This window comes from Pseudomonas sp. NBRC 111133, from assembly GCF_001320605.1.
Classification (GTDB): domain Bacteria; phylum Pseudomonadota; class Gammaproteobacteria; order Pseudomonadales; family Pseudomonadaceae; genus Aquipseudomonas; species Aquipseudomonas monteilii.
Genome location: NZ_BCBJ01000055.1, coordinates 1 through 55525, shown reverse-complemented (window position 1 = coordinate 55525; position 55525 = coordinate 1). Strand labels below are relative to the sequence as shown.

Sequence of the window (55525 nt, the reverse complement as noted above, 5' to 3'; positions counted from 1 at the left end):
AGTTCTCCAGGAAGTTCCACGCCAGGTGCCCCACGCCCGGCCCGTGGTCGGTGTACAGGTCGACGAACAGCAGGTCGGCCTTCTCCGCCGTGGGCAGCAACGCCAGGGCATCGCCGATGCGCACATACAGCCGAGGGTCGTCATCCAGCCCCAGGTACTCCATGGCCAGGCGCGGCACGTCCGGGCGCAGTTCGATGGCTTCGATGTCTTCCAGCGGCAGGAACTTCATGCAGGCCTGGGTCAGCGTGCCGGCACCCAGGCCAAGAAATAGCGCGCTCTCGGGCTGTTCGTGGCACAGCGCCCCCACCAGCATGGCGCGGGTGTAGTCGTACTCCAGCCAACTCGGGTCGGCCGTGAACACGCAGCTTTGCTCGATGGCATCGCCGAATTCCAGAAAGCGGTAGTCGTCTACTTCGTACACGCTGATGACGCCAAACGCGTCCTCGACCCGTGCCAGTAGCCGCTCTTCCCGTTCCACCGTCATGCTTACCACCCGCCCGCGTAAAAACGCGCATTGTCCGTCAACACCCTCGATGCAACAAGCGCAGTGCCAACTGTTACCATGGCCCATAGCCTACAACCGACAAGACCGAGCCCGAGATGAACCAACCGTGGAGCCCTGACAGCTGGCGCGCCCTGCCGATCCAGCAGCAACCGACCTACCCCGACGCCGCGCACTTGCTGAAGGTTGAACAAACCCTGGCCAGCTATCCGCCGCTGGTATTCGCGGGCGAGGCACGCGAGCTGCGCCGCCAGTTTGCCGAGGTGACCGAAGGGCGCGCCTTCCTGCTGCAGGGGGGCGACTGCGCCGAGAGCTTCGCCGAGTTCTCGGCGGCGAAAATCCGCGACACCTTCAAGGTGCTGCTGCAAATGGCGATCGTGATGACCTTTGCCGCCGGCTGCCCGGTGGTCAAGGTTGGCCGCATGGCCGGCCAGTTTGCCAAGCCGCGCTCCTCGGGCGATGAAACCATCGGCGATATCACCCTGCCCGCCTACCGTGGCGACATCGTCAACGGCATTGGTTTCGATGCCAAAAGCCGCATCCCCGACCCGGATCGCCTGCTGCAGGCCTACCACCAGGCCACCGCCAGCCTCAACCTGCTGCGCGCCTTTGCCCAGGGTGGCTTTGCCGACCTGCACCAGGTGCACAAGTGGAACCTGGACTTCATTGCCAACTCGGCGCTGGCCGACAAGTACCACCAGCTGGCCAACCGCATCGACGAAACCCTGGCGTTCATGCGCGCCTGTGGCCTGGACAGCGCGCCACAACTGCGTGAAACCAGCTTCTTCACGGCCCACGAAGCACTGCTGCTGAACTATGAAGAAGCCTTTGTGCGCCAGGACAGCCTGACCGGCGACTACTACGACTGCTCGGCGCACATGCTGTGGATCGGCGACCGCACTCGTCAACTGGACGGTGCCCATGTGGAGTTCCTGCGAGGGGTGCACAACCCGGTCGGGGTCAAGGTCGGCCCCAGCATGAACCCTGAAGAGCTGATCCGCCTGATCGACACGCTCAACCCGGCCAACGACCCCGGGCGCCTGAACCTGATCGTGCGCATGGGCGCGAGCAAGGTTGGCGACCACCTGCCGGGGCTGATCCGCACCGTCGAACGCGAAGGGCGAAAGGTGCTGTGGAGCTCGGACCCGATGCACGGCAACACCATCAAGGCCAGCACCGGCTACAAGACCCGCGACTTTGCGCAGATCCTGGATGAAGTGAAGCAGTTCTTCCAGGTACACCAGGCCGAGGGCAGCCATGCCGGCGGCATTCATATCGAGATGACCGGGCAGAACGTCACCGAATGCATCGGCGGCGCCCGGCCGATCACTGAAGATGCGTTGTCTGACCGGTATCACACCCATTGCGACCCACGGATGAATGCCGATCAGTCGCTGGAGCTGGCGTTTCTGATTGCCGAAACCCTCAAGCAGGTGCGGCGCTAATCGAAGCAAGTCATACGGGCCTCTTCGCGGGCAAGCCCGCTCCCACAAGCACCGCACAACTCTCAAGTATTGTGCAGTACCTGTGGGAGCGGGCTTGCCCGCGAAGAGTCCGGCAAATCCACCGACAACGTTAGCCTATTTCCGCAGCGGATCATCCCAAAAGTGCCGCTCGGCCTCTTGCTGGATATCGGCCCGGCTCAGCCCCAGGTCATGCAAGGTAGCATCGCTGAGGGCGGCCAGTTCTCGCCGCTGGCGGTACAACTCCAGCCAGCGCACCGGCCGCTGCAGGACCGCATGCCACAGGTGGTGCAGGGAGAAGGCAGGTTGCTGGATGCTGCTGACATGACCTTTCATCGTGAAGCCCTCCGTGTTGGATGGCCTCAGTCTCGCGCCGGGCTTAAGATCAATCCAACGAATGTTTCTGATGCCATGCATCTCGGAGATTGATGCAATGTCCCAGTACCAGAGCCTCGATGCAGACGTGCTGCGCACCTTCGTCGCCATCGCCGAGCAAGGCGGTTTCACCCGCGCTGGCGAAGTGGTCAACCGCACCCAGTCGGCGGTGAGCATGCAGATGAAACGCCTGGAAGAAGACATTCTGCAGCGCCAGCTGTTCGAGCGTGACGGCCGCCAGGTCAGGCTCACCGCCGAAGGCCAGGTGCTGTTGGGCTATGCCCGGCGCATCCTCAAGCTGCATGGCGAGGTGTTCAATACCTTGCGCATGCCGCACATGGTCGGGATGGTGCGCATCGGCACGCCAGACGACTACGCCATGCGCTTTTTGCCGACCATTCTGTCGAGCTTTGCCCAGGCCTACCCGCTGGTGCAGGTGGAAGTGCATTGCGACTCGTCCAAACAGCTGATGCTGCGCCAGGACCTGGACCTGACCATCGTCACGCGCGAGCCGGGCAACGAGGTTGGCCAGTTGCTGCGCCAGGAACGCCTGGTGTGGGCCGCCGCCGAAGGCTTTTGCCCGCAAGAGCAGCGGCCGATGCCTGTGGCGCTGTTCAATACCGACTGCTTCTGCCGAGCCTGGACGTGCAACGCACTGGAAGCGCAGGGCATCGACTACCGCATCGCCTATACCAGCCCCAGCCTGGCGGCGATCTTTGCCATTGTCACGGCGGGCTTGGCGGTAACGGCGCAATTGCAGAGCCTGATTGGCGGGAACATCCGCATCCTGGGCGAACAGGACGGGTTGCCGCAGCTGCCCATGGCCAATGTAATGCTGTTGCGCAACACCCAGACCCAGTCCCCCATCACCGACTGCATGGCCGATTACATCGTCGAAGGGTTCAAGTAATTTGGGGCCGTTTTGCGGCCCCACAATCTCAAAGTTCAAACCCGAGCATCACCGCACACACCACCAAAAACACACAGAACATCGCCCGCAATACCTTCTCGGGCAGCGCATGGGCCAACTTCACCCCCCAACTGATGCTGAGCAAGCCGCCCACCGCCAGTGGAATCCCCACGCCCCAATCAACACTATGGTGCACGCCATAGGTCACCAGCGTGACCAAGGTGCTCGGCGCCGCCAGCGCCAGCGACAACCCCTGCGCCACCACCTGGGTGGTGCCAAACACACTGGTCAAGATCGGCGTCGCCACCACCGCCCCGCCGACACCGAACAACCCGCCCATGGTGCCGGCAAAGCTGCCCAGCACGCCCAGCCACGGCCAGGCATAGCGCAGTTCGGCACTCGGCGGCGACACTTTCATGAACATCCGCGCCACGTTCCACACCGCCAGCGCTACCAGAAAGCCGACAAAACCCAGGCGCATGGAATGCGCATCCAGCCCCACTGCCCAGATCGACCCCAGCCAGGCAAACAGGAAGCTGCACGCCGACAGCGGCACGGCATGGCGCAGCTCAATGCGGTTGCGCTGGTGATACCGCCACAGCGCCAGCAGCACGTTCGGTACCACCATCACCAGCGCCGTACCCTGCGCCAGTTGCTGGTCCAGGCCGAACAGCACGCCCAGCGCCGGAATGGCGATCAGCCCGCCGCCAATGCCGAACAGGCCCCCCATGGTGCCAAGGGCAGCGCCCAACACGATATACAACAACCACTCGATCATCAGGGCCTCATCCGCCTGTATAGATATTGCGAGCATGCTAACGATTGCGGGCTGGCAGGGAAACGCACAGCAGCGCACAATGGCTGTGCGCATTTCGCAAAAGCAAGGCAACCATGAGCCCCGATGCCCTCACCGACCAGCTGAGCCTGTTCCTCGATGTGCTGGAGACCGGCAGTTTTTCAGCCGCTGCCCGCCGCCATCCGCTGACCCCGTCTGCGGTGGCCCGACGCATCGACAACCTGGAAACCGCCGTGGGCAGCCGTCTGTTCAGCCGCAGCACCCACGCCGTGCGCGCCACCCCTGCGGGCAATGCGTTTGCCGAACGGGCCAGGCGCATCATCGAGGAGCTGCGCCTGGCCCGGGCCGAAGCAGTATCGCTGAGCAACGCCCCGGAAGGGCTGATCCGTATCGACGCCCCCGCCGCGTTCGGCCGCCGCCATCTTGCACCGGCCATCGCCGACTTCCTGGTGGCCTACCCTGGCCTGGACGTGCAGTTGCGCCTGATCGACAGCTTCGTCGACCTGCATGGCAGCCACCTGGGCGAGGTCGACCTGGTACTGCGTGCCGGCCCCCTGGCCGACACCCGCCTGGTCGCTACGCCGCTGGCCTACATGGTACGCATCGCCTGCGCCAGCCCGGCTTATCTGGCCAGCCGAGGCATCCCTACCTGCCCCAGCGAACTGCCCGGGCACGACGGCCTGGACTGGGACGGCCTGGCACCGCCGTTCGCCTGGCGCTTCACCGTAGCCGGGCAAACCCGCCTGTACCGCCCGGCGCGCATGCGCATGGCCGCCAACAATGCAGAAACCCTGCTGTTCGGCGCCCTCGCCGGCCTAGGTGTGGCCCACCTGCCCACCTGGCTGATCAGCGAATACCTTTTGCGCGGCGAACTGGTCCCGCTGTTTTGCGGTGGCGGCCTGCCCGAAGCCGAAACCAGCGGTATTTATGCGCTACGCCTGGAACACAAAACGAACTCTCGCAGCCGTTTGCTGCTCGAATTTCTCAAGAGTCGCTTCAGCCCGGTTCCCCCCTGGGACCTGGCCTTGCGCAGTGAACTGCGCGAGTAATGCGCGCACTAATGATCAGCGAGCCAGAATTCCCCATTATTGCCTTCAAGGACCTGCATGAACGCCAACACCCAAGCCTCCTGTGACGAGCTGCTGCTGGACAACCAGGTCTGCTTTGCCCTGCACTCCACCTCGTTGCTGATGACCAAGGTCTACAAACCGCTGCTGCAGGCCTTGGGCCTGACCTACCCACAGTACCTGGCCATGCTCGTGCTGTGGGAGCGCGACGGCCTGACCGTGGGCGAGATCAGCCAGCACCTGCTCACCGACCCGGGCTCGTTGACCCCGCTGCTCAAGCGCCTTGAAAGCGAGGGCCTGCTGCAACGCAACCGCAGCCGCGAGGACGAACGGGTGGTGATGGTGCAACTGACCGACAAGGGCCGTGCCCTGCAACAACAGGCCAAAGAGGTGCCTCAGTGCATCCTCAAGGCCAGTGGGTACAGCCTGGCGCAGCTGCAACAACTGCAGGCCGACCTGCTGAACTTGCGCGAGAACCTGCAGAAAAACCTCTGAAAGCTATGCTGTGCAATGGCCGTTCGGATGAGCGGTGACGATTTATCTTGCGCACAAACTAATTGCGCGCTAATTTAAATCCAACACCAACCCGCGCCCTCCCCCGAACAGGAAGCGCACAGCACATTAGCGAGGCTCAAGATGCAAAAGGTCACTCCGCTGTACATCGCAGAAGCTACCTCCACCGGTGGGCGCGACGGCAAATCCAAGTCCAGCGACGGTAAGCTGGTCGTCAGCCTGAGCACCCCCAAGGAACTGGGCGGCGCCGGAGGTGACGGCACCAACCCCGAGCAGATGTTCGCCGCCGGTTACTCGGCCTGCTTCATTGGCGCCCTCAAATTTGTAGCCGGGCAAGAGAAAAAAGCCCTGCCGGCCGATGCATCGATCACCGCCAACGTGGGCATCGGCCAGATCCCGGGTGGTTTCGGCCTGGACATCGACCTGCACATCAACCTGCCGGGCCTGGCCCAGGCCGATGCCGAAGGGTTGGTGGAAAAAGCGCACAAGGTGTGCCCGTACTCCAACGCTACCCGCGGCAATGTGGATGTACGCCTGCATGTGACCGTGTAAATCACAGGCACAAAAAAACCCGGCCAAGGCCGGGTTTTTGCGTTTCACAAGAAGAATTACTTCTTGGAGCGGCCTTTGAAGCTGTTGTCGCGAGTGTCGATGTCGATCCACTCGTCGATCTGGATGAAGTCGGCAACCTGGATCTCGGTACCGTTCTTCAGTTTGGCAGGCTTCATGACCTTGCCCGAGGTGTCGCCGCGAGCAGCGTTCTCGGTGTAGACAACCTGACGGCTGATGGTGGTCGGCAGTTCAACCGATACCAGGCGGCCTTCAAAGAACACGGCTTCGCAGATGTCTTCCATGCCTTCTTCGATGTACGGCAGAACGGCGTCGATGTCTTCGGCGTTCAGTTCGTACATGGTGTAGTCGGTGGTGTCCATGAAGGTGTACGAGTCACCGCTGATGAACGACAGGGTCGCTTCTTTGCGATCCAGGATCACGTCGTCCAGCTTGTCGTCCGCACCGTATACGGTTTCGGTCTTGTAGCCGGTCAGCAGGTTCTTCAGCTTGGTCTTCATGATCGCGCTGTTACGGCCCGACTTGGTGAACTCAGCTTTTTGAACCAGCCACGGGTCGTTGTCGATCCGCAGGACGGTACCGGGTTTCAGTTCTTTACCAGTTTTCATTACGAAGTATCCGAATCTGGATGGATTTATAAAAATCGAGGCCGCGTATCATAGCGAATTTCGGTAAAAGTGTACTAGCGCTGTGGCAAGGTCCGGCTGAGCGGCCTGTTGCACACCCCAAAGGCGGGCATGCTGCTGCAGTTCTGGCCAATGGTGACGGGCCGCCCGCCAGGCCTGGCCCATGTCGAAATCCATGTTCCAGGCACGCCATAGGCCCAGCAGTGCGGCATCGGCATCGTCTGACAGGCCGCGTCGATAATGCCCGAGAAACGCTTCGAGCTTTTCCCAGTGGGCATTTTCGTCCTGTACGTAGATGTGCCACAGCATCGGTTGCCCGGCCCACTGTGCACGCACGAACGAATCTTCGCCGCGCACGGCGTTGAAATCACAGCTCCACAGCAGCCGGTCGTAGTCGTCCTGGCTGACGAAAGGCAGCACCTGCACCGTCAGTGCCCCTCGTTTGCGCACGCTGCCCACGGGTAGCGGCGCCTCGCCAAGCCACTGGCTGAGCCCCGCGACAACGCGCCCCAGCGGCACCAGCAGGTGACAAGGCTGCTCGCTTGTGGCCAGGGCATCAAGCCAGTTGCCCAGCTGCGGGTTTTCGTAGGCGAACAGCGAAACCAGCAACGCCCCTGCTTCGGGGTTTACACCAAGCCCCTGCAAGAAGGCCTGCCTTGCCCCCTGCTCAAAGGCGTCACGCCGCGCCAGCAGCGAGCCCTCACGCAGCAGGCCACCGGTTTTCTCGGTAAAGCCGGGGAAGAAAAACACCTTGCGCAGGCCGTTGGGCTGCGGCGACGGCAAGCCGTGGCAGCCTTCCACCCAGTCCTCGGCACTGAGGTATTCCAGGTTCAGCCACAGCGGCGGCGTGGCGCAGGCACGCATGGTCTCCACATAAGGCGCCGGCAACTGGCAGGCGAATGCGCCGATCACCACATCAGCCGGATCCACCGGCAACCAGGCTGCCGGCCATTGGCGCACGTCCACACCCTGCTGCCACTGTTGCGTAGCAGTGGCATCGGCGCCGGGGCACATGGGCGTGAAGGCGTTCAGGTCATCCACCCACAGGCGCACCGCCAGGCCATGCTCAGCCACCAGCTGCCGAGCCAGGCGCCAGGTCACGCCAATATCGCCGTAGTTATCGACGACACTGCAGAAGATGTCCCAGGTGGCTTTCATGCGCCCCTCCCGTACCGGTGCAAAAACCGCGAATTCTGCGCATAAATTATCGCCGACAAAAGCACCTGCGCGGAAAAATGCGCAAGTGCATGCGACAATGCACCCCGACCGACCTTGCCAGGAGGCTGCCATGCCCCGCCAGCGTGAACTGAAAATCACCCTCAAGCCGTTGCCGTTGATCCTGTGCGTTGCCTTTGGCCTTTGGCTGGGCGCGGTGGCCATTGTGGCGAGCGCCTGGCTGGCCCTGTCGGTGTGGCCGCAGCAGGTACAGCCGCTGGCCCAGGCCCTGCCCCCCAGCGTCTACCCGCCAGCATCGGCACCGGCAGCCGCCACGCCAGCGGATGCCCAGGCCGAGATGTTCGACCGCTACAAGGACATCCTGCACAAGCAGGAACAGCAACAGGCCGCCGAAGCCGCGCAAGGCAACCCGCGCAACCTCAACAGCCCCAAGTGCCAGTTCTGGCTGCAGCAGAACCGCACCGCCCCCACCGAAAAAAGCCAGGCCAATGTGCTGGAGTTCTGTTACTGACCATGGACAAGCCCCACCTGCTGGCGCAGATCGTCGCCATCCTCACGCATGATCTGGACGTGCTGACCCGTGCAGCGCAAACCGCCTACGAGGCCGCCATCGCCGAAGAGAACATCGCCGAGAACAAGTACGACACCCTGGGCCTGGAAGCCTCCTACCTGGCCACCGGTCAGGCCCGGCGCAGTGCAGAGATTCGCCAGGCGCTGCTGATCTACCAGCAGTTGCTGCTGCGCGACTATGACCCGGCACGGGGAGTGCAGGTGAGCAACCTGGTGACGCTGGAGGATGAGGATGGCGGGCAGCGGCGGGTGTTCATCGGCCCTGAAGCGGCAGGGCTGAAAATTGGCGAGGGGGATGGGTTGGTAACTGTAATTACCCCACGCTCGCCGCTTGGGCAGCAGTTAATGGGCAAGAAGACTGATGATGAGGTGAGCCTGGGCGTGCAGGCATTGTTCATTGTTGATGTTGTCTGAACTTGCCCGCGAAGGGGCCGGAACAGGCAATAATGCACACCTAATGGTCTTGCAAGGCATCAAACCGCCCCGCCAACCCCTGCTCGGCAAACTTCTCCACCACAAAATCGATGAACGCCCGGGTCTTTCCCGGCAACAGCTTGTGCTCGGCGAAATACAGGCTGATGTGCCCGTCGTCCACATACCAGTCCGGCAACACCCGCCGCAGCCGCCCACCCTGCAGGTAGGGCACGGCAAACGGCAGGCTCACCAGGGCAATCCCCAGCCCCTGCTCGGCCACCGCGCACGCCGCGTCCGAATCGCTCATGGTCATCGCCTGGCGCAGTTGCAACGGCTGTTGCGCCTGCCAGCGGCTAGTCAACGGCCACGAACGCACCCGCCCGGTCTGCGGTGAGCGGATCAGGATACCGTCGTGGCGCTGCAGCACCTTCGGGTCTGCAATCGGCGCATGCCGCTCAAGATAAACCGGCGCCGCCACCAACACCCGGTGCGCAGGCGTCAGCTTGCGCGCCACCACCCCCGGCGGCAGTTCAAAACCACCGCCAATCGCCGCATCGAACCCTTGGCCAATCAAGTCGACCTGGCGGTTGTCGAAATGCCAGTCCGGGGTAATAGCCGGGTAACGGCGCAAAAACTCACTCAGCAACGGCAACACGTACAAGCGCCCGAACACCGTACCCATACTTACCCGCAACAGCCCGGCCGGCTGGCCTTCGGCGCTGGCCAGGTTGGCCACGGCGTACTGGATAGTGCGAAAGCTGTCACTGACCTCACCGAGAAAACGCTGCCCCGCTTCGGTCAAAGTCAGCTTGCGGGTACTACGCTGGAACAACCGCACCCCCAGGCGCGCCTCCAGTTGGGCCACATGCTTGCCCACAGCGGCCGGGGTAATGCTCAGGCGCCTGGCAGCCTCGGCAAAGCTGCCGACCTCGGCACTGCGGATGAAGCATTCCAACGCGTTGAACGATTCCATGGCCATGATTGGCAACCAAAGGTTTACTCTGCTGATAGTGATTGCCATCTTATCAGCAGGTAATCGAGCGCCGATACTGCGCCCATCCAAGGCATTCCGGCCTGGCTTCCAGCAGGAGATCAGCATGTCCAAGCAACTTACACTCGAAGGCAAAGTGGCCCTGGTACAGGGCGGTTCCCGCGGCATTGGTGCGGCCATCGTGCGGCGCCTGGCCCGCGAAGGCGCACACGTGGCCTTTACCTATGTCAGCTCTGCCGGCCCGGCAGAAGCACTGGCCCAGGAAATTACCGAAAACGGCGGCAAGGCCCTGGCCCTTCGCGCCGACAGTGCCGATGCAGCAGCCGTGCAACTGGCGGTGGATGACGCCGTGAAGGCCTTCGGCCGACTGGATATCCTGGTCAACAACGCCGGCGTGCTGGCAGTGGCACCGGTAGCCGAATTCGACCTGGCCGACTTCGACCGCATGCTGGCGGTGAATGTACGCAGCGTGTTCGTCGCCAGCCAGGCCGCCGCACGCTACATGGGCCAGGGCGGGCGCATCATCAACATCGGCAGCACCAACGCCGAGCGCATGCCGTTTGCCGGTGGCGCACCCTATGCCATGAGCAAGTCGGCGCTGGTTGGCCTGACCCGCGGCATGGCCCGTGACCTGGGGCCGCAAGGCATTACCGTGAATAACGTGCAGCCAGGGCCGGTGGACACCGACATGAATCCGGCCAGCGGCGAGTTTGCCGAGAGCCTGATCCCGCTGATGGCGATTGGGCGGTATGGCGAGGCGGATGAGATTGCCAGCTTTGTGGCTTACCTCGCGGGCCCAGAGGCCGGGTACATCACCGGGGCAAGCTTGACGATTGATGGCGGGTTTGCTGCTTGAGCTGATGGGCTGCCTGTGCCGGCGACAGGGCCGGTACAGGCTTATCCACTCCCAGACCCCAGCCGCTGTTCCATCACCTCCAGAAAAGCCCGGGCAGCGGGCGTCGGGCTGGAGGACCACACGGCATACAAGTGCCGCACCGGCGCATCCACCAACCGCGCCACCGTCACACCTTCGAAGCCCTGGGCCACCCGCTCCGGCACCAGGCCCACCGCCATGCCCCGCTGCACAAACTTTTCCACCAGACGCACATGCCCGATTTCAAACTGCACCCGGCGCTGCAACCCTGCGGCGTGAAACGCCTCATCCGTCTGCCGCCGTGCCCCGGTGCCTTCAGGGAAGTCCACCAGCACCTCGTCCGCCAGGTCGGCCAACGCCAACGGCGTACGGCCGGCAAGTCGATGACCAACCGGCAACAACGCCACCAGTTCCTCCCTGGCCAGCAAGCGGTGCTCCACGCCCTGCACGACCTCGCCCTGCCACAGGCCTATAAAGCCCACATCCAGGCGCCGCTCGACCACATCGGCGATCAGCAATTCGCTCTTGGCCGTGATCCAGCGCACATCCACATCCGGGAAACGACCATGAAACAGTGCCAGCAGGTCGACCAGGTCCAACGCCGTGAGCGAGCTGATTTCACCAATCGCCAGTCGCCCTCGCACCTGTCCGCAAGCCGCCGCCACGTCATCGGCAATGCGCCGGGCCGCTTCCACCGCCGGCCGGGCGCTAAGCACAAAAGCCTCGCCGGCAGGGGTCAGGCGCACCCGTCGCGAACTACGCTCGAACAGGCTGACGCCCAACTGTGCCTCCAGCCGCGCCACCTGATGGCTAAGCGCCGACTGCACCACATGGCAGCGCTCGGCCGCGCGGGTAAAGCTGCCCGTGTCGGCAACGGCAAGGGCATATTCGAGCTGCTTGAGGTTCATAGATCTATCTGCTTTCAAGATGGATAATTTGAAAACTATACATTGGTGTCATGCCAGACACTTCCTGATAATCCTCCCACTTACTACTGCCCGCCACGAGAACCGCATGAACGCCCCCACTCTCAGCCGCGCCCTGATCCTGCTGATGGCCACCGCCACCGGCCTGGCCGTGGCCAGCAATTACTACGCCCAACCACTGCTGCACAGCATCGCCGAGCAGTTCGGCCTGAGCACCGCCAGCGCCGGCAGCATCGTCATCGCCGCCCAACTCAGCTATGGCGCCGGCTTGTTGTTGCTTGCGCCGCTGGGTGACCTGTTCGAGCAGCGCCGGTTGATCACCGTTATGACCGCTATTTCCACGCTGGGCCTTGTCATCAGTGCCTGTGCGCCGAGCCTGCCCTGGCTGATCCTGGGCACGGCGCTCACCGGGCTGTTCTCGGTGGTGGCGCAGATCCTGGTCCCCATGGCCGCGACCCTGAGCGCGCCAAATCAGCGCGGCCGTGCGGTCGGCACGCTGATGAGCGGCCTGCTGCTGGGGATCCTGCTGGCGCGCACCGCAGCCGGGTTCATGGCCGAACTGGGCGGCTGGCGTAGCATCTATGTGCTGGCCGCCGTGCTGATGGCGATTACCGCCCTGGCCCTGTACCGCAGCTTGCCACAGCACCACAGCCATGCTGGGCTAAAGTACCCGGCGCTGATCGCTTCGGTGTTCCGCCTGTTCTTCGAAGAGCCCGTGCTGCGCCTGCGCTCACTGCTTGGGCTGCTGGCGTTCAGCCTGTTCGCACTGTTCTGGACACCGCTGGCGTTTCTGCTCGCACAAGGCCCCTACCACTATTCCGATGCCGTGATCGGCCTGTTCGGTCTGGCTGGTGCGGCGGGTGCGCTGTCGGCCAACTGGGCCGGGCGGCTGGCCGACCGTGGCAAAGGCTCGCTGGGTACCACTGTGGGCTTGGTCGTGTTGCTGCTGTCGTGGGTGCCGCTGGGGTTTGCCCAGCAGTCGCTGCTGGCCTTGCTGCTGGGCGTGCTGATGCTCGACCTGGCAGTGCAACTGGTGCACGTGAGCAACCAGAACGCAGTGATTGCCCTGCGGCCCGAGGCACGCACGCGGCTGAATGCCGGGTACATCACCTGCTACTTCATTGGCGGGGCGCTGGGCTCGCTGCTGGGCACACAGTTGTTCCAGCACCAGGGCTGGATGGGCATTGTGGTAGCAGGCCTGGTGATAGGCGGGCTGGCGCTGCTGGCGTGGGGGCTGGCCAATCGAAAGGCCGTTTGATTGACACAGGGGCGACATCGCACCGCACTACCCTCCGTCGTATTGGCGTTGACTTGCCTGCCCGGGCAGCGCTCAGTAGGCGCTGGTCAATGCCCTTTCCCTGACAGGACGACTTTATGACAAGACTCACGGTGCAATCCGGCGATTTCTTGCAAGGTGAAGGCGAGTATCGCAACGGATCGCTCACACTCAAGACCCCGCGCAGCCCCTCCCCGGGCGAGCGGATTTCACTCGCGCGCATCAGCGACCTCAGGCTGGCCAGCCTGGAATCAAGCCGCAGCCTGGGCAGCGCCCTGGGCTGGGGTGTGGCCGGCGCTCTGGTGGCGGGCCCGGTAGGGTTGCTGGCCGGGCTGTGGCTGGGTGGCAAGGAGGAAGAAGCCACCTTCCTGGCCACCTTCAAGGATGGGCGCAAGCTCATGGCGATAACCGACGGCAAAACCTGGTCAAAGATCGATGACAGCTGGCGGCAGCACAAGCGGCCCGCCAACCAGGACTGAATATCGCGGGGCCCGGATCGTTTTATGCAGAAGGCGGCTGTTAAGATGCCGCCTTTTTCATGGTCGGAGCCCCCGCATGCCACCGCGTCACCCCCGCCTGCCCCTGAGCCTGCTCAGCCTGGGCTTGGCCCTGCATTGCCACCATGTGCTCGCCGAAGACAGCGTGGTGCTGGCGCCGCTGCAGGTGTCCGACACCTATGCCAACGATGGCTACCAGGCACGCCAGGCCGCGGTGGGTGGCTTGCAGCCCGCGCCCTTGCTCGATACGCCCGCCTCGGTCAGCGTATTCACCCAGCAACTGCTGGAAGACCGCCAGGTGCGCAAGCTCAGCGAAGTGCTGCAAAGTGACGCCTCGGTTGGCGACAGCTATGCCCCCATCGGCTACTACGAAAATTTCAATGTGCGCGGCTTCGAGCTGAATGCCGCCAGCAGCTACCGCATCAATGGCCAGACCATCGCCGGTGAGCAGAACGTGGCCCTGGAGAACAAGCAGCAGGTGGAGTTGCTCAAGGGCCTGTCAGGGCTGCAGAGCGGCATGTCGGAGCCCGGCGGCTTGGTCAACTACGTGACCAAGCGTGCCGAAGACGTGCGCAGCGTCACGGTATCGACCAATGAGCAAGGCGAACGCTACCTGGCCACCGACCTGGGCGGCTGGTTCGGCAGCGAAAAACAGTTTGGCCTGCGCGCCAACCTGGCCCATGAAGACATCCGCGCCTACGTCGACCACGCCGACGGCAAGCGCGACTTCGCCTCGCTGGCGTTCGACTGGCAGATCAACCCGGATGCCACCCTGCAGCTGGATGCCGAATACCAGCACCGCGAACAGCGCTCGGTGCCGGGTTACCAATTACTGGGCGGCACTGAAGTGCCCCACGGCATCGACCCGGATGACCGCCTGGCCTACCAGGATTGGGCCAAGCCGGTGCAGAACGACTCGCTGAACCTGGGCGGGCGCTTCGAGTACCGCTTCAACGAGGCCTGGACCGGCACCTTGAGTGCCTCGCGCAGCAAGGTGGTGATCGACGACTACAGTTCGTTCGCCTGGGGTTCGAGCGAAGGCGCATTTTTCGGCAACAATGGCGACTACGACATCTACGACTTCCGCAGCCCCGACGACACCCGCCGCACCGATGAGGCGCAGGCCATGCTCAATGGGCGGTTCGATGCGTTGGGCTTGGGTCATGAGCTGACCGTGGGGACCAGTGCGCAACGGCGTACGCTGGATCAGCGACCCAGCTATATGGAATGGGTCGGTACAGGCAACCTGTATACTGGTGCACCGGCTTTTGATCCATCCGATAAGTCCATCAGGTCAAGCGAGCGTCGCCTGGACAGCCGCCAGTATGGGCTGTTTTTCAGCGACCGAATCAGCTTCAACGAGCAATGGCAGATCGTGCTGGGTGCACGTGAAGTACGCCTGGACGAGAAAACCTGGAATGAAGACGGCGCAACTGGTCGCCACACCCGGCAGTACGAGTTGCTGCCTAACGCAGCGCTTATATACAAACCGCAGCCGGATACCACGGTATACGCCAGCTATTCCAAAGGCCTGTCGGCCGGCGGCACAGCGCCGTGGTTTGCGCTGAACAAATTCGAAATCCTCGCGCCCACTACCTCGCACCAACTGGAACTGGGCCTGAAGCACGATTGGCAAGGTGTGAGCTTCAGCGCCGCGCTGTTCCAGATCCGCCAGGCCTACCAGTACGCACGCCCGGACGGCGCCGGCAACTTCACCTATGTGCAGCAAGGCCAGCAGAAAAACACCGGCCTGGAACTGGGCGTCAGCGGCTGGGTGACCCACAACCTGCAGGTGCAAGCCAGCGCTGCGGCCATTCGGGCGCGGGTGCAAAACAGCGGCACCGAGGCCTATGAAGGCCATCAGGCGATCAACGTGCCCAGGTTCCGGGCAGCGCTGCAGGCAGAATACACACTGCCGGTGCCAGGCCTGGCGTTGCTGGGCGGGGCGCGCTACAGCGCCGGCAAGTCTGCGAGCCAGGCGGGAAACGTGGAGGTTGGCGGCTATGCGGTATTCGATCTTGGCAGCCGCTACCGAACGCGTATTGCCGGGTATGACACGGTGCTACGGCTGACCGTTGATAACGTGTTCGACAAACGCTACTGGCGTGATGCAGGGGATTACCTGGGGGATAACTACCTGTTCCAGGGGGCGCCACGTACGGCTCGGCTGTCGGCTTCGGTCAGTTTCTAGATTAGAGGCGCACCAAAGCCAACCTGCATCACCGAAGGCATCATTCCTGGCGGAAGGGCAACATTCCCCGTGCCTCCTCGGCATACCCCCTTACCCCTTCCCGCTCCTGCGCCAGGAAATCCTCCACCGCCCGCCGCAACCCGGGGTGCAGCAGGTAATGCCACGACCGCGTCAACACCGGCTCGAACCCGCGTATCAACTTGTGCTCCCCCTGCGCCCCGGCATCGAAACGCTGGTAGCCCTCGGCAATGGCAAAGTCCATGCCCTGGTAGAAACACGTCTCGAAATGCAACCGGTCGAATTCATCCAGGCAGCCCCAGTAACGACCAAACAGGCTGTCGCCCCCCACCAGGCTCAGCGCCATCGCCACATCGCGCCCACCCTGACGCGCCATCACCACCCGCACAGCCTCGGGCATGCGCTCGGCCAGCAGGCTGAAAAATGCGCGGGTCAGGTAGGGGGCACGGCGGCGCACCGCATAGGTGTTGGCGTAGCACAGGAAGACGAAATCCCACTGCGCCTCGTCCAGCTCATCGCCACGGTACCAGCGAAAATCAATGCCCTGCCCGGCCACCTGCTCACGCTCCTTGCGCATCTGCTTGCGCTTGCGCGAACTCAGGCTGTCGAGAAAGTCCTGAAAGTCCCTGTAGCCCCGGTTGCGCCAATGGAACTGACACCCAAGGCGCTCCATCCAGCCCGGCAGGCCTGCCAGCTGTGTGTCCAGTGCCGGGTCGGTGAAGTTGATGTGCGCACCGGATAACCCGCCCTTGCCAAGGTACTCGGGCATGGCCTGCAGCATCATCAAACCGTCGGCAGGGTCCGCCGCCAACAGGCGTGGGCCGCTGACCGGGCTGAACGGTACTGCCCCCAGCAGCTTGGGGTAGTAGGCAATACCTGCCCGCTCACAGGCATCGGCCCAGCCATGGTCGAAAACGTACTCGCCAAACGAATGCCACTTGCGGTAAGCCGGCAACAACGCCCTCACCTGCCCGTCACGCTCCAGCACCAGGTGCTCGGCAGCCCATCCCGTGCTGCGCTGCACGCTGCCGCTGTCCTCCATCGCACTGAGGAAGGCATGGCGCAGGAACGGTTGGCCTGCGGGCACCAGGGCGTCCCAGGTGGCTGCCGGAAGATCACGCAAATGGGCAAGGCTGTACAGGCTGGTCACGGTTTCGGCTCGCTGTGTGAAGGCCTTCAGTATCCTCAAGGAAGGCCCGGCACTCAAATGACGAACGTCGGGCTGACCCTTTTATTCTCAATTACTTAACCGCAGTGCCACTAATTAGACATTAATCTGTCATTGGCCCCCGCAATACTTGCGCCTGTTTTCCGGAACCTCAGAACCTGTCTAGTCAGGCCCTTTCCGAAGACATGCCAACGCAGGGGCAGGCGCTTGAGCCTCCCCCATTTTTTTCAGTAGGGAGAACCTTATGCGTCTTGTTTCTACACTTACCGGAGTGAGCCTCACCGGCATGATGCTGGCTCTGAGCGCCCCGGCCAGTGCTGCTGTCGACGCCAAGCTGCTCGAAATGCTCCGCGCCAACGGCTCGATCAACCAGGCGCAGTACAACGAACTGCAGGGCGACCTGGCAAAAGAAACCAAGGAAAGGGCCGACCAGAAAGCTCAGTCTGAACGGATGAGCAACTTCGAACAGAAAGTGGCATGGGCCGCCAAGACCCAGATCAAGGGTGATGTGCGCCTGCGTTACGAAGACGTCAACGTTGACAACCCGATCTCCCGCAGCGGCAACCAGGACCGTGAGCGCGTACGTGCCCGTGTCGGCTTCTACAGCGAGATCAACCCGCAGGTTGACGCTGGCGTGCGTGTGGCCACCGGCAGCAGCGCCGATGCCCGTTCGACCAACCAGAGCCTGGACAACTACTTCGAGAAGAAATCGCTGTGGGTCGACCTGGCCTACCTCGACTGGCACCCGACTGCCGTACCTAACCTGCACCTGATTGGCGGCAAGATGATGCAGCCATGGGTGAGCATGGGCGACATCATCTGGGACAGCGACATCAACCCGGAAGGCGTGGCAGCTACCTACAAGACCAACCTCGGCCCGGCCGAAGTGTTCGGCAGCATCGGCCACTACAACCTGAAGGACAACGTCGACGGCGACGGCGTGCAGTTCAAGCACGACGCGCAACTGTACGCGGCCCAGCTGGGTACCAAGTTCAACGCGGCTGACACCGTCAAGGTTACCGTTGGCGGCAGCGTATACGGCTACGACAACGACAAGGCCTCGGCTGCTCTGCGCTCGCTGGGCAACACCACCGACGAGTTCAACCTGGTTGAAGGCTTCGGTCAGGTCGATTTCACCGGTTTCGCCATTCCACTGTCGGCTTACGGCCAGTTCGTCAAGAACACCGAAAGCACCGACGGCAAGGACAAGGCCTGGCTGGCTGGTTTGAAGAGCAAGATCGGCGCCTGGAGCCTGGACTACAACTACCGCGACGTACAGCGTAACGGTGTTGTCAGCCTGTTCACCGACTCCGACTTCGGTAACGGCTTCACCGGTTCCCGTGGCCACAAGTTCAAGGTGGGTTACGAAATCGACAAGAACTTCGCCCTGGGCGCGGCCTACATGATGGCCAAGACCGACTACTCCAATCTGCCGAACAGCGATGCTGATGTAGACACGCTGCAGGTGGACCTGGAAGCCAAGTTCTAAGCACCACTCTCCTCTGCTTCACCTGAAGCGGGAAATGCCGACCCCATCCGGCGTTTCCCGCTTTTTTTGCCTGTGAGAAATGCGCCGGCCTCTTCGCGGGCTCGCCCGCGAAGAGGCCGGTACAGGCTGACTAAGGATCAGCGCTTGCGCAGAATCACGCTACCAATCGAATACCCTGCACCAAACGAGCTCAATACGCCCAACGACCCCTTGGCCAGGTCGTCCTGATACAGGTGGAAGGCAATCACCGACCCTGCCGAACTCGTATTGGCATAGCGGTCCAGAATCACCGGCGCATCTTCCTCGGCCACTTCACGCCCCAGCAACTTCTTGACGATCAGGTGGTTCATGCTGAGGTTGGCCTGGTGCAGCCAGAAGCGCTTCACATCGCTCGGTTGCAGGCCATTTTCCTGCAGGTGCTCACCGATCAGCTCGGCCACCTTCGGGCACACCTCACGGAACACCTTGCGGCCTTCCTGGATGAACAGCTTGTCTGCGGCGCCCTCGCCCTCTTCCGCTGCCCGGTTGAGGAAGCCGAAGTTGTTGCGGATGTTGTTGGAAAACTCGGTCCACAGCTTGGTGCTGATGATGTCGAACTGGTGCGCCGAGGTGGCCTTGTCGGCACGCTCGAGCAACACCGCAGTGGCGGCATCACCGAAAATGAAATGGCTGTCGCGGTCACGGAAGTTCAGGTGCCCGGTGCACACTTCCGGGTTGACCATCAGCACCGCACGCGCCTGGCCCAGGGCCACGCTGTTGGCGGCAGTCTGGATGCCGAAGGTGGCCGACGAGCAGGCGACGTTCATGTCGAAGGCAAAGCCCTGGATGCCCAGCGCCTGTTGCACTTCGATGGCGATGGCCGGGTACGGGCGCTGCAGGTTGGAGCAGGCGACGATCACGCCATCGACATCGGCAGCTGTGCGGCCAGCGCGCTCCAGGGCCTGGCGGGCAGCGGCCACGGCCATTTCGCAGAGCACCGAGGGCTCGTCGTTGGAACGCTCGGGCAGGCGTGGTTTCATGCGCTGCGGGTCGAGGATGCCAGCCTTGTCCATCACGAAGCGGCTCTTGATGCCCGAGGCCTTTTCGATAAAGGCCGCATCGGACAGCGGCGCTGCTTCAACTTCACCGCGCTCGATGGCAGCGGCGTTGTCCTGGTTGAACTGCTGCGACCAGGCGTTGAAGGAAGCCACCAGTTCTTCATTGGAAATGCTCTGGGCCGGGGTGTACAGGCCGGTGCCGCTGATCACGACATTATGCACGGTCGTTCCTCTGGTCAAAGGCCATCGCCACAGGGCGCTGGCTGGGAATATGACAAGTTAGTGGCACTTTAGTACCAATTCAGGGGCGTACGTGCACCCTGTGGGAGCGGGTTCGCCCGCGAAGGGCCGCAACGCGGCCCCAAACTCCCTGAAGTTTGCCACAAATCGGGCAGGTTAGCCTTCCACCTGACTCCACTGTTTGCTCAATCTTTTGTCGGAAATCGGCACCTTGGTGCCCAACTGCTGGGCAAACAGCGACACCCGGTATTCCTCCAGCCACCAGCGGTACAACGTCAGTTGCTCATCGCGCTTGCCTTCCTGGGCATGCTTGTCGGCACGGGCCTTGTACTGTGCCCACAAATTGGCCAGCTCACCGCTCCATACCCGGTCCTTCTGCACCTGCGAACCCAGCTTCTCCAGGCGCAGCTCCACCGCCTTGAGGTAACGCGGCAGCTCCTTGAACCAAACCCCGGGCGTTTCACGCACAAAGCCCGGGTACACGAGGTTGCCCAGCTGTTGCTTGATGTCGTTCAGCGCCACCGCCTGGGTCAGGTCGATCTTGCCCTTGAAGCGCTTCTGCAGCCCATGCCACAGCTTCAGCACCTCCAGCGTCAGGCGCGCCAGCCGCTCGGCATATTCGGCCCAGTTGCCGCGCTTACGCTCAGCCAGCCCGGCCAAGGCCGCACCATCACGCGGTAACGGCTGTTCGCCTTCAAGGATACAGCTGTCCAGGCTGGCCAGCAGGATGTCCTCGACCAGTGCCTCGACCCGGCCCATTTCACGGTACAGCAGGCCAAGCTCGGTCAGGCCCGGCAGCTTGCCGCGCAGGTACTTGGCCGGCTCGGCCAGTTGCTGCAACAACAGGCGCTGCAGGGCGCGGCGGTGCTGGAACTCGGCTTCGGCCTGGGTCGAGAAACGCCCTTCGCGCACGCTACCGCCCTCTTCCACCAACGCCGGGTACACGGTCATCGACAGACCGGCAATCTTCTGTTGGGCGGTCTGCTTCACTTCGCTGAAGGCCTTGGCCTGCACCGGCTGCTCGCTCTTTTCAGTGCGCGGCACTGCCAGGGCAGCCTGGCTGGCGGCAGCAAAGCGCGCGGTCAGCTCGGCCAGATCGCGGCCCTCGCCAAGGAACTTGCCCTGGCCGTCGACCACTTCGATGTTCATGCGCAGGTGGCCTTCGACCAGCTGGACCGACTCGTCCCAGGCTTCGTCGGACACCCGCGCACCGGTCATGCGCAGCAGCTCCTGGCCCAAAGCCTGCGGCAGTGCGCCCTGACCGAAGGTCATACGCGCCAGCGAAGCCTTGACGAAGTCCGGCACCGGCACGAAGTTCTTGCGCAGGGCCTTGGGCAGGTTGCGTATCAGCGCCACGCACTTGGCTTCCAGCAGGCCTGGCAACAGCCATTCCAGGCGCTCGCCGGGCAGGCTTGGCAGCAACGGTGCCGGCACCCGCACGGTCACGCCGTCACGCGGGTGGCCGGGTTCAAAGTGGTAGCTCAGCGGCAGGCGCAGCTCGCCGACCTGCATGCTGTCGGGGTACTGCGCGGCAGTGACTTCGCTAGCCTGGCGGGCCAGCACGTCTTCCTCACGCATGATCAGCAGGTTGGCATCCTTCTGGCTGCCCATGCGGTACCAGCTGTCGAAGGTCGCGGTCTGGTGGATTTCCGCCGGCAGGCGCGCTTCGTAGAAGGCGTACAGCGTTTCCTCGTCAGCCAAAATGTCACGCCGGCGGGCCTTGGCCTCCAGCTCGTCGAGTTCTTCGAGCAGGCGTTTGTTGGCCGCCAGGCACTTGGCCCGCGACTGTATTTCGCCACCCACCAAGCCCTCGCGGATGAACAGCTCACGCGAAGTGACCGGGTCGATCGGGCCGAAATGCACCGGGCGGCGGCCGACCAGAATCAGGCCGTACAGGGTGATCTGCTCATAAGCCACCACCTGCCCGCGCTTCTTCTCCCAGTGTGGTTCGAAGTGGTTTTTCTTGACCAAATGGCCGGCCAGCGGCTCGATCCAGTCCGGCTCGATCTTGGCGACCATGCGCGCATACAGCTTGGTGGTCTCGACCAGTTCCGCGGCCATGACCCACTGCGGTCGCTTGCGCCCCAGGCCCGAAGACGGGTGCACCCAGAAACGCCGTTGACGCGCCCCCTGGTAGTCGCCCTCTTCGGTCTTCTGGCCGATCTGGCTGAGCAGGCCGCTGAGGATGGCCTTGTGCATCTTCTGGTAGTCGGACGGTTCCTTGTTCACCGTCAACTGCAGGTCACGGCAGATCAGCGCCAGCTGGCGGTGGGCATCGCGCCACTCGCGCAGGCGCAAGTAATTCAGGAAATGCTTGCGGCACCAGTTGCGCAGCGGGTTGGCCGTCAGCGCCTGGCGTTGCTCTTCAAAGCCGCGCCACAGGTTGACCAGCGCGGCGAAGTCGGAGTCCACGTCCTTCCATTGCGCATGAGCCTGATCGGCCGCCTGCTGACGCTCCGGTGGGCGCTCGCGCGGGTCTTGCACCGACAGTGCGCTGGTAACGATCAGCACTTCCTGCAGGCTGCCCAGTCGGGCGCCTTCGAGCAGCATGCGGCCCAGCCGCGGGTCGATGGGCAGGCGCGCCAGTTGGCGGCCAATCGGGGTCAGCTGGTTTTCGCGGTTGACCGCCGACAGTTCCTGCAACAGGTTGAAGCCATCGCTGATGGCCTTGCCATCCGGCGGCTCGATGAACGGGAACGCATCGATCGCGCCCAGGCGCAGGTGCAACATCTGCAGGATCACCGCCGCCAGGTTGGTGCGCAGAATCTCCGGGTCGGTAAACGCCGGCCGGCTGTTGAAGTCCTCTTCGCTGTACAGGCGTACGCAAATGCCCGGCTCGACCCGGCCGCAACGGCCTTTACGCTGGTTGGCACTGGCTTGGGACACAGCTTCGATGGGCAGGCGCTGCACTTTGGCGCGGTAGCTGTAGCGGCTGATGCGTGCGGTGCCGGTGTCGATCACGTAGCGGATGCCCGGCACGGTCAGCGAGGTTTCGGCCACGTTGGTGGCCAGCACCACACGGCGCCCGGTGTGCGGCTGGAAGATACGCTGTTGCTCGGCCGGCGACAGGCGTGCGTACAGCGGCAAAATCTCGGTGTGGCGCAACTGCGCCTTGCGCAGAATTTCAGCGGCATCGCGGATTTCCCGCTCGCCGGGCAAGAAGATCAACACATCGCCCGGGCCTTTGCCTTCACTGCGTTCGTGGTGCGCCAGCTCGTCCAGGGTGGCGAGGATGGCCTGGTCGACGGTGAGGTCGTCCTCGATCTGGTTGCCTTCCTCGTCCTGCTCGCTGGTGAGCGGGCGGTACCAGGTTTCCACCGGGAAGGTACGCCCGGACACCTCGATAATTGGCGCGCCATCGAAGTGTTTGGAAAAGCGTTCCAGATCGATGGTGGCCGACGTGATGATCAGTTTCAGGTCCGGCCGGCGATGCAGCAGTGTCTTCAGGTAGCCGAGCAGGAAGTCGATGTTCAGGCTGCGTTCATGGGCTTCGTCGACGATGATCGTGTCGTAGCGCTCAAGAAAGCGGTCGTACTGGGTTTCGGCCAGCAGGATGCCATCGGTCATGAGTTTGACCAAGGTATTGGCATCGCTCTGGTCTTCGAAACGTACCTGGTAACCGACCAGCCCGCCCAGCGGCGTGCCCAGTTCTTCGGCAACCCGCGCTGCCACGCTGCGCGCGGCGATCCGGCGTGGCTGGGTGTGGGCGATCAGGCCATGGCTGCCACGGCCCAGTTCCAGGCAAATCTTCGGCAGCTGGGTGGTCTTGCCCGAACCGGTTTCGCCGGCGATCACCAGCACCTGGTTTTCGGCCAGGGCCTTCTTGATTTCGTCACGCTTGGCGGCGATCGGCAGGTTGTCGTCGTAGCGCACGGTCGGCACGCTCTGCTGACGTGAAGTGACCTGGGCGCAGGACGCCTGGACCTTTTCCACCCACTGCGAAAGCTTCGCTTCGTCGGGGCGCTTGCGCAGTTCGTGCAGTTGCCGGCGCAGACGATGGCGGTCGGCAATCATGGCGTGGTCGAGGTTTTGCAACAGTTTGTCGATGGCGTGGTCAGTCATGGGGCTTTTTAGTGATGCAGGTGAGCCTGCTTTTTCATGATCGGCATTCGGAAAGTTGGGCGATTGTCGCAGATTTGCCGGTTTTCTGCTGCCTGTACCGGCCTCTTCGCGGGCTTGCCCGCTCCCACAGGGATCGCATCAGGGCTCAGACCTGTGGGCTCCCTGTGGGAGCGGGTGCGCCCGCGAAGAGGCCAGTGGCAGCCGCACAAATGTTTAGCCATGTGCGATGTAAAGGTTGCCATTCACTGCTTTAATCAACCTTACGCCGCATGTGAGTATCAAAAGCATGACTCCCGCCCAGCCCATCGCCCCACCGTCTTCCCGCCCTTCGCTACCGAAGGCCCGGAGCCGTGCCGGGGAAAATCCGCTGGTGCACATCATCCTCGCCTTCTGGGCACTGTGGCACTGCCGCCACGCGCGCCCACCGGACTGCTCGCTCACGCCTTTGTGACCAAACCCGGCCATCGTCTGGCCGTTTGACTCAACTGGACCGCGCGTTTTGCGCGAATGTCCTGTGCGCTTGTGAGCGAATTCATCATGCACTTTGCACCTGTAGAGCAGGCTACCCGTTTCCTGGCTGAAAACCCCGATGTCGAGTTGTTCGAGCTGTTCATCCTCGACGCCAACGGCGTACCACGCGGCAAGCTGCTGCACCGTGATGAACTGTTGGCCGTGTACCAGACCGGCCGGCCGCTGCCCAGCACTATCCTTGGCCTGACCCTGAACGGCGACGACGTTGAAAACTCGGGCCTGGTGTGGGATGTGGGCGACATCGACTGCCGCGCCTACCCACTCGAAGGCAGCCTGGTGCGTCTGCCCTGGCGCCGGGTGCCGACCGCCGCAGTGCAGGTCAGCATGCACCCCAGCGAAGGCCTGCCAGCCAGCATCGCCGACCCGCGCCATGTGCTGCTACGCACCATCGAGGCGCTAAAAGCCGACGGTTACCGCCCGGTGATGGCCTGCGAACTGGAGTTCTACCTGCTCGACCAGGAGCGTGACGCCCAGGGCTGCCCGCAACCGGCACTGGACAATGATGGCGGCCGCCCGCGCAGCACCCAGGTCTATGGCCTGCGTGAACTGGAACAGATCGAACCCTTCCTCGCCGACCTGTACGCCGCCTGCAAGGCGCAGGGCATCCCGGCGCGCACTGCGATTTCCGAGTACGCCCCCGGCCAGGTGGAAATTACCCTCGAACACGGCGACGCCCTGCAGGCAATGGACCAGGCCGTGCGCTACAAGCGCCTGGTTAAAGGCGTGGCCCACGCCCACGGCATGCAGGCCTGCTTCATGGCCAAGCCGTTTGCCAACCTGGCCGGCACCGGCATGCACATGCACCTGAGCCTGGCCGACAGCACGGGCAACAACCTGTTCGCCAGCGAAGACAAGGCCGGCACCCCGCTGCTGCGCCAGGCCGTGGCGGGCATGCTGCGCCACCTGCGCGACTCGCTGCTGCTGTTTTGCCCCAATGCCAACTCGTTCCGCCGCTTCCAGGCCAACAGCTATGCGCCGCTGGCGCCGACCTGGGGCGTGGACAACCGCACCGTGAGCCTGCGCGTGCCCGGCGGCCCGGCCAACAGCCGGCATGTAGAGCACCGCATTTGCGGCGCCGACGCCAACCCTTACCTGGCTGCCGCAGCGATCCTCGCTGCCAGCCATCGCGGCATCCGCGAACAGCTGGACCCAGGCGCACCGGTGGAAGGCAACGGCTATGCCCAGGCCACCGAGCACCTGCCCACCGACTGGCTGACCGCCCTCGATGCCCTGCAGCATTCCCATTGGGCTCGCGAAGCCTTGGGCGACGACTTCCTTGGCGTGTACCTGAAGGTAAAGCGTGCCGAGTACCGCCAGTTCATGGCCGAAGTCAGCGAGCAGGACTGGCGCTGGTACCTGCACCAGGCCTGAGCCCCTACCTAACAAGGAACACCCATGAACGCAGCATTGAACAAAGGCCCGGCGCAGCGTGCGCCGTCCTATTACACCGCCTCCCTCAACGACCGCACCGAGTACCCGCAACTCAAGGGCACGGTGCAGGTGGATGTGGCCATCATCGGCGGAGGCTTTACCGGCGTGGCCACGGCGGTGGAGCTGGCCGAGCGTGGCCTGAAGGTGGCCATCGTCGAAACCAACCGCATCGGCTGGGGTGCCAGCGGGCGCAATGGTGGCCAGGTCACCGGCAGCCTGTCGGGTGATGAGGCCATGCGCTCGCAGATGCGCAACCACCTGGGTGGCGAAGTCGACGACTTCATCTGGCACCTGCGCTGGCGCGGACATCAGGTGATCGAGCAGCGCGTGGCGCGCTATGGCATCGACTGCGACCTCAAGCGCGGCCACCTGCATGCGGCAATGAAACCTTCGCACATGGACGAACTGCGCGCCTTCGAGGCCGAGGCCCGCCGCCGTGGCATGGGCGAGCAGGTGCAATTGCTGGACCGTGCGGCAGTGGCCGATCACCTGCAAAGCCCGCTGTACCTGGGCGCACTGAAAAACCTGCGCAACCTGCACCTGCACCCGCTCAACCTGTGCCTGGGTGAAGCCCGTGCGGCCTACAGCCTGGGTGCACTGATCTTCGAGAATTCCGAGGTGCTGGACATCGTTCACGGCCCGCGCCCGGCAGTGGTCACTGCCCATGGCCGGGTCGAAGCGCGCCAGGTAATGCTGGCCGGTGATGTGTATCACAAGCTGGAAAAGCGCCAGCTCAAAGGTAAGATATTCCCGGCCATGGGCGGCATCGTCACCACCGCGCCGCTGGGTGAGCTGGCCGAGCAGATCAACCCGCAGGACCTGGCGGTATACGACTGCCGCTTCGTGCTCGACTACTACCGCCTGACCGCCGACAAACGCCTGCTGTTTGGTGGCGGCGCCAATTACTCGGGCAAGGACTCACGCGACATCGAAGGCGAACTGCGCCCGTGCATCGAACGCACCTTCCCGGCGCTCAAGGGCGTGCCGATCGAGTTCCAGTGGAGCTGTGCCATGGGCATCGTGGTCAACCGCATTCCGCAGTTGGGCAAGCTGTCGGACAACGTGTGGTATTGCCAGGGTTACTCGGGGCATGGCATTGCCACCAGCCACATCATGGGCGAGATCATGGCCGAGGCGTTGACCGGGACGCTGGAGAAGTTCGACACTTTCGCGCAGTGCAAGCATGTGCGGGTGCCGATGGGGGACTTGCTGGGGAACCCGCTGCTGGCGGCGGGGATGTGGTACTACCAGTTGCTTGAGAAACTGCGCTGAAGCATTCGCGGGCACGCCCGCTCCCACAGTTACAGCGCAGCCCTCTGGCTCAGCGCGATACCTGTGGGAGCGGGCGTGCCCGCGAAGAGACCAGTGAGGTCTATCAGGCGATCTTCTTCAGGCCCTGCTTCTTCAGCTCTTCATCACGCAGCTCGCGACGCAGGATCTTGCCCACGTTGGTAGTTGGCAACGAATCACGGAATTCGATCTGGCGCGGTACCTTGTAGCCGGTAACGTTGGCACGCATGTGCTCCATCACCTGCTCCTTGGTCAGGGTCATGCCCGGCTTGACCACGATGAACACCTTGATCACTTCACCCGACTTCTCGTCCGGCACGCCAATGGCAGCGCACTGCAACACGCCCGGCAAGGCCGCCAGCACATCTTCCAGTTCGTTGGGGTACACGTTGAAGCCCGAGACCAGGATCATGTCCTTCTTGCGATCGACAATGCGCATGTAGCCGTCCGCCTGGATCAGGGCGATGTCACCGGTTTTCAGCCAGCCTTCGCTGTCGAGGATTTCGGCGGTGGCGTCTTCGCGCTGCCAGTAGCCCTTCATCACCTGCGGGCCCTTGACGCACAGCTCGCCCACTTCACCCAAAGGCAACTCGTTGCCGGCGTCGTCGATGATCTTGCACAGGGTCGAAGGCACCGGAATACCGATGGTACCCACCTGGTTGGCCTCTGCCGGGTTCACCGCCGCCACCGGGCTGGTTTCGGTCATGCCGTAACCTTCGCAGATGGCGCAGCCGGTAACGGCCTTCCAGCGTTCGGCCACGCTCAGTTGCAAGGCCATGCCGCCCGACAGGGTGATTTTCAGCGCTGAAAAGTCCAGGGCGCGGAACGCCTCGTTGTTGCACAGGGCAACGAACAGGGTGTTGAGGCCGACAAAGCCGCTGAACTTCCACTTGCCCAGTTCCTTGACCATGGCCGGCAGGTCACGCGGGTTGCTGATCAGCACGTTGTGGTTGCCGATCAGCATCATCGCCATGCAATGGAAGGTAAAGGCATAGATGTGGTACAGCGGCAGCGGCGTGATAAGGATTTCGCAGCCTTCGTGCAGGTTGGAGCCCATCAGCGCCCGGCACTGCAGCATGTTGGCCACCAGGTTGCGGTGGGTCAGCATCGCCCCCTTCGCCACGCCCGTGGTGCCGCCGGTGTACTGCAGCACCGCCACGTCGTTGGCCTGCGGGTTGGCCTCGGTTACCGGCTGGCCCTTGCCCAATGCCAACGCGTCGTTGAAGCGTATGGCACGCGGCAGGTTGTAGGCCGGTACCATCTTCTTCACGTACTTGATCACGCTGTTGATCAGCAAGCGCTTGAGCGGCGGCAGCAGGTCGGCCACTTCGGTGACGATAACGTGCCTGACCTGGGTCTTGGGCACCACCTTTTCAGCCAGGTGGGCCATGTTGGCCAGACACACCAGGGCCTTGGCGCCGGAGTCGTTGAACTGGTGTTCCATCTCCCGCACGGTGTACAGCGGGTTGGTGTTGACCACGATCAGCCCGGCACGCATGGCACCGAATACCGCGACCGGGTATTGCAGGACATTGGGCAGTTGCACGGCAATGCGGTCACCCGGCTTGAGGTCGGTGTGCTGCTGCAGCCAGGCCGCAAACGCCCCCGACAGCGCATACAACTCGCCATAAGTGATAGTCTTGCCCAGGTTGCTAAAGGCCGGTTTGTCGGCAAAGCGTTGGCAGGATTGCTTGAGTACTGCCTGGATATTGGGGAATTCGTCAGGATTGATTTCCGCCGTAATCCCGGCTGGGTACTTATCCTTCCAAAAATGTTCGATCATGGAAGCCCACTCCTTCAGCAACAGCGAAGTTCGATTGGCGCGTCGATGCGCTTATTATTGATATGAGACGGCGGTTCGTTGCAAACCGGATCGTCTGAAAGCGGGCCGAGAGTAACAGCTTTGCCTGGGGTCGCCTAGAGGCCAAAACAGGCCTTACAGTCACAAAAATGACTCAATGAACAATACAAGTCATTTTTAGAGTTTTTAACCAAAATGTCGCAGATCAGGCTGTAACAAGCCGGTTAGAGCCGTTTAAAGGCATTCGCGGGCAAGCCCGCGAAGCAGCCAACCCGGCATTAAGCGATGTCGCGCAGCTCCCGCCGCAAGATCTTGCCCACCGGCGTCATCGGCAACGACTCGCGCAGCACAATGTGCTTGGGCACCTTGTAGCCGGTAAAGTTGGCCTTGCAGTAGGCCTTGAGCTCATCCACGCTCAGCCCCCCCTCACGCGGCACCACGAACAGCTTCACCGCCTCGCCGGAACGCTCGTCCGGCACGCCGATGGCTGCACAGTTGGCGACCTTGGGGTGGCCCATCACCACATCCTCGATCTCGTTGGGGTAAACGTTGAAGCCCGAGACGATGATCATGTCCTTCTTGCGGTCGACAATGCGGGTAAAACCGTCCGGGTCGATCACCGCAATATCACCGGTCTTGAACCAGCCGTCCGCATCCAGGGCCTGGGCCGTGGCCTCGGGCTGCTGCCAGTAGCCCTTCATCACCTGCGGGCCCTTGATGCACAACTCGCCCCGCTCGCCCAGCGGCATCTCGTTGCCGTCATCGTCGATCACCTTGAATGCGGTACCCGCCACCGGGATGCCCACCGTGCCCAGTCGGGCAAGCTTGCCATAGGGGTTGGTGCTGGCCACCGGCGAGGTTTCGGTCAGGCCGTAGCCCTCGACGATGCGGCATCCGGTAAGCGCTTCCCAGCGCTCGGCAGTGGCCTTGACCAGCGCAGTGCCGCCGGAGTTGGTGACCTTCAGCGCCGAGAAGTCCAGCTGACGGAACCCCGGGTGATCCATCAGCGCAACGAACAGGGTATTCAGCCCCAGCAGTGCGGAGAAACGCCACTTGCCCAGCTCCTTGATGAAGCCCGGGATATCCCGTGGGTTGGTAATCAGCACGTTGTGGTTACCGGTGACCATCATGCACATGCAGTTCGCGGTAAAGGCATAGATGTGGTATAGCGGCAGCGGCGCGATCATCACCTCTTGCCCGTCCTTGAGCAGCTTTTGCCCGTCGGGGCCGTGCTGCGAGAAGCAGGCCAGCACCTGCAGCATGTTGGCCACCAAGTTGCCGTGGGTGAGCATCGCGCCTTTGGCCAAGCCGGTAGTACCGCCGGTGTATTGCAGCACGGCGATGTCGTCCAGGCTCAGCGGCACCGGTTTGGGTGACAGCTCGCGCCCTTGGCGCAGCACCTGTTTGAACGATACCGCCTGGGGCAAGTGATAGGCCGGCACCATCTTCTTCACTTTGTCGACCACGGTGTTGATCAGCCAGCCTTTGGCGGTGGGCAGCAGGTCGCCCATCTTCGCCTCGATCAGGTATTCGATGCCGGTATCGGGCAACACCTCCTGCACACGCTTGCCAAACATGTTCAGGTACACCAGTGCGCGCGCGCCGCTGTCCTTGAACTGGTGGCGCATTTCGCGCTCGGTGTACAGCGGGTTGGTGTTGACCACGATCAGGCCGGCGCGCATGGCACCGAAGACGGCGATGGGATACTGCAGCACGTTGGGCATCTGCACCGCGATGCGGTCACCCGGTTTGAGGTCGGTGTGCTGCTGCAACCAGCCGGCGAAGGCGGCTGAACGGCGCTCCAGCTCGGCGTAAGTCAGGGTCACCCCCAGGTTGCTGAACGCCGGGCGGTCGGCAAAGCGCTTGCAGGAGCGCTCGAACACCTCGACGACCGAGGTGTATGCATTGATGTCGATGGTGGAAGGCACGCCCGCCGGGCGCTTGTCATTCCAGAAGTCGGCTTGCATTTATTATTGTTCCTCTGCCTGGACCTGCACTGCGTCCTTTAGTCCATTACCTGATCGCCAGCCGGCGAACAGGCGTTGATCCGACGTTAACAGGTAAGTCCAAGGTGGCATATACGCCAAGTGCCGCCATTAACATTGTGAATCTTATTTGTGCCCTTCCTGCAATCCGGCCGGTTGTGCATACACTGTTCGGGTACCTGTGCGCACAAGGACCCGCCATGCCTCACGACGCCTTCTGGCTACCCGCCAGCGAGCACTGCAGCCTGTATGTGCACCAATGGCTGCCGGCCAAACCGGCGAAAGCCGTGGTGCTGCTGGCCCATGGCATGGCCGAGCATGCCGGGCGCTACCAACGCCTGGGGCAGGCCTTGAGCGAGGCCGGCTTTGCCCTGTTCGCGGCCGACCAGCGCGGTCACGGGCGCACTGCCGAACAGGGCAACCTCGGCCTGTTCGCCCGCCATCATGGCTGGAATGCCGTGGTCAACGACCTCGGCCGGGTGGCCCAGCACATCGGTCAGCAATACCCGTGCACACCGCTGTTCCTGTTCGGCCACAGCATGGGCAGCTACATCGCCCAGGCCTACCTGCTGCACCACAGTGCCAGCCTGCACGGGGCCATCCTGAGTGGCTCCAACTACCAGCCGGCGACGCTTTACCGCGTGGCCCGGCAGATTGCCCGGCTGGAAGCCTGGCGTCAGGGGCCGTTGGGCAAAAGTGCACTGATCGAGTGGGTGTCGTTCGGCTCGTTCAACAAGGCTTTCAAGCCCAACCGCACGGCATTCGACTGGCTCAGCCGCGACCCGGCCGAAGTCGACCTGTACGTCAAAGACCCGTTGTGCGGCTTTCGTTGCAGCAACCAGCTGTGGCTCGACCTGTTGCAAGGCTTGGCGCAGATCAGCCAGCCGAGTAACCTCGCGCAGATCGATCCGAACTTGCCGATGCTGGTGATCGGTGGTGAATGTGATCCGGTCAGTGCCGGCAAGCGTCTCACCCATCTGGCCGACGCCCTGCGCGCGACCGGCAATCGACATGTACAGCTGCGCGTCTATCCTGAGGCGCGGCACGAAGTGCTCAACGAAACCAACCGTGACGAGGTCACCGCCGATATTCTCGGCTGGCTTGAACAGGCGCTGGCCCTTGGCCGCCCTGTGCGCAGTGAATGATAGCCGCCCTCGCCCACCGCTTAAGGAAGCCCCGATGTCCCAGGTCACCAACACGCCTTACGAAGCCCTCGAAGTCGGCCAGAAGGCCGAATACAAGAAGTCTGTTGAAGAGCGCGACATCCAGCTGTTCGCCGCCATGTCCGGCGACCACAACCCGGTGCACCTGGACGCCGAGTTCGCCGCCAAGAGCATGTTCCGCGAGCGCATTGCCCATGGCATGTTCAGCGGCGCATTGATCAGTGCAGCAGTGGCCTGCACCCTGCCCGGCCCTGGCACCATCTACCTGGGCCAGAAAATGAGCTTCCAGAAGCCGGTGAAAATTGGCGACACCCTGACCGTGCGCCTGGAAATTCTTGAGAAGCTGCCGAAGTTCAAGGTGCGTATCGCCACCAATGTGTACAACCAGAACGATGAGCTGGTGGTCGAGGGTGAGGCCGAGATTCTGGCACCGCGCAAACAGCAGACTGTCGAGCTGGTGTCGCCGCCGAACTTTGTGGCCAGCTGAAGGTTGATGTAGCCAGTACCGGCCTCTTCGCGGGCAAGCCCGCGAAGAGGCCGGTACTGGCTACATCACTCAATGACTTTCAGCCGCCGCTCGATATGTCGCCGCTCCGGCTCCTGTCGGGTCAAGGCCAGCGCCTGGCGCCACGCCGCTCGCGCCGCCTCCACCTGCCCCAACTGGTAGTGCAACTCCGCCCGTGCCACATGCGCCAGGTGATAGTCCAGCAGCTCCCCCCGCTCCAGAATCCCCTCGACCGCCCGCAAGCCAACCTCCGGCCCATCCCGCTTCGCCAGCGCCACCGCCCGGTTCAGCTCCACCACGGCTGACGGCCAATGCCGCTGCAACACGTCATAAAGCCCGACAATCTCCGCCCAGTCCGTCTGCGCTGCCGTCGATGCTTCGGCATGCACCGCAGCAATCGCCGCCTGCACGGTATAGGCCCCGAACGCGCGGCTTTGCAGCGCCTGGCGCACCAGCTCGCAGCCTTCGTCAATGCGTTGCCGGTCCCACAGGCTGCGGTCTTGCTGCTCCAGCACCACCAGGTTGCCCTGGGCATCGGTTCGCGCCTGCTGCCGCGACGCCTGCAGCAACATCAAGGCCAGCAAGCCGACCGCCTCCGGGTCGGGCAGCAACTGCACCAACAGCCGCGCCAGGCGGATGGCTTCATCGCTCAGGTCCTGCTGCAACAGCGCCTCACCCGATGACGCCGAATAGCCCTCGTTGAAAACCAGATAGATAACCCGCAACACGCTCTCCAGTCGTTCGGGCAGTTCGTTCAGCTCTGGCACCTGGTACGGAATGCCGGCATCACGGATCTTGGCTTTGGCGCGGACGATGCGCTGGGCAATGGTGGCCGGGCTTTGCAGGAAGGCGCGGGCAATCTGTTCAGTGGTCAGGTCGCAGACTTCGCGCAGGGTCAGCGGTACCTGAGCATCGGCGGACAGTGCCGGGTGGCAGCAGGTGAAGATCAGCCGCAGGCGGTCATCGGCCAGCAACTCTTCTTCGCTGGGGTCCTGTGCCTGCCCGTCGAGCAGCATGCTCAGGTCGGCTTGGGAGCGGTTAAAACGGGCGCGCCGGCGCAGCGCATCGATGGCCTTGAAGCGCCCGGTGGAAACCAGCCACGCCCTTGGGTTTTCAGGAATGCCGTCGCGCTGCCAACGCTCGACGGCGATGAAGAAGGCATCATGCATGGCCTCCTCGGCCAGGTCGAAATCACCCAGCAAGCGGATCAACGTTGCCAAAATGCGCCGCGACTCCCGCCGGTACACCGCCTCGACTTCGGCGCGCACTTGGGCCAGTGCCGCCATCAGTCGGGCATCCGCTGGGTCACCACCTCCACCAGGCGGTCCAGGCTTTCTCCCCAGCCCTGGTGAAAGCCCATCTCCTCATGGGCCCGGCAGTCGGCGGCATTCCAGTGCCAGGCGCGGGCGGTGTAGCGGGTTTTGCCTTGCTCCTCGTCAAAGCTGATCACGGCGGTCATGAAGGCCTTGTTCGAGGGCACCCAGCCGGGGCCGAAGGCATCGGTGAACACCAGCCGCCGTGGTGCGGCAATGTCCAGAAACACACCCTGGTTCGGGTACTCGCTGCCATCCGGCGCGCGCATCAGGGTGCGGAACAGGCCGCCGGCCCACAACTGCATCTCGCACTCCGGGGTGGTCATGCCGTGCGGCCCCCACCACTGCATCAGCCACTGGGGCTCGGTCCAGGCGCGGAACACCTTGGCCGGGGGCGCATCGATCAAGCGGTTGATGGACAACTCGTGTTGGGCAGGTGCAGGTTGGGCAAGGCTCATTATTGTTGTGCTCCTTTGCTGTCAGGGTTGCAGTTGGCGCACGGGCCTTACCTCGACGCTACCGACCCGTGCGGCAGGAATACCCTTGGCGATGTTCAGCGCCTCGTTCAAGTCGCGGGCCTCCACCAGGTAAAAACCCGCCAGTTGCTCTTTGGTTTCGGCGAACGGGCCGTCGGTCAGGCTCATGTGCCCGTTGCGCACGCGTACCGTGGTGGCGGTCTGCACAGGCTTCAGCGCCTCGGCCGCCAGCATTCGCCCGGAGCCCTGGATGGCTTCGGCATACGCCATGCACTCGGCGTCTTCCGGGCTGTCGGGCAGGCTGTGCAGCAGCCCCTCGTCACAATAGACCAGGCACAGGTATTTCATGGTCGCCTCCAGGGTATTGGCAAAGTGCGTTTGGCGATAACGGCTCAGGGCTTGAGATCGAACAGGGCTTTCTGGGTTTCCATGTCGAACGGCGCCGACCAGTGCTCATGGATCACCTGCCACTGGCCACCCTGACGACGATAGCCCACGGTGGCACGCATGAAGCCGCACTGGCTTTCGTCATCGCCCGGCCCGCAGCGGTTCAGCCAGTGGGCCAGGGCCAGGTCGCCAGCGGCGTGTACGGTGAGTTCGGCCAGTTCGAAGACCATGGGGCCGGTGCACATGCCCATGCACATTTCCCAGTGCGCGGTGTAGGCAGCCTTGCCCTTGAATTGCAGGGCCTGGATGGCATCGAAGGCGACGATGTCATCGGCATAGGGGGCGGTGATGTTGGGGATGTCGCGATCGCGCACGGACTGCATCCAGCGCTCGATCAGTTGGCGAATCTCGGTTTCGGCTGCGGTGCTCATCGGGGTTCCTCCGACAGGTCATGGGGGGCACGGTGGTGCCTTCACCTATGGTCGAACGGAGAGCGGAGGAATCGACAGGTGTTAGAAATTTTCTGTCGAGCAGAGGCTTTATAGTCCGTAGGAGCGGGCGTCCCCGCGATCCATCTACCGAGGTGGATGGCACCGGCTGCGCAGGTGTTCGCGGCTAAAGCCGCTCCTACAGGGATCGCTTCAGCTTCAACCTTGCTGACAACCCTCACCCATGGCCCGGTACTGGATGGTATGCACCTGGCCTTGGTGGTCTTCATAGGTCATCGTGGCAGGTACCACTTCGCAGACATTGGGGATGGTCGACAGGTTGATCACCCGTTTGATGTCCAGGTTCATGGAGTAGTCGTACTGCTGGGCCACAGGCTGGCTGGAGACGGGGGTGGCCTCATCGGCGAGGGCGAACGAGGACATACCGACCAATGCAAGAATCAGTAATGGTTTCATGTGGATTTGCCTTTTGAGCATTCAAGCTGATCGATTGACTTCTATTGCCGTGAACGGCGCGGAGAAGTTGCCATCTACGGTGAAGATGGCACGAAGTACCGATCCCGCTTCGTACTGCCAGGGGGGATGTGTAAAAGTCTACTCCCGCTTGGCAATAGTTGAACCCCGCAGTCGGATATTCACCCTTGCCGGATTTGCAACAATCTGCGTCAAATTGGCCGCAAACCATCAAGCCAGAGCCTCTGGCCAGCTTTCAGGGCAGGACTCGCCATTTCATTAAAATATCTTCACTGCTCGACGCTTTCGGAGACAGAACGCCGGCTGCTAGACCATTTTTACCGTCAGCACGGCTCGCGCATGCGTGCTGCGAGCGATGCGCAACTGTGGGTGGCGAGGGCGCCGGGTATCATTGCAGGCTTGAGCCTGAGCCCCGTGGGCGATGGCTATTGGCTGACCGGGTTGTTCGTCGACCCGCAACAGCGCAACAAGGGGATGGCCGGACGCTTGATCGAAGCGGCGCTGGAGCAGGCCAATGGCCCAACCTGGCTGTTCTGCCACCCGGACCTGGTGCCCTTCTATCAGCGCCTGGGTTTCCACATGGCCGGGCAACTGCCCGAAAGCCTGGCAAGCCGCCTGCTGCGCTACCAGCGCAGCAAACGCCTGGTAGCGCTGGAGCGGGCTCAGTCGTCGCTGACGTCGAGCCCCGGGAACAGCACCTCGGTGTAACCGAACTTGGCGAAGTCCTGAATGCGTGACGGGTAAAGCCGCCCGATCAGGTGATCGCACTCGTGCTGCACCACCCTTGCATGGAAGCCGTCGGCAAAGCGGTTGATCGGGTTGCCCTGGGGGTCGACCCCTTCGTAGCAGATGTGCTTGAAGCGCGGCACCACGCCGCGCAGGCCAGGCACCGACAGGCAGCCTTCCCAGCCGTCCTCGACCTCGGTGGAGGTCGGTGTGATGACCGGGTTGAGCAAAATGGTCTGCGGCACCGCTTCGGCATCCGGGTAACGTTCGCTGCGCTCGAAGCCGAAGATCACCAACTGCAGGTCGACGCCAATCTGCGGCGCGGCCAGGCCGACACCGCCCACATGCCGCATGGTTTCGAACATGTCGTCGATCAGTTGCTGCAGTTCGGCCGTGCCGAACAGGTGCTCGGGCACGGGCGGGGCGATGCGTAGCAGGCGTTCATCACCCATTTTAAGAATGTCGCGGATCATCTGGTGTTCGGCTCGACAGTATCGGACGCGTTCGGGTTGGGGTGCTCGTGGCCCAGCACCGTCAAGGTTTCCTTGGGCTTTTCGCCGTTGAAATCTTTTTCGCCCGGGTTCTTGCCTTCGGCTGACATGTGCTCGATCACCGCATTCATTTCGGCGCCCAACAGCAATACGGCAGCCGAGATATAGAAATAAAGCAACAGCACGATGATTGCACCAATGCTGCCGTACATGGCGTTGTAGTCGGCAAAGGTTTTCACGTAGTAGGCAAAGCCCAGCGAGGCCACGATCCACACCACCACCGCCAGCACCGAGCCGGGTGTGATGAAGCGAAACTTCTGTTTCACGTCGGGCATCACGTAGTAGATCACCGCCACGGCCACCATCAGCAGGATGATGATCGCCGGCCAGCGCAGGATGGTCCACAGCGTTACGATGAACTCCTGCATGCCCACCTGTGAGGCAATCCACTCCATCACCTGCGGCCCCAGCACCATCAGCGCCGCCGCCACCAGCAGCATGCCGGCCAGGCCCACGGTGTAAATGATGGAAAGCGGTATGCGCTTCCATACCGGTCGCCCTTCGGGCACGTCGTAGGCGGCGTTCATGGCGCTCATCATCAGGCGCACGCCCGCCGACGCGGTCCACAGGGCAATCACGATACCCACTGACAGCAGCCCGCCCTTGGACTGCTGGAGCTGGTCGATTACCGGGTTAACCTGCTCCAGTGCCTGGGGCGGCAGCACCAGCTCGGTTTGCAGGCGCAGCCAGGAGAAGAAATCTGGCAGGTGCAGGAAACCGATCAGGGCAATCAGGAACAGCAAGAAGGGGAACAGCGAAAACAAGGCTTGGTAAGCCAGCGCGGAGGCATAGGTGGACATCTCGTCGTCGAGGAATTCCTTGACGGTGCGTACCAGCACGCGGTGCAGGGGCAGACCGCGCAGGTCGGGGAAAATCATAGCGTCTCCTTTCGCCGCTTGATCATTACAACAAACAAGTCTAATAGACCATGCGGTTGCTGTGCTGCTCCCGGCCGTGCTGGAAGAATTTGCTTACGTAAATACCAGCCTGTTCGCGCAGGTCAGACGCGAACAGGCTGGGTCAGCCCGCTTCAGATCAAGGCTTCTTCACCGCATCCTTCACATTGCCCTTGATCTGCTGCGCCTCGCCTTTCAGCTCCTGCGCCTTGCCTTCGGCCCGCAACTTGTCGTTGTCGGTCACCTTGCCGACGCCCTGCTTGATGTTGCCGATCGCTTCGTTGGCCAGGCCTTTCGCTTTGTCTGTAGTACCGCTCATGGCAAAACTCCTGCAATGGGAGACACGTGAACCGTGTCGACAGTCGGTGGACCCAACGCCCTCGCCAGGAGTTTCAACGGATTTGTAACGCGTGCGCCAAGCGGTAAAAATACTGGCGAATACCGCACCGAATCGGCCCTGCGCCCGCGCGATGCCATCAGCCCTGCCCGGCCAGTTCGGCACCCACGTGCGCAGCACCACCCGCCCTGGGCTGGCGGTGCGCGATACCCAAGGCGTGCATTTGAGCGGCGTGGAGGTGCACAACTTCTGCCGCGTCAGCCCCAACGCAAAGGTCTTCATCAAACCTTGCCCCGCCCAGTGCCACCCCTCACAATGCAGGCCTTCATAGCGTCAACCCGCAGGAACCTGCATGAAACTCGACAAACCCGCCGCCATCGCCCGGCGCAACGAAGCACTGGCCAAACCGGTGCTGAACAGCAACAACACGCTGTTCGCCATCCTGGACAACAAACGCAACCTGTGGTGGTTCGAAGTACCCGTGAAGCTGCTGGGCAAAGGCCAGGCCGACTGGGTCAACCTGCTGTTGCACACGCCAGAAAGCGATGAGCTGCAGCACCTGAAGGTGCCCACCAATTTCCTCAAGGCTCACCTGGAGCAGATGGAAGTGCGCAAGCCCGGCAAACGCCGCTCGACCATCAGCCTGGCCCTCAGCGCTGACCGCGACTCGCTGCTGCGCGACACCCGTCCGGGTGGCGAGCAGCTGGATTTTCGCAACTTCGTGCAGGCGTAAGGGCAGTCAGACCTTTTCGATACGGTCGTCATGGATGACGATCAGGCCCTGCTTGAACAACCCGCCAATGGCCTTCTTGAAGTTGCCTTTGCTGACGTTGAACAGCTTGCTGATCAGCGCCGGGTCGCTCTTGTCGCACACGCCCAACACCCCACCTTCAGCCTCCAGGCGTGCCATGATCTGCTCTTGCAGGCTGTCGGACAGGGCCGCGCCCACTGGCTGCAGGCTGAGGGCGATCTTGCCGTCGTGGCGCACTTCCTTGATGAAGCCCTTCTCGTGCATGCCCGAACGCAGAAACTTGAACACCTCGTTCTTGTGAATCAGGCCCCAGTGGCGGTTGTTGATGATGGCCTTGAAGCCCATCGGCGTTTCACCGGCCACCAGCAGCTCGACCGGTTGCCCGACCTTGTAGTCAGCCGGTGTGACGTCGAGGTAGCGGTCCAGGCGTGAAGTCGCGGTGATGCGGCGGGTGCGCTTGTCGAGGTAGACGTGCACCACGCAGTAGTCGCCGATCTTCAGCGGCCGTGCCTCTTCCGAGTACGGCATCAGCAGGTCCTTGGACAGGCCCCAGTCCAGGAAGATGCCGGCACCGTTGATGTCCTTGACCTTGAGGCTGGCGAATTCGCCGACCTGCACCTTGGGCTTTTCGGTGGTGGCGATCAGCTGGTCTTCGCTGTCCAGGTAGATGAACACGTTCAGCCAGTCATCGACTTCGGTTTCGGCGTTTTTCGGGATGTAGCGTCCGGGCAGCAGGATCTCGCCGTCGGCACCGCCGTCCAGGTACAGGCCGAAGTCCACGTGCTTCACGATTTGCAAACTGTTGTAACGCCCAAGCAGAGCCATTTCTGATGATCCTCAAGACAAGGGGGCTATTCTACACCTGAAGCCATCACACCGTCCGACCGCTGATGCAGTGGAACCGTCCGTGCTCCCTGCGTCTACGATCTGGCCCGATTCGGGAAGGAACAGCACATGCCTGCACGCCTGTCCAAAGCCCTGCTTGTCGCTATCGGCTTCGCCCTGGCCCTGGCCGCCTGCAGCCGTATCGACCTGGCCTACCGCAACCTCGATCGCCTGGTGCCGTGGTCGCTGGGCGATTACCTGGACATGAACCGCGAGCAGAAAGCCATGCTCGACGACCGATTGCGCGAGCACCTGGCCTGGCATTGCAAGACCCAGCTGCCCGGTTACCTCGACTGGCTGGACCGGGTACGCGGCATGGTCGCTGACGACCAGGTGACCGACCAAGCCCTGCAGCAACGTACCCATGAGGCCCGCGAGGCGATTGGCCGGGTGGCAGAAGCCATCACCCCGTCGGCCACTGAACTGCTGCGTGGCATGAGCGACATCCAAGTGGCGGAAATGCGTGATGCCTTTCGCGACGACATCAGCGAGCGGCAGAAGCAGTATGTGGATACACCGCTGGCCAAACAGATCGCCCGCCGTACCGAGCGCATGGAAAAACGCCTGACGCCATGGCTGGGGGAACTGACGCCGGTGCAGAAGCAGCGGGTGCAGGCCTGGTCGCAGGCGCTGGGTGACCATAACCGCGAATGGATCGCCAACCGCGCCCACTGGCAGCAGCAATTGCTGCTGGCGATGAACCAGCGCAATGACGCCAGTTTCGAGCCGCGGCTGGCGACGTTGCTGCAGCGCAAGGAGAGTTTGTGGACGCCGGCGTATCGTGCGGCGTTTCAGAATACCGAGCGGCAGGCCCGGAGCTTACTGGTGGACCTGGTGCAGCAGAGCACGCCGCAACAGCGGCGGTTTTTGCAGGATAGGTTGGGCAAGGTGCGGACGGATTTCAGTGAGTTGAAGTGTTTGAGGGGATAATTGTGCTTTGCAGGCCTGGCCTCTTCGCGGGCTTGCCCGCGAAGAGGCCAGGCCTGCAAAAACAGATTTACCGAGCCTTGCGCCGATAAGGAAACACATCAATCACCTTCCCTTCCCTGATCGCCGCCTGCAACCCCTTCCAGTAATCCGCGTCATACAACTCCCCATGCAAGCGGCTGAACAACCGCCGCTGGCCGATATCGGCAAACAGGAACGGCGGAAACTCTTCGGGAAACACATCATGCGGGCCAATCGAGTACCACGGTTCGCCCGACATTTCGTCTTCCGGGTAACGCGGCGGCGGGATATGGCGGAAATTCACTTCGGTCAAAAAGCTGATTTCGTCATAGTCGTAGAACACCACCCGGCCATGACGCGTCACCCCAAAGTTCTTCAGCAACATGTCACCCGGGAAGATGTTCGCCGCCGCCAGTTGTTTGATGGCCAGGCCATAGTCTTCCAGCGCCTCATGCACCTGGCCTTCGCTGGCATGCTCCAGGTACAGGTTCAGCGGCGTCATGCGCCGCTCGGTCCAGCAGTGGCGGATCAGCACCGTGTCACCCTCCAGCGCCACGGTCGATGGCGCCACCTCCAGCAGCTCGGCCAGGCACTCTGGCTCGAACTTGTCACGCGGGAAGCGAAAGTCTGCAAATTCCTGGGTATCGGCCAAACGCCCGACACGGTCGACACTTTTCACCAGCCGGTACTTGTCGATCACCGTAGCGCGGTCAACGGTTTTCGAGGGCGAAAAACGGTCCTTGATGATCTTGAACACCGTATTGAAGCCCGGCAGGGTAAACACGCTCATGACCATGCCACGCACGCCGGGTGCCATGACGAAGCGGTCGTCGCTGCTGGCCAGGTGGTTGATCAGCGCCCGGTAGAACTCCGACTTGCCGTGTTTGTAGAAACCGATTGAAGTGTACAGCTCCGCAATGTGCTTGCCGGGCAAGATGCGCTTGAGGAAGTTGACGAACTCGGCCGGCACCGGCACATCGACCATGAAGTACGAGCGGGTGAAGGAAAAGATGATCGACACCTCGGCCTCGTCGGTAATCAGCGCATCGGCCTCTACGCCATGCCCCTCACGGTGCAACAGCGGAATCACCAGTGGCCACTGCTCGTCGCTGTTGTAAAGCCGGCCGACCAGGTAGGCGCCCTTGTTGCGGTACAACACCGGTGAAAACAGCTCCACCGCCAGCGTCGGGTCCTTGCAGACCCAGTCCGGCAGGCACTCGCGCAGCTGTTCCTCAAGGCGTGACAGGTCGCTTTCAAGGTCGCCATAGACGAAAGCGAAGTCGGCGAAGATCGCCCGCAACAGGCCCCTGAGGCTGCCATTGGGGCAATAGGTTCGGGTTTGCGCAGCGCGCTGGTGGCTGCGGATCGACGGCCGGGTGGTGTGGATGAACATGCAGCCGTCGCTGATCTGGTCATGGCTGAACAGGCTACAGAACAGCGAGTTGTACCAGGTTTCCGACAGTTCATCGTCCAGGCGCGGGTCGATCAGGCCTATGTAGGCACTTTTCACCAAGGGCCACTGGCCGACCTCCAGCAGCACCTCGTCATCGAACGCATCCCGCAACCAGCCGTTGACCTCGCCGACCTTCTTTTCATAGAGGTTGATCCGCGCGGCGGCTGCGCGCTGGCAATCTTGCCAACGCGCCTGCTCGAATCGCTCACGGGCACCGAGGGTGATACGGCGAAAATGCTCGCGGTAATCGTCAAAGCCATCGAGGATCATCCGGGCGATCTCGCCGGCAGGCCAGTGCTGGGTCATGCGGGACACCTCGGTGCGGGGTCAGATAGACAGCTTAGCCGCACAGGATTACACCGCAAGAAAGCACAAGAATCTCCCCGCCCCCTCGCGTAAACTCGCGCCCCTGCCCTGCCTCCGGAGACCGTTGTGAGCCCCATCGCCCTAGCCCGCCTGCTAACCCTTGCCGCCGTCTGGGGGGCGAGTTTCCTGTTCATGCGCATCATCGCCCCCGCGCTGGGCACGGTGCCGACCGCGTTCTTCCGTGTGTCCATCGCCTGCCTGGGCCTGGTCGCCATCGTCGCCGCCGCCCGCGTACGCTGGGACTTCCAGGGCAAGCTCGGCGCCTGCCTGGTGCTGGGCATGATCAACTCCGGCATCCCCGCCACGTTCTATTCCGTAGCGGCCCAGGTGTTGCCGGCTGGCTATTCGGCCATTTTCAACGCTACCACGCCACTGATGGGCGTACTCATCGGCGTGCTGTTCTTCCGCGAACCCATGACCCTGCCCAAGCTTTGCGGCATTTTCCTGGGCCTGTTCGGCGTCGGCATCCTCAGCGGCGCCGGCCCGGTGGCACTGGACATGGCCTTGGTGCAAGGTGCCCTCGCCTGCCTGGCGGCCACCACCTGCTACGGCTTTGCCGGGTTCCTCGCCCGCCGCTGGGTCAGTGGCCTGGACAGCCGCCTGTCAGCACTGGGCAGCATGCTCGGTGCCACCCTCATGCTGAGCCCGCTGTTCGGCTGGAGCGCACTCACCCACCCGCCCGCCAGCTGGGGCGGTTGGCAGGTTTGGCTGTCGCTGCTGGGCCTGGGCCTGCTGTGCACCGCATTCGCCTACATCCTGTACTTCCGCCTGCTGGAAGAAATCGGCCCGGTAAAAGCCAGCACAGTAACCTTCCTGATTCCGGCATTCGGCGTATTGTGGGGGGCGTGGTTGCTGGACGAGCCGCTGTCGATGGCACACCTGTACGGTGGCTTGCTGATTGGCGTGGCACTGTGGCTGGTGCTGCGCCCGGCGCGCAGCTGAAGCGGGATACACGATGAACAGCGCGTACAAGAAAGTCCTGTTCCGCCTGGAGCAGGACGAGACCGGCTATCCACCGGCCTCGGTCGAGGGCCTGTGGGCCAAGGCCGTGGAAGGTGGCTATGCCGTCGACAATATTCCCTTCCACGTTTACGGCATCGCCCCGGGCGACGTGATCGGCACCCATGAAGAAGCCGGCGAGACCTGGTTCGCCGAACTGCGCCAGCACAGCGGCAGCTCGGTGTTTCGGGTGGTGGTCAAACCGCCGGAAACCCTGGACCAGGTACGCGCAGCCTTGCAGGACTTCGGCTGCAACTGCGAAACCGAGCAAGCCGTGAAGATGCTGGCTGTCGAGGTGCCGTCGCAGCGGTCACTCGATACCCTGCTCTACTACCTGCTCACCCAGCGCGAAGCCGGCTTGCTGGACTTCGAGGAAGGCGTGCTGCGCCACACCATCCCCGAAGAGTTCCGCTAAGGCTTACGCCTCGGCCAACCGCGCAGCGGGTTTGCGAAACACGAACAGCAGGCCCACCACGATCAGCCCCATGCCCAGCAGGCTGAGCGGTGCCAGGCGGTTACCGAAAATCAGGAAGTCCATCACCGCAGTGACTGCCGGCACCAGGTAGAACAGGCTGGTGACATTGACCAGGTTGCCCTTGGCGATCAGCCGGTACAGCAGCAAGGTTGCCAGCAGCGAGACGACCAGGCCCATCCACAGCAGCGCGCCGACGAAGCCGCCTGTCCACTCGACATACAGCGGTTGCAAAGGCGCGAACAGCGCGCACATGGCAAAGCCGGCCAGGTACTGCAGCGGCAGCGTGCCCATGGGGTTGTCGGTGATGCGCTTCTGCAGGATCGAGCCCAAAGTCATGCTGGCCAGCGCCAGCAAGGCGAACAGCATCCCCGCCAGCGAAACGCCGCCCAGGTTGATACCCTGATAGACCACCATGATCAAGCCACCCAGCCCCAACCCAAGGCCGAACAGGCGGCTCCAGGAACGCTCGCGCTCCATCAGCACCACGGTCAGGATAGGTTGAACCCCCATCACCGTGGCCATCACGCCGGGGGTGACATGGGTGTTGAGCGCCAACAAGTAGAAGATCTGGTACGCGCCCAGCAGCACACACCCGGTACCCAGTGCCCGCAGGATAGCCCCACGGCTGCGCGGCCAGCGCAGCCCCAGCAGAGGGCCGATCAGCAGCAAGCCGGCCAGGGCCAGCGCCGAGCGCAACAGCAGGAAGGCAAACGGGCTGGCATGCGCCAGGCCCAGCTTGGAGACGACCGCCCCGCTGCTCCACAGCAGGACGAACAGGCTGGTAGTGGCCGCCGAGGCCACGGAAGTTTTGGAAAAGACAGACATGTATGCACCTGTATTCGGGCAAATAAGCCGAACGGTGGGCGTAGACTTCAGCAGGGGAAGTAGCCGACCGTGTTCAGTAGCTTGCGTGTGCGAAAGGGTTCGGCCAGAAGCCGATCAGCCCAGCACGACCACGCAAGGAGGCGGAGCTACGCCGCCTACAACGCCACTGACAGGTGGTGGGTAGTGACTGATCATGGCCGGCTGCTGGCTGCCACGCACGACCATGCCCGCGACTGGCGCGATGGCAAAGCGTGTGGTGGAAGGGCTGGCTGGCATGTTCAGGTCTTCAGGGAAGATAGGTGTTTCGGAATATAGCGGTGAATGCCGGATTGGGCAACAGCCTGAGCCGGCCAATTCGCGGCTTAAACCCGCAAAGAGGCCCGCCCAGCCGGTCAGAACAACCAACGATAAAGCAAATAGGCCACCACCACCGCCAGCACCGGCCGCAGCACGCGGTAGGCCTTGGGGTTGGCGCGCTTGAACTGCTTCACATGGCCACTGATCTTGTTGCTGAAGCGCTTGCTCCAGGCATACGCCTGGTTGATCCCGCCCACCCGCTCGTCATCGGTATTCTGCGGCGCGGTGGCGCGACCGAGGAAGGCACTGACCTGGCGGTTGATGCGGGTCATCAGCGGGCTGCTCAGCGGGCGTTCGATGTCGCAGAACAGAATGACGCGGGTAACGTCGGTCTCGTTCTTGACCCAGTGCACGTAGGTTTCGTCGAACATCACATCTTCACCGTCACGCCAGGCGTATTCCTCGCCATCGACGTAGATGCGGCAAGCATCGGAGTTCGGCGTGGACAGGCCCAGGTGGTAGCGCAGCGAACCTGCAAACGGGTCACGGTGCGGGTTCAGGTGGCTGCCGCCAGGCAGCAGGGCAAACATCGCACCCTTGACGTTGGGGATACTGCTGACCAGCTCGACGGTGCGCGGGCACAGCGTTTCGGCCGAAGGCAGAGGTTTGTCGTACCACTTCAGGTAAAAACGCTTCCAGCCTTTCTTGAAGAACGAGCCGAAACCGGCGTCATTGTCCTTCTCGGCGGCGCGGATGTAGCCCTCGTCGAACAGGCGCATGGCCTCTTCGCGGATTTCCTGCCAGTTGTCTTTCAACACGTCCAGTTCAGGGAAGCGTTGACGGTCCAAATAAGGCTTGGACGGCACGCCGGAGAACAGGTACATCAAAGCGTTGTACGGGGCGAACAGCGCCGAATGGTTGACGAACTGGCGCAACACCGGCAGGCGGGCCTTGCCGCGCAGGTGCACGAACAGCACGCTGCCGAAAAACACCAGCAAGACACCCGCCTTGGCTGCAAAGGAAAAGGTCATGCTTTCACTCCTTGGGGAAGAGCCAGGGCTGCGCGTCCTGCTCTCCTGAAAATCATCCTGCCATCATAAACCGATCCCGCCGAGGTAAAAACAACCCGGGCGGGATCGCATTCATGAAGATTTTGCAATAAACCAGGCCGCCGATTGTTGCGCCGGGTCAGCGGCAGGGCCGATTACTGCTGGTTTTCCTGCTCGCTGAACATGTCGCTGAACAACATGCTCGACAGGTAACGCTCGCCCGAATCCGGCAGTACTACGACGATGGTCTTACCTTGCATTTCCGGCTTTTCGGCCAGGCGCACGGCGGCAGCCATGGCTGCGCCACAGGAAATGCCGCAGAGGATGCCCTCTTCCTGCATCAGGCGGATGGCCATGGCCTTGGACTCTTCATCGGTTACCGTTTCCACCTGGTCGACGATGGACAGGTCGAGGTTTTTTGGCACGAAACCGGCGCCGATGCCCTGGATCTTGTGCGGGCTGGGCTTGAGCTCTTGGCCGGCCAGGGTCTGGGTAATCAGCGGCGACGAAGCGGGCTCAACGGCCACCGACAGAATGGACTTGCCCTGGGTGTGCTTGATGTAGCGCGATACACCGGTGATGGTGCCGCCAGTGCCCACACCCGCCACCAATACGTCGACTGCGCCGTCGGTGTCGTTCCAGATTTCCGGGCCGGTGGTTTTCTCGTGAATGGCCGGGTTGGCCGGGTTTTCGAACTGGCCCGGCAGGAAGTACTGGGCCGGGTCGGACGCGACGATTTCGTTGGCCTTCTCGATGGCGCCCTTCATGCCCTTGGCCGGGTCGGTCAGTACCAGCTCGGCGCCCAGTGCCTTCAGTACCTTGCGGCGCTCCAGGCTCATGGAAGCGGGCATGGTCAGCATCAGTTTGTAGCCACGGGCAGCGGCGACGAAGGCCAGGCCGATACCGGTGTTGCCCGAGGTGGGCTCGACGATGGTCATGCCCGGCTTGAGCTTGCCGCTGCTCTCGGCGTCCCAGACCATGTTCGCACCAATGCGGCACTTGACCGAGTAACCCGGGTTGCGCCCTTCGATCTTGGCCAGGATGGTCACGCCGCGCGGGGCGATGCGGTTGATCTGCACCAGCGGCGTGTTACCGATGGAGTGGGCGTTGTCTGCAAAGATACGGCTCATGGCAGGGGTCCTTGGCATGAAAAAGAGCAGGGAAAGACCTCAAGGGTAAGCCCCGGCCAGTGGCCCGTAAAGCCTGTTAGAACTCAGCCGGGCGCATTGCGGTCAACCGCACATCCCGCCTTGGAGACGCACCGATGAGAGCCCGTTATCGCTGGCCGCTGATCGGCATATGCAGCCTGGTCGTGCTGTTGGTCACCCTGCACCTGGCCCTGCCCTACCTGGTGCGCGACTACCTGAACGACAAACTGGCCAACATGGGCGACTATCGGGGCCAGGTGGCTGATGTGGACCTGGCCTGGTGGCGCGGCGCTTACCAGATCAACGGGCTGAAGATCGTCAAGACCAGCGGCAAGGTTCCGGTACCCCTCCTTGACGCACCGCTGATCGACCTGTCGGTGAGCTGGGCCTCGCTCTGGTACGACAAGGCCGTGGTGGCCACAGTGACCTTCGTTCGTCCTGAGCTGAATTTCGTCGACGGCGGCAGCAAACAGGCATCGCAGACCGGCCGGGGGACCGACTGGCGGCAACAACTGGAAAAACTGCTGCCCATCACCCTTAACGAAGTGCGTATCGACAGCGGCGTGCTCACCTTCCGCAACTTCAATTCCAAGCCACCGGTGGACCTCAAGGCCACAGAGTTGAACGCCAGCATCCGCAACCTGACCAACGTGCGCAACAAGCAGGGCCGGCGCGACGCCAGTCTGGAGGCCAGCGCCCTGCTGTTGGGCGATGCCAAGGTTGAGAGCCGCGCCACTTTCGACCCGTTCAGCGATTTCGACGACTTCCAGTTCCGCTTGCGCGCCACGGGTATCGAGCTGCGCAGGCTCAATGACTTTTCCAGCGCCTACGGCAAGTTCGACTTCAATGCCGGGCATGGCGACCTGGTGATCGAGGCGCAGGCAGAAAACGGTCGGCTCACGGGCTATATCAAACCGTTATTGCGTGATGTGGACGTGTTCAACTGGCAACAGGACGTGCAGGAAAAGGACAAAGGCTTTTTCCGCTCGGTGTGGGAGGCGCTGATTGGGGCGACCGAGACGGTACTGAAGAACCAGCGCAAGAACCAGTTCGCCACCCGTGTGGAGCTCAGTGGCAGTGTGCGTAAACAGGATGTCAGCGCATTCGAGGCGTTCTTGCAGATACTGCGTAATGGCTTTATCCAGGCGTTCAATGCGCGGTATGAGCAGCCCAGGCCGGATTCTGACTGAGTGGGCGTGACGGGGCATTCAGAGACTGAATACCTGGTCTGCGTTTGCAGCTGCCGAACCCCGCGTTATAGTCGGTGACAAATCAATTCATGTGTTGCCTGTGCTGGCCTCTTCGCGGGTAAACCCGCGAAGAGGCCAGCACAGGCTTACAACAGAGGACAAACCCATGAAGTTCGAAGGCACCCGCGACTACGTCGCCACAGACGACCTGAAACTGGCGGTGAACGCGGCCATCACCCTCGAACGCCCGCTGCTGGTCAAGGGCGAACCCGGCACCGGCAAGACCATGCTTGCCGAGCAGCTGGCTGCCTCGTTCGGCGCGCGCCTGATCACCTGGCACATCAAGTCCACCACCAAGGCCCACCAGGGGTTGTACGAGTACGACGCGGTGAGCCGCCTGCGTGACTCGCAACTGGGTGTGGACAAGGTGCACGATGTGCGCAACTACCTGAAAAAGGGCAAGCTGTGGGAGGCCTTCGAGGCCGAAGAACGGGTCATCCTGCTGATCGACGAAATCGACAAAGCCGACATCGAGTTCCCCAACGACCTGCTGCAAGAGCTGGACAAGATGGAGTTCTACGTCTACGAAATCGACGAGACCATCAAGGCCAAGCAGCGCCCGATCATCATCATCACCTCCAACAACGAAAAGGAGCTGCCGGACGCCTTCCTGCGCCGCTGCTTCTTCCACTACATCGCCTTCCCTGACCGCACTACCCTGCAGCAGATCGTCGACGTGCACTACCCGAACATCAGCCAGTCGCTGGTCAGCGAGGCGCTGGATGTGTTCTTCGACGTGCGCAAGGTACCGGGCCTGAAGAAAAAGCCGTCCACCTCCGAGCTGGTCGACTGGCTGAAGCTGCTGATGGCCGACAACATCGGTGAAGCGGTGCTGCGCGAGCGCGACCCGACCAAGGCCATACCACCCTTGGCCGGTGCGCTGGTGAAGAACGAGCAGGACGTGCAACTGCTGGAGCGCCTGGCCTTCATGAGCCGGCGCGGCAACCGCTGACAGGAGCCGGGCCATGCTGCTCAACCTGTTCAATGAAATGCGCGCGGCCAAGGTGCCGGTGTCGGTACGCGAGCTGCTGGACCTGCACCAGGCCCTGCAAAAGCGCGTGGTGTTCGCCGACATGGACGAATTCTACTACCTCGCCCGCGCCATTCTGGTGAAGGACGAACGCCATTTCGACAAGTTCGACCGGGCGTTCGCCGCCTACTTCAAGGGCCTGGAAAACCTCGACCGGCACATCGAGGCACTGATCCCCGAAGACTGGCTGCGCAAGGAATTCGAGCGCTCGCTCACGGACGAAGAGCGTGCACAGATCCAGTCCCTTGGCGGCCTGGACAAGCTGATCGAAGCATTCAAGAAACGCCTTGAAGAGCAGAAGGAGCGCCACGCCGGTGGCAACAAGTGGATCGGCACTGGCGGTACCAGCCCGTTCGGCTCAGGCGGCTTCAACCCCGAGGGTATCCGCGTGGGCGAAGCCGGCAAGCGGCAGGGCAAGGCAGTAAAAGTGTGGGACCAGCGCGAGTACAAGAACCTGGACGACCAGGTGGAACTGGGCACGCGCAACATCAAGCTGGCCCTGCGCCGGCTGCGCAAGTTCGCCCGTGAGGGTGCTGCCGAAGAGCTGGACATCGACGGCACCATCGACCACACCGCGCGTGATGCCGGGTTGCTGAACATCCAGATGCGCCCTGAGCGGCGCAACACGGTGAAGCTGCTGTTGCTGTTCGACATCGGCGGCTCGATGGACGCGCACATCAAGGTCTGCGAAGAGCTGTTTTCGGCGTGCAAGACCGAGTTCAAGCACCTGGAGTACTACTACTTCCACAATTTCGTGTACGAGTCGGTGTGGAAGAACAACCTGCGCCGCACTTCGGAGCGGTATTCCACCTTCGACCTGCTGCACAAGTACGGCGACGACTACAAGGTGGTGTTCGTGGGTGACGCGGCCATGGCGCCCTATGAAATCACCCAGCCGGGGGGTAGCGTGGAGCACTGGAACGAAGAGGCCGGGTATGTGTGGATGCAGCGCTTCATGGAGAAATTCAGGAAGATCATCTGGATCAACCCGTATCCGAAGCAGGCCTGGGACTACACCGCTTCGACCCATCTGGTGCGGGACCTGATCGAGGACAAGATGTACCCGCTGACCTTGCAAGGGTTGGAGGAAGGGATGCGTTATCTGTCCAAGTGATGCAGCCTGTGCCGGCCCTTTCGCGGGTAAACCCGCTCCTACAAAGAATTGCGAAAGCCTGAGGCATGCGCTGTCCTGTGTAGGAGCGGGTTTACCCGCGAAGAGGCCGGCAGCCTTTACAACCAGCGGCCCAGGTAACCCTGCTGTTCCCGCCAGGCCTCCTCCTGCACCACCGCCCTGAACCGCACCGCCATCCCTGGCATGCACTGCGCCAGTTGCGCCAGTGCCAGCGGCGTCAACGCCCCCAGCCTCGGATAGCCACCAATGGTCTGCCGGTCATTGAGCAGCACGATCGGCTGCCCATCCGGCGGCACCTGCACCGCCCCCAGCGGTATCCCTTCGGAAATCATCGGCGCGCCCTGATAGACCAGCTGCGGCCCCAGCAGCCGGATGCCCATGCGGTCGGCCCGGCTGTCCAGCGTCCAGTCACTGTTGAACGCCTCGAACAGGCTGATACCACTGAAGTCGCCGATCTGCGCGCCCATGACCAAATTGAGCACAGGCTTTTGTGCGTACTGCGGCCGCAACGCATGCGGCACTTCGCGCAGGGTGGCATCGCTACCGGTGAACGCCAATTCCTGGCCTTTAACCAGCGCAGCCCCTTGGCCATCAATGCCACCCAGCTCTTCACGTACCACCGTGGCACAACTGCCCAGCACATCTTCGCCGAGGAACCCGCCCGGTGCCGCCAGATAAGCCCGAACGCCCTGCTTAGGCTGCTTCAGGGTCAAGCGCTGCCCCTTGACCAGGGCAACGCTGCGCCAGGGGGCCAAAGGCTGATCATCAACCCGCGCATCCAGGTCGGCACCGGCCAAGGCCAGCACACAATCCTGTTCGGCCACCACGCAGAACCCACCCAGCGCTACCTCGACCACCGGCGCCCCCAACGGGTTGCCCAGCAGCCAGTTGGCCCAGTGCATCGCCACCCAGTCCAGCGCGCCGCCCTGGGTTACGCCCAAGTGGCGCACGCCAAAGCGCCCGGCGTCCTGCAACTGGCACAACGGCGTACTGGCCTCGATCTTCAACTGCTTCATGCCTGCGCCTCCACATCACCACCCAAGGCCAGGAATTCGCTGCGCGAAACCGGCACGAAGCGCACCCGGTCACCGGGTTGCAACAGGCTGTAGCCCTCGCGATCCCGGTCGAACAGGCGCACCGGGGTACGGCCAATCAGGTTCCAGCCGCCCGGCGATACCGCCGGATACGCTGCCGTCTGCCGCTCGGCAATGCCCACGCTACCCGCCGCCACGCGCTTGCGCGGGGTGCTCAGGCGCGGGCTGGCCAGGCGCTCGTCCACCAGGCCCATAAAGCCAAAACCGGGGGCGAAGCCCAAAGCGAATACCGGATAGTCGCGCTCGCTGTGCAAGCGGATGACATCGTCTTCACTCAAGCCGCTGCGGGCCGCCAGCACAGGCAGCTCAGGGCCGACGCTGGTGTCATACCAGACTGGAATCTCATGACGCCGACCGCCGCTGCCGGTGTCTGGCTGCAAACCGTCCAGCGCTTGGGAGATCAGCGCCCTCGCCTCACCCGGCTGCAAATCGAACTGCACCATCAGCGTTGTGTAGGACGGCACCAGGTCCAGCAAGTGCTTACCGAACGCGGCGCTCAAGCGCTGGCTGGCGGCGAGCATCCACGGCATGTTGGCTTCGTCGATACCGTCGAACAGGCGCACCATCAGGCTGTCGATGGCCACCACTTCGATGCGCGGCTTCATCGTCCCTCCAGGGCATCCAGGGCCTGGCGTATCTGCCGCACCGCTGCCACCGAACTGTCGTTGTCACCATGCACGCAGAGGGTGCTGGCGTGCAGGCGCAGGGCACTGCCATCGTCCGCCACAAGGGTGTCGCCCCGAGCCAGACGCACGGCCTGCTCAACGACCTGTGCTGGGTCGTGATGCACGGCCCCAGGCAGGCGTCGCGACACCAGGTGGCCGCAGGCGGTGTAGGCGCGGTCGGCGAACGCTTCGAACCACAGCGGCACGCCGACTTCATCGCCCAGCGCCTGGGCAGCACGGTTGTCGGCAGTGGCCATGAGCATCAGCGGCAGGTTGCTGTCGTAGGCTGCCACGGCCTCCAGCACCGTGCGCAGCTTGAGCGGGTCGGCCATCATGTCGTTGTACAGCGCGCCATGTGGTTTCACATAGGATACGCGGCCCCCCAGCACTTTGCAGATACCCTCCAGCGCACCGATCTGGTAATGCAGCAGGTCGCGGATTTCTTCCGGGCTGCACGCCATGGAGCGGCGGCCGAAGCCGACCAGGTCCGGGTAGGCCGGGTGGGCGCCGATGGTCACCCCATGCTCCAGCGCCAGGGCCACGGTGCGGCGCATGATGCCGGGGTCACCCGCGTGGTAGCCACAGGCGATGTTGGCGCAATCGATGTAGGGCATCACCTCGGCGTCCAGGCCCATGCGCCAGCTGCCGAAGCTCTCGCCCATGTCGCAATTGAGTAGCAGGCGTTCCACCACGCGGTCTCCCTTGTTGTTGTCCATAGCCCTACCTTACCGCGCCTTGAGCTGTTTGCCGCGGGTTTCCGGCAGGCTCAAGGCCGCCACGATCACAATCCCGTACGACACCGCAGAAAACACACCGATACCCAGGCCCAGCGGCACATTTTGGCCAAGCATGCCGATCAGCAACGGGAACAGTGCCGCAATGACCTTGCCGATGTTGTAGCAAAAGCCCTGCCCCGAACCGCGAATGCGCGTAGGGAACAGCTCGGTGAGAAACGCCCCCATGCCGCTGAAGATGCCCGAGGCGAAGAAGCCCAGCGGGAAGCCCAGCCACAGCATCACGCCATCGCTGACCTGCATTTGCGTGTACAGCAGCACGATGACGAACGAGCCCACGGCGAACAGGATGAAGTTCTTCTTGCGCCCCAGCAGGTCGGACAGGTAAGCACTGACCACATAGCCCACGTAGGAGCCGACGATCACCATGGCCAGGTAGCCACCCGTGCCCAGCACACTCAGGCCGCGCTCGTTCTTGAGGAAGGTTGGCAACCACGAGGTGATGGCGTAGTAGCCGCCCAGTGCACCGGTGGTCAGCAGGGACGCACGTACAGTGGTCCAGAGCATGCCCGGGGCGAAGATCTCGTAGAAGTGCGAAGGTGCCTCGGCGTTTTCCACCGCCTTGGCCTCGCGGTACACCTCAGGGTCCTTGACCAGGCGGCGGACGAAGATCACGAAGACAGCCGGCACCAGCCCCAGCAGGAACAGTGCACGCCAGGCCTGCTCTGGCGGCAGCCAGGAGAACAGCAGCGCGTAAAGAATCGCCGTAAGGCCCCAGCCGATGGCCCAGCCGGATTGCACCATGCCCACCGCCTTGCCACGGTCCTGGGCGCGGATGACCTCGCCGATCAAGACCGCGCCAGCAGTCCATTCGCCGCCGAAACCAAAGCCCATCAGCGTCCGGGCGATCAGCAACTGTTCGTAGTTCTGGGCGAAGCCGCACAGGAAGGTGAAGAAGGCGAACCACAGCACCGTCAATTGCAGGGTGCGTACGCGGCCGATGCGGTCGGAGAGGATGCCGGCGACCCAGCCGCCTACGGCCGAGGCGATCAGCGTGCTGGTGTGGATCAACCCGGCTTCGGTGGTGGTGATACCCCACAGCATGATCAGCGTAGGGATGACGAAGCTGAGCATCTGCGTATCCATGCCGTCCAGGCCGTAGCCGATCTTGCAGCTCCAGAAGGTGCGCCGTTGCTGTTTGTCGATATCGCGGTACCAGGCGAAAGGCCCGGACGAAGGTGGGGAACTGACCTGCTGCTGCACGCCGGTGGGGTTCATGGATGCCTCGGCTTGTTGGTATTGTTTTATGGGCGACATAAAGCGTCGCGGCCTGGGCACCATTGTTCAGAGGCCACGCCGCCCGCGTCCAACGAGAAAAACCGCCGGTCTGGAACAAGAAAAACTGATCATGAACCTTCGCTTCCTCGAAACCTTCGTCTGGGTCGCCCGGCTCAAGAGCTTCCGCCTGACCGCAGAAAAGCTGTTCACCACTCAAGCCTCGGTGTCCAGCCGCATTGCCGCGCTGGAGGCAGACCTTGGCGTGAAGCTGTTGCTGCGCGACTCACGCGGGGTCAGCCTGACGCCGGAAGGCGGCAAGGTGCTGGAATATGCCGAACGCATGCTGGAAACCGCCAAGGCCATGAAACAGTCGCTGGACAGCGACCGGGCCAAGGTTGGGCGAATTCGTATCGGGGTGATGGACACGGTGATCCACACCTGGATGAGCGCACTGGTGGCGGAGCTGACCGAGCGCTACCCACAGGTGGAAATCGAACTGGTGGCCGACACCGCGCTGAACCTGCGCGAGCAGCTGCAAAAGGGTTTTCTGGACGTGATTTTGCAGACCGACCTGCTGCGCGAGCAGTCGATCCGCAGCCTGGACCTGGCGCGTTACCCGATGGGCTGGGTGGTGGCCGCAGGCTCGCACCAGCACCGGGACTATGCCTCGCTGGCCGAGCTTGGGCGCGAGCGCATCATCACCTTTTCGAAAAATTCGCGGCCACACCAGGAGGTGCTGAGCTTGCTGCAAGCTGCGGGGGCTGAGGCACCGCGTCTGAACTGCGTGAACTCGGTGGCGGCGATTACCCGGCTGTTGCGCGATGGGTTTGGTATTGGTGCGTTGCCGCCGGCGCTAGTGGATGCCGAGTTGAGGCGGGGCGAGCTGGTGTTGCTGGAAGGGCTGCAACCCCCACCCAGCCTGGAACTGGTGGTGGCCTGGCAGACCGGGGTGGCGCTGGTGGATGAAGTGGTCGGGGTTTGCCGGCAGGTGCTGGAGGGGTATGCCCGAGATGTGGGTGGGCAGCGGATTGTGTTGGTTTCGTAGGTACTTGCCGTTAGAAATGCAGCGCCTGTGAGATC

At 62.8% G+C, this 55525-nt stretch carries 55 protein-coding genes (1 of these 55 cut by a window edge); 25 read left to right on the top strand and 30 right to left on the bottom strand.

Annotated features, from left to right (window positions below; translation table 11 throughout):
- Window positions 1–484, bottom strand: partial view of a spermidine synthase gene (locus APH36_RS11485; protein WP_060498716.1) — the 5' portion only. 272 nt of this gene lie to the left of the window's left edge; the window shows 484 of its 756 coding nt (coding positions 1–484); the start codon lies at window positions 482–484; its stop codon lies beyond the left edge, outside the window.
- 116 nt (window positions 485–600) lie between these two features.
- Between APH36_RS11485 and APH36_RS11480 the strand changes: the two genes are divergently transcribed.
- Complete coding sequence (locus APH36_RS11480; RefSeq protein ID WP_060498715.1) at window positions 601–1947, top strand: class II 3-deoxy-7-phosphoheptulonate synthase; 1347 nt, start codon at window positions 601–603, stop codon at window positions 1945–1947.
- A 135-nt stretch (window positions 1948–2082) separates the two neighbouring features.
- Here APH36_RS11480 and APH36_RS11475 read toward each other — a convergent pair whose 3' ends face one another.
- A complete protein-coding gene (locus tag APH36_RS11475; protein WP_060498714.1) occupies window positions 2083–2301 on the bottom strand; it encodes a DUF1127 domain-containing protein in 219 nt (72 codons plus the stop codon).
- Between the two features lie 97 nt (window positions 2302–2398).
- Here APH36_RS11475 and APH36_RS11470 point away from each other — a divergent pair, with 97 nt between their 5' ends.
- Complete coding sequence (locus tag APH36_RS11470; RefSeq protein ID WP_060498720.1) at window positions 2399–3250, top strand: LysR substrate-binding domain-containing protein; 852 nt, start codon at window positions 2399–2401, stop codon at window positions 3248–3250.
- A gap of 28 nt (window positions 3251–3278) precedes the next feature.
- Here the strand turns inward: APH36_RS11470 and APH36_RS11465 are convergent, their stop codons facing one another.
- A complete protein-coding gene (locus tag APH36_RS11465) occupies window positions 3279–4028 on the bottom strand; it encodes a sulfite exporter TauE/SafE family protein (RefSeq protein WP_041166652.1) in 750 nt (249 codons plus the stop codon).
- Window positions 4029–4141: 113 nt separating this feature from the next.
- Here APH36_RS11465 and APH36_RS11460 point away from each other — a divergent pair, with 113 nt between their 5' ends.
- The 3 genes from APH36_RS11460 (at window position 4142) to APH36_RS11450 (ending at window position 6178) form a co-directional block, all read left to right on the top strand.
- The gene (locus APH36_RS11460) at window positions 4142–5095 is read left to right on the top strand and encodes a LysR family transcriptional regulator (RefSeq protein WP_060498713.1); all 954 of its coding nucleotides are present in this window, start codon (window positions 4142–4144) and stop codon (window positions 5093–5095) included.
- 57 nt (window positions 5096–5152) lie between these two features.
- Window positions 5153–5608: a MarR family winged helix-turn-helix transcriptional regulator gene (locus APH36_RS11455; protein ID WP_060498712.1), complete on the top strand. Its 456-nt coding sequence runs from the start codon at window positions 5153–5155 to the stop codon at window positions 5606–5608.
- Window positions 5609–5749: 141 nt separating this feature from the next.
- Complete coding sequence (locus tag APH36_RS11450; protein ID WP_060498711.1) at window positions 5750–6178, top strand: organic hydroperoxide resistance protein; 429 nt, start codon at window positions 5750–5752, stop codon at window positions 6176–6178.
- A gap of 56 nt (window positions 6179–6234) precedes the next feature.
- On the opposite strand, the gene efp is transcribed toward APH36_RS11450, so the two are convergent.
- Together efp and earP are read right to left on the bottom strand one after the other, a co-directional pair.
- The gene (gene efp, locus APH36_RS11445; protein ID WP_012271109.1) at window positions 6235–6804 is read right to left on the bottom strand and encodes an elongation factor P; all 570 of its coding nucleotides are present in this window, start codon (window positions 6802–6804) and stop codon (window positions 6235–6237) included.
- 48 nt (window positions 6805–6852) lie between these two features.
- On the bottom strand, window positions 6853–7980 hold the full coding sequence (gene earP / locus APH36_RS11440; RefSeq protein WP_060498710.1) for an elongation factor P maturation arginine rhamnosyltransferase EarP: 1128 nt from the start codon (window positions 7978–7980) through the stop codon (window positions 6853–6855).
- A gap of 130 nt (window positions 7981–8110) precedes the next feature.
- Between earP and APH36_RS11435 the strand changes: the two genes are divergently transcribed.
- Both APH36_RS11435 and APH36_RS11430 read left to right on the top strand, forming a co-directional pair.
- Window positions 8111–8509 carry a hypothetical protein gene (locus APH36_RS11435; protein ID WP_060498709.1) on the top strand — a complete coding sequence of 133 codons (399 nt, stop codon included), beginning with the start codon at window positions 8111–8113 and terminating at the stop codon, window positions 8507–8509.
- Between the two features lie 2 nt (window positions 8510–8511).
- Window positions 8512–8982 (top strand): GreA/GreB family elongation factor, encoded by a 471-nt coding sequence (locus tag APH36_RS11430; protein WP_060498708.1) that lies wholly within the window; start codon window positions 8512–8514, stop codon window positions 8980–8982.
- A 40-nt stretch (window positions 8983–9022) separates the two neighbouring features.
- Here APH36_RS11430 and APH36_RS11425 read toward each other — a convergent pair whose 3' ends face one another.
- Entirely contained in the window at window positions 9023–9961 is a 939-nt protein-coding gene (locus tag APH36_RS11425) for a LysR family transcriptional regulator (RefSeq protein WP_060498707.1), read from the bottom strand.
- A gap of 118 nt (window positions 9962–10079) precedes the next feature.
- Here APH36_RS11425 and APH36_RS11420 point away from each other — a divergent pair, with 118 nt between their 5' ends.
- On the top strand, window positions 10080–10829 hold the full coding sequence (locus APH36_RS11420) for a 3-oxoacyl-ACP reductase family protein (protein WP_060498706.1): 750 nt from the start codon (window positions 10080–10082) through the stop codon (window positions 10827–10829).
- 41 nt (window positions 10830–10870) lie between these two features.
- Here the strand turns inward: APH36_RS11420 and APH36_RS11415 are convergent, their stop codons facing one another.
- Window positions 10871–11755, bottom strand: coding sequence for a LysR family transcriptional regulator (locus APH36_RS11415; RefSeq protein ID WP_060498705.1), 885 nt, complete (start codon window positions 11753–11755; stop codon window positions 10871–10873).
- A 106-nt stretch (window positions 11756–11861) separates the two neighbouring features.
- Between APH36_RS11415 and APH36_RS11410 the strand changes: the two genes are divergently transcribed.
- The 3 genes from APH36_RS11410 (at window position 11862) to APH36_RS11400 (ending at window position 15737) form a co-directional block, all read left to right on the top strand.
- Window positions 11862–13031, top strand: coding sequence for an MFS transporter (locus tag APH36_RS11410; RefSeq protein ID WP_060498704.1), 1170 nt, complete (start codon window positions 11862–11864; stop codon window positions 13029–13031).
- A 116-nt stretch (window positions 13032–13147) separates the two neighbouring features.
- Entirely contained in the window at window positions 13148–13528 is a 381-nt protein-coding gene (locus APH36_RS11405; protein WP_060498703.1) for a hypothetical protein, read from the top strand.
- Window positions 13529–13604: 76 nt separating this feature from the next.
- Entirely contained in the window at window positions 13605–15737 is a 2133-nt protein-coding gene (locus APH36_RS11400; RefSeq protein ID WP_060498702.1) for a TonB-dependent siderophore receptor, read from the top strand.
- A 40-nt stretch (window positions 15738–15777) separates the two neighbouring features.
- Here the strand turns inward: APH36_RS11400 and APH36_RS11395 are convergent, their stop codons facing one another.
- Window positions 15778–16905 (bottom strand): GNAT family N-acetyltransferase, encoded by a 1128-nt coding sequence (locus APH36_RS11395; protein WP_060498701.1) that lies wholly within the window; start codon window positions 16903–16905, stop codon window positions 15778–15780.
- A gap of 262 nt (window positions 16906–17167) precedes the next feature.
- Here APH36_RS11395 and APH36_RS11390 point away from each other — a divergent pair, with 262 nt between their 5' ends.
- The gene (locus APH36_RS11390) at window positions 17168–18412 is read left to right on the top strand and encodes a putative porin (protein ID WP_016711900.1); all 1245 of its coding nucleotides are present in this window, start codon (window positions 17168–17170) and stop codon (window positions 18410–18412) included.
- 137 nt (window positions 18413–18549) lie between these two features.
- On the opposite strand, the gene APH36_RS11385 is transcribed toward APH36_RS11390, so the two are convergent.
- Window positions 18550–19671 (bottom strand): beta-ketoacyl-ACP synthase III, encoded by a 1122-nt coding sequence (locus APH36_RS11385; protein ID WP_060498700.1) that lies wholly within the window; start codon window positions 19669–19671, stop codon window positions 18550–18552.
- A gap of 174 nt (window positions 19672–19845) precedes the next feature.
- The gene (hrpA, locus tag APH36_RS11380; RefSeq protein WP_060498699.1) at window positions 19846–23751 is read right to left on the bottom strand and encodes an ATP-dependent RNA helicase HrpA; all 3906 of its coding nucleotides are present in this window, start codon (window positions 23749–23751) and stop codon (window positions 19846–19848) included.
- A 537-nt stretch (window positions 23752–24288) separates the two neighbouring features.
- On the opposite strand from hrpA, the gene APH36_RS11370 reads away from it, so the two are divergent.
- Together APH36_RS11370 and APH36_RS11365 are read left to right on the top strand one after the other, a co-directional pair.
- Window positions 24289–25653 carry a glutamine synthetase family protein gene (locus APH36_RS11370; RefSeq protein ID WP_060498719.1) on the top strand — a complete coding sequence of 455 codons (1365 nt, stop codon included), beginning with the start codon at window positions 24289–24291 and terminating at the stop codon, window positions 25651–25653.
- A 24-nt stretch (window positions 25654–25677) separates the two neighbouring features.
- Window positions 25678–26985, top strand: coding sequence for an FAD-binding oxidoreductase (locus APH36_RS11365; RefSeq protein ID WP_060498697.1), 1308 nt, complete (start codon window positions 25678–25680; stop codon window positions 26983–26985).
- Between the two features lie 103 nt (window positions 26986–27088).
- Here APH36_RS11365 and fadD1 read toward each other — a convergent pair whose 3' ends face one another.
- Both fadD1 and fadD2 read right to left on the bottom strand, forming a co-directional pair.
- Window positions 27089–28786 (bottom strand): long-chain-fatty-acid--CoA ligase FadD1, encoded by a 1698-nt coding sequence (gene fadD1, locus APH36_RS11360; RefSeq protein WP_060498696.1) that lies wholly within the window; start codon window positions 28784–28786, stop codon window positions 27089–27091.
- Window positions 28787–29082: 296 nt separating this feature from the next.
- Window positions 29083–30771 (bottom strand): long-chain-fatty-acid--CoA ligase FadD2, encoded by a 1689-nt coding sequence (fadD2, locus tag APH36_RS11355; RefSeq protein ID WP_060498695.1) that lies wholly within the window; start codon window positions 30769–30771, stop codon window positions 29083–29085.
- 218 nt (window positions 30772–30989) lie between these two features.
- Between fadD2 and APH36_RS11350 the strand changes: the two genes are divergently transcribed.
- Both APH36_RS11350 and APH36_RS11345 read left to right on the top strand, forming a co-directional pair.
- Window positions 30990–31934 (top strand): alpha/beta hydrolase, encoded by a 945-nt coding sequence (locus tag APH36_RS11350; RefSeq protein WP_060498694.1) that lies wholly within the window; start codon window positions 30990–30992, stop codon window positions 31932–31934.
- Window positions 31935–31968: 34 nt separating this feature from the next.
- Window positions 31969–32439, top strand: a complete 471-nt coding sequence (locus tag APH36_RS11345) for a MaoC family dehydratase (RefSeq protein ID WP_051099445.1) — start codon at window positions 31969–31971, stop codon at window positions 32437–32439.
- A gap of 65 nt (window positions 32440–32504) precedes the next feature.
- Here APH36_RS11345 and APH36_RS11340 read toward each other — a convergent pair whose 3' ends face one another.
- From APH36_RS11340 to APH36_RS11320, 5 genes are all read right to left on the bottom strand, one after another.
- Window positions 32505–33743, bottom strand: a complete 1239-nt coding sequence (locus APH36_RS11340) for an RNA polymerase sigma factor (RefSeq protein ID WP_060498693.1) — start codon at window positions 33741–33743, stop codon at window positions 32505–32507.
- A complete protein-coding gene (locus APH36_RS11335) occupies window positions 33743–34228 on the bottom strand; it encodes an SRPBCC family protein (protein ID WP_060498692.1) in 486 nt (161 codons plus the stop codon). The genes APH36_RS11340 and APH36_RS11335 overlap by 1 nt, the downstream gene beginning before the upstream one ends.
- A gap of 21 nt (window positions 34229–34249) precedes the next feature.
- Window positions 34250–34594 (bottom strand): YciI family protein, encoded by a 345-nt coding sequence (locus APH36_RS11330; RefSeq protein ID WP_016711912.1) that lies wholly within the window; start codon window positions 34592–34594, stop codon window positions 34250–34252.
- Window positions 34595–34638: 44 nt separating this feature from the next.
- Window positions 34639–35064 carry a nuclear transport factor 2 family protein gene (locus APH36_RS11325; protein WP_060498691.1) on the bottom strand — a complete coding sequence of 142 codons (426 nt, stop codon included), beginning with the start codon at window positions 35062–35064 and terminating at the stop codon, window positions 34639–34641.
- 216 nt (window positions 35065–35280) lie between these two features.
- The gene (locus APH36_RS11320; protein ID WP_016711914.1) at window positions 35281–35538 is read right to left on the bottom strand and encodes a DUF2790 domain-containing protein; all 258 of its coding nucleotides are present in this window, start codon (window positions 35536–35538) and stop codon (window positions 35281–35283) included.
- A 357-nt stretch (window positions 35539–35895) separates the two neighbouring features.
- Here APH36_RS11320 and APH36_RS11315 point away from each other — a divergent pair, with 357 nt between their 5' ends.
- On the top strand, window positions 35896–36264 hold the full coding sequence (locus APH36_RS11315; protein WP_060498690.1) for a GNAT family N-acetyltransferase: 369 nt from the start codon (window positions 35896–35898) through the stop codon (window positions 36262–36264).
- On the opposite strand, the gene def is transcribed toward APH36_RS11315, so the two are convergent.
- The 3 genes from def to APH36_RS11300 form a co-directional block, all read right to left on the bottom strand.
- Window positions 36219–36755, bottom strand: coding sequence for a peptide deformylase (def, locus tag APH36_RS11310; RefSeq protein WP_016711916.1), 537 nt, complete (start codon window positions 36753–36755; stop codon window positions 36219–36221). The two genes, APH36_RS11315 and def, sit on opposite strands and share 46 nt — an antisense overlap.
- Window positions 36752–37711, bottom strand: coding sequence for a YihY/virulence factor BrkB family protein (locus APH36_RS11305; protein WP_060498689.1), 960 nt, complete (start codon window positions 37709–37711; stop codon window positions 36752–36754). Before APH36_RS11305 ends, def begins: the two co-directional genes overlap by 4 nt.
- 157 nt (window positions 37712–37868) lie before the next feature.
- Entirely contained in the window at window positions 37869–38048 is a 180-nt protein-coding gene (locus APH36_RS11300) for a CsbD family protein (RefSeq protein ID WP_060498688.1), read from the bottom strand.
- Window positions 38049–38418: 370 nt separating this feature from the next.
- Here APH36_RS11300 and APH36_RS11295 point away from each other — a divergent pair, with 370 nt between their 5' ends.
- On the top strand, window positions 38419–38799 hold the full coding sequence (locus tag APH36_RS11295) for a hypothetical protein (RefSeq protein WP_060498687.1): 381 nt from the start codon (window positions 38419–38421) through the stop codon (window positions 38797–38799).
- Window positions 38800–38805: 6 nt separating this feature from the next.
- On the opposite strand, the gene APH36_RS11290 is transcribed toward APH36_RS11295, so the two are convergent.
- Window positions 38806–39642, bottom strand: a complete 837-nt coding sequence (locus APH36_RS11290; protein WP_016711920.1) for a S1 RNA-binding domain-containing protein — start codon at window positions 39640–39642, stop codon at window positions 38806–38808.
- Between the two features lie 129 nt (window positions 39643–39771).
- Here APH36_RS11290 and APH36_RS11285 point away from each other — a divergent pair, with 129 nt between their 5' ends.
- Complete coding sequence (locus tag APH36_RS11285; protein WP_060498686.1) at window positions 39772–40632, top strand: DUF6279 family lipoprotein; 861 nt, start codon at window positions 39772–39774, stop codon at window positions 40630–40632.
- A 67-nt stretch (window positions 40633–40699) separates the two neighbouring features.
- Here the strand turns inward: APH36_RS11285 and aceK are convergent, their stop codons facing one another.
- Window positions 40700–42409: a bifunctional isocitrate dehydrogenase kinase/phosphatase gene (aceK, locus tag APH36_RS11280; RefSeq protein WP_060498685.1), complete on the bottom strand. Its 1710-nt coding sequence runs from the start codon at window positions 42407–42409 to the stop codon at window positions 40700–40702.
- Window positions 42410–42535: 126 nt separating this feature from the next.
- On the opposite strand from aceK, the gene APH36_RS11275 reads away from it, so the two are divergent.
- Together APH36_RS11275 and APH36_RS11270 are read left to right on the top strand one after the other, a co-directional pair.
- Entirely contained in the window at window positions 42536–43411 is an 876-nt protein-coding gene (locus tag APH36_RS11275) for a DMT family transporter (protein WP_060498684.1), read from the top strand.
- A gap of 13 nt (window positions 43412–43424) precedes the next feature.
- Window positions 43425–43883 (top strand): DUF4265 domain-containing protein, encoded by a 459-nt coding sequence (locus tag APH36_RS11270; RefSeq protein WP_060498683.1) that lies wholly within the window; start codon window positions 43425–43427, stop codon window positions 43881–43883.
- A gap of 3 nt (window positions 43884–43886) precedes the next feature.
- Here the strand turns inward: APH36_RS11270 and APH36_RS11265 are convergent, their stop codons facing one another.
- The 4 genes from APH36_RS11265 to cysK all read right to left on the bottom strand — a co-directional run bounded on the left by APH36_RS11265 (window position 43887) and on the right by cysK (window position 47244).
- Entirely contained in the window at window positions 43887–44768 is an 882-nt protein-coding gene (locus APH36_RS11265; protein ID WP_060498682.1) for a DMT family transporter, read from the bottom strand.
- A gap of 114 nt (window positions 44769–44882) precedes the next feature.
- Window positions 44883–45044, bottom strand: a complete 162-nt coding sequence (locus tag APH36_RS31625) for a hypothetical protein (RefSeq protein ID WP_156342120.1) — start codon at window positions 45042–45044, stop codon at window positions 44883–44885.
- A 116-nt stretch (window positions 45045–45160) separates the two neighbouring features.
- Window positions 45161–46096: an aspartyl/asparaginyl beta-hydroxylase domain-containing protein gene (locus APH36_RS11260; RefSeq protein WP_060498681.1), complete on the bottom strand. Its 936-nt coding sequence runs from the start codon at window positions 46094–46096 to the stop codon at window positions 45161–45163.
- A 173-nt stretch (window positions 46097–46269) separates the two neighbouring features.
- A complete protein-coding gene (gene cysK, locus APH36_RS11255) occupies window positions 46270–47244 on the bottom strand; it encodes a cysteine synthase A (RefSeq protein WP_060498680.1) in 975 nt (324 codons plus the stop codon).
- Between the two features lie 134 nt (window positions 47245–47378).
- On the opposite strand from cysK, the gene APH36_RS11250 reads away from it, so the two are divergent.
- From APH36_RS11250 to APH36_RS11240, 3 genes are all read left to right on the top strand, one after another.
- Complete coding sequence (locus APH36_RS11250) at window positions 47379–48452, top strand: DUF748 domain-containing protein (protein ID WP_060498679.1); 1074 nt, start codon at window positions 47379–47381, stop codon at window positions 48450–48452.
- A gap of 166 nt (window positions 48453–48618) precedes the next feature.
- Window positions 48619–49464 carry a MoxR family ATPase gene (locus APH36_RS11245; RefSeq protein ID WP_012273667.1) on the top strand — a complete coding sequence of 282 codons (846 nt, stop codon included), beginning with the start codon at window positions 48619–48621 and terminating at the stop codon, window positions 49462–49464.
- A 13-nt stretch (window positions 49465–49477) separates the two neighbouring features.
- Window positions 49478–50656 (top strand): VWA domain-containing protein, encoded by a 1179-nt coding sequence (locus APH36_RS11240; protein ID WP_060498678.1) that lies wholly within the window; start codon window positions 49478–49480, stop codon window positions 50654–50656.
- Window positions 50657–50772: 116 nt separating this feature from the next.
- Here the strand turns inward: APH36_RS11240 and APH36_RS11235 are convergent, their stop codons facing one another.
- The 4 genes from APH36_RS11235 to APH36_RS11220 are packed head-to-tail and all read right to left on the bottom strand — an operon-like array spanning window position 50773 to window position 54445.
- The gene (locus tag APH36_RS11235; RefSeq protein ID WP_060498677.1) at window positions 50773–51690 is read right to left on the bottom strand and encodes a biotin-dependent carboxyltransferase family protein; all 918 of its coding nucleotides are present in this window, start codon (window positions 51688–51690) and stop codon (window positions 50773–50775) included.
- Window positions 51687–52373, bottom strand: coding sequence for a 5-oxoprolinase subunit PxpB (gene pxpB / locus APH36_RS11230; RefSeq protein ID WP_060498676.1), 687 nt, complete (start codon window positions 52371–52373; stop codon window positions 51687–51689). The genes APH36_RS11235 and pxpB overlap by 4 nt, the downstream gene beginning before the upstream one ends.
- Window positions 52370–53149: a 5-oxoprolinase subunit PxpA gene (locus APH36_RS11225; protein WP_060498675.1), complete on the bottom strand. Its 780-nt coding sequence runs from the start codon at window positions 53147–53149 to the stop codon at window positions 52370–52372. The genes pxpB and APH36_RS11225 overlap by 4 nt, the downstream gene beginning before the upstream one ends.
- Window positions 53150–53158: 9 nt before the next feature.
- Window positions 53159–54445 carry an MFS transporter gene (locus APH36_RS11220; RefSeq protein ID WP_060498674.1) on the bottom strand — a complete coding sequence of 429 codons (1287 nt, stop codon included), beginning with the start codon at window positions 54443–54445 and terminating at the stop codon, window positions 53159–53161.
- A gap of 130 nt (window positions 54446–54575) precedes the next feature.
- On the opposite strand from APH36_RS11220, the gene APH36_RS11215 reads away from it, so the two are divergent.
- The gene (locus tag APH36_RS11215) at window positions 54576–55490 is read left to right on the top strand and encodes a LysR family transcriptional regulator (RefSeq protein ID WP_060498673.1); all 915 of its coding nucleotides are present in this window, start codon (window positions 54576–54578) and stop codon (window positions 55488–55490) included.
- Window positions 55491–55525: the final 35 nt, after the last annotated feature.

Coding starts and splice junctions, on each gene's coding strand:
- APH36_RS11240 (WP_060498678.1), top strand. CDS start 49,478: ATGCTGCTCAACCTGTTCAATGAAATGCGCGCGGCCAAGGTGCCGGTG.
- APH36_RS11460 (WP_060498713.1), top strand. CDS start 4,142: ATGAGCCCCGATGCCCTCACCGACCAGCTGAGCCTGTTCCTCGATGTG.
- APH36_RS11215 (WP_060498673.1), top strand. CDS start 54,576: ATGAACCTTCGCTTCCTCGAAACCTTCGTCTGGGTCGCCCGGCTCAAG.
- APH36_RS11330 (WP_016711912.1), bottom strand. CDS start 34,594: ATGAAATACCTGTGCCTGGTCTATTGTGACGAGGGGCTGCTGCACAGC.
- APH36_RS11305 (WP_060498689.1), bottom strand. CDS start 37,711: ATGATTTTCCCCGACCTGCGCGGTCTGCCCCTGCACCGCGTGCTGGTA.
- earP (WP_060498710.1), bottom strand. CDS start 7,980: ATGAAAGCCACCTGGGACATCTTCTGCAGTGTCGTCGATAACTACGGC.
- APH36_RS11425 (WP_060498707.1), bottom strand. CDS start 9,961: ATGGCCATGGAATCGTTCAACGCGTTGGAATGCTTCATCCGCAGTGCC.
- pxpB (WP_060498676.1), bottom strand. CDS start 52,373: ATGAAGCCGCGCATCGAAGTGGTGGCCATCGACAGCCTGATGGTGCGC.
- cysK (WP_060498680.1), bottom strand. CDS start 47,244: ATGAGCCGTATCTTTGCAGACAACGCCCACTCCATCGGTAACACGCCG.
- APH36_RS11415 (WP_060498705.1), bottom strand. CDS start 11,755: ATGAACCTCAAGCAGCTCGAATATGCCCTTGCCGTTGCCGACACGGGC.
- APH36_RS11400 (WP_060498702.1), top strand. CDS start 13,605: ATGCCACCGCGTCACCCCCGCCTGCCCCTGAGCCTGCTCAGCCTGGGC.
- hrpA (WP_060498699.1), bottom strand. CDS start 23,751: ATGACTGACCACGCCATCGACAAACTGTTGCAAAACCTCGACCACGCC.
- fadD1 (WP_060498696.1), bottom strand. CDS start 28,786: ATGATCGAACATTTTTGGAAGGATAAGTACCCAGCCGGGATTACGGCG.
- APH36_RS11465 (WP_041166652.1), bottom strand. CDS start 4,028: ATGATCGAGTGGTTGTTGTATATCGTGTTGGGCGCTGCCCTTGGCACC.
- APH36_RS11370 (WP_060498719.1), top strand. CDS start 24,289: ATGCACTTTGCACCTGTAGAGCAGGCTACCCGTTTCCTGGCTGAAAAC.
- APH36_RS11435 (WP_060498709.1), top strand. CDS start 8,111: ATGCCCCGCCAGCGTGAACTGAAAATCACCCTCAAGCCGTTGCCGTTG.
- APH36_RS11290 (WP_016711920.1), bottom strand. CDS start 39,642: ATGGCTCTGCTTGGGCGTTACAACAGTTTGCAAATCGTGAAGCACGTG.
- APH36_RS11455 (WP_060498712.1), top strand. CDS start 5,153: ATGAACGCCAACACCCAAGCCTCCTGTGACGAGCTGCTGCTGGACAAC.
- APH36_RS11250 (WP_060498679.1), top strand. CDS start 47,379: ATGAGAGCCCGTTATCGCTGGCCGCTGATCGGCATATGCAGCCTGGTC.
- APH36_RS11475 (WP_060498714.1), bottom strand. CDS start 2,301: ATGAAAGGTCATGTCAGCAGCATCCAGCAACCTGCCTTCTCCCTGCAC.
- APH36_RS11245 (WP_012273667.1), top strand. CDS start 48,619: ATGAAGTTCGAAGGCACCCGCGACTACGTCGCCACAGACGACCTGAAA.
- APH36_RS11405 (WP_060498703.1), top strand. CDS start 13,148: ATGACAAGACTCACGGTGCAATCCGGCGATTTCTTGCAAGGTGAAGGC.
- fadD2 (WP_060498695.1), bottom strand. CDS start 30,771: ATGCAAGCCGACTTCTGGAATGACAAGCGCCCGGCGGGCGTGCCTTCC.
- APH36_RS11320 (WP_016711914.1), bottom strand. CDS start 35,538: ATGAAACCATTACTGATTCTTGCATTGGTCGGTATGTCCTCGTTCGCC.
- APH36_RS11285 (WP_060498686.1), top strand. CDS start 39,772: ATGCCTGCACGCCTGTCCAAAGCCCTGCTTGTCGCTATCGGCTTCGCC.
- APH36_RS11235 (WP_060498677.1), bottom strand. CDS start 51,690: ATGAAGCAGTTGAAGATCGAGGCCAGTACGCCGTTGTGCCAGTTGCAG.
- def (WP_016711916.1), bottom strand. CDS start 36,755: ATGATCCGCGACATTCTTAAAATGGGTGATGAACGCCTGCTACGCATC.
- APH36_RS11270 (WP_060498683.1), top strand. CDS start 43,425: ATGAACAGCGCGTACAAGAAAGTCCTGTTCCGCCTGGAGCAGGACGAG.
- APH36_RS11265 (WP_060498682.1), bottom strand. CDS start 44,768: ATGTCTGTCTTTTCCAAAACTTCCGTGGCCTCGGCGGCCACTACCAGC.
- APH36_RS11420 (WP_060498706.1), top strand. CDS start 10,080: ATGTCCAAGCAACTTACACTCGAAGGCAAAGTGGCCCTGGTACAGGGC.
- aceK (WP_060498685.1), bottom strand. CDS start 42,409: ATGACCCAGCACTGGCCTGCCGGCGAGATCGCCCGGATGATCCTCGAT.
- APH36_RS11430 (WP_060498708.1), top strand. CDS start 8,512: ATGGACAAGCCCCACCTGCTGGCGCAGATCGTCGCCATCCTCACGCAT.
- APH36_RS11340 (WP_060498693.1), bottom strand. CDS start 33,743: ATGGCGGCACTGGCCCAAGTGCGCGCCGAAGTCGAGGCGGTGTACCGG.
- APH36_RS11295 (WP_060498687.1), top strand. CDS start 38,419: ATGAAACTCGACAAACCCGCCGCCATCGCCCGGCGCAACGAAGCACTG.
- APH36_RS31625 (WP_156342120.1), bottom strand. CDS start 45,044: ATGCCAGCCAGCCCTTCCACCACACGCTTTGCCATCGCGCCAGTCGCG.
- APH36_RS11220 (WP_060498674.1), bottom strand. CDS start 54,445: ATGAACCCCACCGGCGTGCAGCAGCAGGTCAGTTCCCCACCTTCGTCC.
- APH36_RS11335 (WP_060498692.1), bottom strand. CDS start 34,228: ATGAGCCTTGCCCAACCTGCACCTGCCCAACACGAGTTGTCCATCAAC.
- APH36_RS11350 (WP_060498694.1), top strand. CDS start 30,990: ATGCCTCACGACGCCTTCTGGCTACCCGCCAGCGAGCACTGCAGCCTG.
- APH36_RS11470 (WP_060498720.1), top strand. CDS start 2,399: ATGTCCCAGTACCAGAGCCTCGATGCAGACGTGCTGCGCACCTTCGTC.
- APH36_RS11365 (WP_060498697.1), top strand. CDS start 25,678: ATGAACGCAGCATTGAACAAAGGCCCGGCGCAGCGTGCGCCGTCCTAT.
- APH36_RS11260 (WP_060498681.1), bottom strand. CDS start 46,096: ATGACCTTTTCCTTTGCAGCCAAGGCGGGTGTCTTGCTGGTGTTTTTC.
- APH36_RS11480 (WP_060498715.1), top strand. CDS start 601: ATGAACCAACCGTGGAGCCCTGACAGCTGGCGCGCCCTGCCGATCCAG.
- APH36_RS11300 (WP_060498688.1), bottom strand. CDS start 38,048: ATGAGCGGTACTACAGACAAAGCGAAAGGCCTGGCCAACGAAGCGATC.
- APH36_RS11450 (WP_060498711.1), top strand. CDS start 5,750: ATGCAAAAGGTCACTCCGCTGTACATCGCAGAAGCTACCTCCACCGGT.
- APH36_RS11315 (WP_060498690.1), top strand. CDS start 35,896: ATGCGTGCTGCGAGCGATGCGCAACTGTGGGTGGCGAGGGCGCCGGGT.
- APH36_RS11325 (WP_060498691.1), bottom strand. CDS start 35,064: ATGAGCACCGCAGCCGAAACCGAGATTCGCCAACTGATCGAGCGCTGG.
- APH36_RS11410 (WP_060498704.1), top strand. CDS start 11,862: ATGAACGCCCCCACTCTCAGCCGCGCCCTGATCCTGCTGATGGCCACC.
- APH36_RS11390 (WP_016711900.1), top strand. CDS start 17,168: ATGCGTCTTGTTTCTACACTTACCGGAGTGAGCCTCACCGGCATGATG.
- efp (WP_012271109.1), bottom strand. CDS start 6,804: ATGAAAACTGGTAAAGAACTGAAACCCGGTACCGTCCTGCGGATCGAC.
- APH36_RS11225 (WP_060498675.1), bottom strand. CDS start 53,149: ATGGACAACAACAAGGGAGACCGCGTGGTGGAACGCCTGCTACTCAAT.
- APH36_RS11345 (WP_051099445.1), top strand. CDS start 31,969: ATGTCCCAGGTCACCAACACGCCTTACGAAGCCCTCGAAGTCGGCCAG.